The following is a 57283-nucleotide window of genomic DNA, read 5'->3' on the forward strand; positions in this document are numbered from 1 at the left end:
GATGCCGGGCGACAACGTGACCATGGACGTCACGCTGATCGTGCCGGTGGCCATGGAGGAGAAGCTGCGCTTCGCCATCCGCGAGGGCGGCCGCACCGTCGGTGCCGGCGTCGTCGCCGCCATCAACGACTAAGCCAGGACGGATCGGCGCGTCGCGAGGCGCGCCGATCCGCCAGACGGCGTACCTTTCGCAGCTTGCGTCTCATCGCGGCGCGAACATGTCCCGGTCCGGCCGGGATGCCAGGTGCCAATCTGCAGATCTGATGTGATTCCCGCCGGCCTTCGTCTTGACGGAGCGCCGGCGCTGCTTTGTCATGTCTCGACCGTGCTCCGGTGGAGACTCATATGTCCGCTGGTCTTCTTCGCCGCGCCCTGGATTTGCTGGTCCTGATCTGTGCCGGGGCCCCAATCGCGCTCGGTGGGGCGCGCGCCGATGATTTGAGCGACGGGCGATTCCGCGACGAGGTGGCGGCGCTGGTCCGGGTTCTGCAACCGGCGGCCGAGATCCGTCTCGATTCCGATCCGGGGCAGATCAATGTCGGGCCCAGGACGATCGCCCTCACAAACCTGTACCCGCGCGTTGCCAGGCTCACCGGCTCGGAACGCCGACGGGCCATCGCAGAATTCATTGCCGACGTTCTGGCGCGGTCCCAGCCCGCGACGGATCCCGGGGATTTCGCGGCCATCCAATCGCGGCTGCGCGTGCAACTCGTGCCGGAAGAGATCCTTCACCAGCGCCCGGAGATTGCCCACCGTCGGTTTTCCGAGACGCTGTTCGTTGTCTACGTGCTCGATGAACCGAAGCGGTACCAATACGTGACCCGCGCGATGCTCGCGGGCTGGCATGTCGAGCCCGCCCTGGTGGAGGCGACCGCCGTCAAGAACCTTGCGGCAACCTCGAAGGATGCTCCGTTCAGCCTCGGCGTCGGGGATGACACGCCGATCTTCGCCATCGCCGATTCGGGCGACGATTACGACGCCGCGCGGCTGCTGGTGCCGGACTACCTCGATCAGATGCGCCGCGCCTTGAAGGCGGACAGCATCACCCTGGCCGCTCCCACCCGGAATGCGCTGATGGCCTGGCCCGCCGATAGCGCTGCGCGGCACGAACTGGCCGCAGAGGCGACCAAGCAGATGCGGGCCGGCCCCTACGGTCGCAGCGACGAGCTGTTCCACTTCGACCGAAACGGATTGCGTCCCTTGACCGCTGCGGAGCGCGCGGATCACGGCCGTTGACGCTGCGCAGCCGCGGGATGCCCGAAGGACCCACCGCTCCGGTCAGGATCGGGTGGGACGGACAGGCCCGCGAGGGCCGCATTTTGCTTTCTCGGGCCTGTCCGTGTCGCCGAACCTCTTGCAAGCGGCGCCGCGATCGGGCATTGGGCGGGACGCTAGGAGTGTAGCTCAACTGGTCAGAGCGCCGGTCTCCAAAACCGGAGGTTGCGGGTTCGAGTCCCTCCACTCCTGCCAGATATCTCACCCACCCCCGCGCGGTCGCCCCGGTCGACAAGCCGGCGGAGTTGCGCTAGAGCGGGCGCAATCCGAGATCTGAAGCGACCGTCGGTGCGGGCCCGTCCAGGCCCTCGGTGCCGGATGTTCGCGTTCCCGGAAGCAGGCCCTGCCTCGGGCCCGCGCACGCAAAAAACACTGGCGCCATGGCATCGAACGAAGCGACCAAGAAGGTGGATGTGGCGCGCGGCGCGGCTCGCGGTCCCGCGAACACGCCGCCAGCCCGCCCGGCCACGCCCGCCAAGGTGCCGCAGAAGCGCGTGACCCCGGGGGAGTTCTTCTCCCAGGTCCGCGACGAGGCCCGCAAGGTCACGTGGCCGTCCCGCCGCGAGACCACGATCACCACCATCATGGTGTTCGTGATGGTCGTGGTGACGAGCCTGTTCTTCACGGTGGTTGACCAGGCCCTGCGCTTCGTGGTCGGCCTGGTGCTCGGCCTCTAGAGCATCGTCCCGAAAGGTGGCCTCCGGCTTTCGGGAAAAGATGATGCGTTGAGGGGGGCGAATCGATCGGGGGAGACCTCGCGGACTTGTCGGAGTTGAACGGAACCGTGTCGAAGCGCTGGTACATCGTCCACGCCTACTCGAACTTCGAGAACAAGGTCGCCCAGTCCATCAAGGACCAGGCGGCTCAGCGCGGGCTGACCGAGCTGTTCGACGAGGTGATGGTCCCGACCGAGAAGGTCGTCGAGGTGCGCCGCGGCCGGAAGGTCGATGCCGAGCGCAAATTCTTCCCCGGCTACGTCCTGGTGAAGTGCGATCTGACCGACGAGGTCTACCACCTCATCAAGAACACCCCGAAGGTCACGGGCTTCCTCGGGGCCGACAAGTCGAAACCGGTTCCGATCCCCGACGCCGAGGCGGAGCGGATCAAGGGCCAGGTCGCTGAGGGTGTCGACCGTCCGAAGCCGTCGATCGCGTTCGAGATCGGCGAGACCGTCCGGGTCGCCGACGGCCCGTTCGCGAGCTTCAACGGCACCGTCGAGGAGATCGACGAGGCTCGGTCCCGCCTGAAGGTGGCCGTGTCGATCTTCGGACGCGCCACCCCGGTGGAGCTGGAATACGCCCAGGTCGAGAAGGCCTGAGGCTTCAAGACACGCGGCGGCCGGTTTTTCGGCGGCCGATGCTCTTCCGGCCGGCGCTGCGCGTCGGTCGCGAAGCGGCCGTCCCCGTATAGAGGGCGGTCTCACACGCGGGAGATCCGCCCGGCCTCGCCTCCGGGACCCACGGATCGCACCGCGACCTGCAATCGTCCGATCCGCCCGCGCTTAGGCAGCCCGGCGGCGGACGCAGTTTTGGGAGTTGTCCCATGGCGAAGAAGATCACGGGCTACGTGAAGCTTCAGGTCCCGGCCGGCGCGGCGAACCCGTCGCCCCCGATCGGCCCCGCGCTCGGTCAGCGCGGCCTCAACATCATGGAATTCTGCAAGGCCTTCAACGCGAAGACCGCGCAGATGGAGAAGGGCACCCCGATCCCGGTGATCATCACCGCGTATCAGGATCGCTCGTTCACCTTCGAGATGAAGCAGCCGCCGGTCACCTTCTTCCTGAAGAAGGCGGTCGGTCTGAAGATCGGCAAGAAGCCGGCTTCCGGCTCGAAGACCCCCGGTAAGGGCCCGTCCGTCGGCAAGATCTCCGAGGCGCAGCTGCGCGAGATCGCCGAGAAGAAGATGCCCGACCTCAATTGCGACTCGGTCGAAGCGGCCGTCGCCATGATCCGCGGCTCTGCCCGGGCCATGGGCCTCGAAATCACGGCCTGAGGGAGGACATCATGGCACGCGAAGGAAAGCGCATCCGCGCCGCCCGCGAGGGCATCGAGGTGACCAAGCTCTACCCGCTGGATGAGGCGATCAAGCTGGTCAAGGAGCGGGCGACCGCGAAGTTCGACGAGACCATCGAGGTCTCGATGAATCTCGGCGTCGATCCGCGTCACGCCGACCAGATGGTCCGCGGCGTCTGCAACCTGCCGAACGGCTCCGGCCGGACGGTCCGCGTGGCGGTCTTCGCCCGCGGCGCCAAGGCGGACGACGCCAAGGCGGCGGGTGCCGACATCGTCGGCGCCGAGGATCTCCTGGAGATCGTCCAGAGCGGCAAGATCGAGTTCGATCGCTGCATCGCCACCCCGGACATGATGCCGCTGGTCGGTCGTCTCGGTAAGGTGCTGGGCCCGCGCGGCCTGATGCCGAACCCGAAGGTCGGCACCGTCACTATGGACGTGAAGAGCGCCGTGGCCGGCGCCAAGGGCGGCTCGGTGGAGTTCCGCGTCGAGAAGGCCGGCATCGTCCATGCCGGCGTCGGCAAGGTCTCGTTCGACGCCGATAAGCTCGTCGAGAACATCAAGGCCTTCGCCGACGCGGTCGCCAAGGCGAAGCCGGCGGGCGCCAAGGGCACCTACGTTCAGCGCATCGCCGTCACCTCGACGATGGGCCCGGGCGTGAAGGTCGAGCCGAGCACGGTTCTGACCGCCTGAGCCGCGGCTCACCGCACTTACGAAGCGCCCGGCCGGAAACGGCCGGGCGTTTTGCGTTGGGAGGCCCGGCGCAAAAACCCTTTGCGGATAAGACGCTGCCTTTTCCTGGACGCCTGGAACGACAGTGGAAGGTGATCCGGGATCCAGCTAAAAGATGTGCCGCGTAGCGGCTCAATTGAAGTGCAACGCTGTTGCGAAGGACGCTTCGCGCCGTCTTATGCTGGGTCCCGGGTCGCATTCCGCTCCCGCTCCATGCGCCCGGGAAAGGCGTCGTCGAATCGGAGACGCTTCGTCATATCTGCCTCTGTTTCGGGAGGTGGATGATGGAGCGCCGGTCCCATGTCTACATGCTGGCCAGTCGGCGGAATGGAACGCTCTACACCGGCTCGACCATCGACCTCGCACGACGCATCCATGAGCATCGCACCGGTGCCATGCCCGGGTTCACCCGTGACTACGGCGTGACGATGCTGGTTTGGTACGAAGAATATCCGCGCATCATCGATGCCCGCATCCGGGAGTATGCGATCAAGCGCTGGCGCCGTGCGTGCAAGCTCGCGCTGATCGAGGCGTTCAACCCGGCCTGGCGCGATCTCTACGAGGAGCTCGGGTTTTGAGCCGCTGCGCGGCGAATTCTGTGCTGGGTCCCGGATCAGGTTCCGCTTCGCTGCACCTGTCCGGGAAAGGGGCGGGGGCCAAGGAACCGGGACGCCCTTTCCCGGGCGCATGCAGCGTCAGCGGAATGCGAGCCGGGACCCAGCATATGAAGTGCCGCGTAGCGGCTCTTTAGCACCGCCCTTCACGTCATTCTCAACCGTAAAGGGGGGCGCCATCCGCGACGGCTGTGCTAGATAGGCCTCCATGCGCAGCACTGTCTCCGTCACGACCCGCCGACGCATCTTGTGCGTCTTCCCCGCCTACACGCCGTCATTCGGCACGTTCTCGCACGCCTACCCCCTTATGGGGGGCGTCAAGGCGTTCATGCCCCCGCAGGGCCTCCTTGTGATCGCGGCCTACATGCCGGAGAGCTGGGAGTACCGCTTCATCGACGAGAACATCCGGCGCGCCTCAGCCCAGGATTTCGCCTGGGCGGACGCCGTGTTCGTCTCCGGGATGCACATCCAGGAGGGCCAGATCCACGATATCGGCCGGCGCGCCCATGCGGCCGGCAAGGTCGCGGCCCTGGGCGGCCCCTCGGTATCCGGGGCGCGGGAAAAGTACCCGGATTTCGATTATCTCCATGTCGGCGAGATCGGCGATGCCACCGACCGGCTGATCGAGCGTCTCGATGCCGACGTCGCCCGGCCGACCCAGCAGGTGGTGTTCGAGACCGAGGAGCGCCTGGCGCTCTCCGACTTCCCGGCCCCGGCCTACGAGGCGGCCCCGCTCAAGCGCTACCTGATCGGCTCGCTGCAGTTCTCCTCCGGCTGCCCGTATCGCTGCGAGTTCTGCGACATTCCCCAGCTCTACGGCCGCCAGCCCCGGCTGAAGAGCCCCGAGCAGATGTGCGCCGAGCTCGACGCGATCATCAGCCAGCCCGGGCATCCGGCGGTGGTCTACTTCGTTGACGACAACTTCATCGCCAACCGCAAGGCGACCCGCGAGATGCTGCCCCATCTCGTGGCGTGGCAGAAGAAGAACGACTACCCGCTGCAATTCGCCTGCGAGGCGACCCTCAACATGGCCAAGCAGCCCGAGATCCTCGAGCTGATGCGCCAGGCCAATTTCATGACCGTGTTCGTCGGCATCGAGACGCCGGAGGCGGACGCGCTCAAGGGCATCGACAAGACCCACAACGCCGCCGTGCCGATGTACGAGGCGATCGAGATCCTCAATTCCTATGGGCTCGAAGTCACCTCGGGCATCATCCTCGGGCTCGATACCGACAGCGACAAGTCCGAGCAGAACCTGATCGACTTCATCGACAAGTCGGCGATCCCGGTCCTGACCATCAACCTGCTCCAGGCCCTGCCCAAGACCCCGCTGTGGGACCGACTGGAACGCGAGGGGCGGCTGGTCCACGACGCGGCGCTGGAATCGAACGTCCTGTTCAAGCGCCCGCACGACACCGTGGTGTCGAGCTGGCGCCGGGCGATCGCGCATGCCTACGAGCCGGAGCAGCTGTTCGCCCGGTTCAAGCACCAGTGTGAGACCACCTATCCGAACCGGATCGTGACGCCGACGAAGGGCAAGCTCACCTTCACGAACCTGCGCCGCGGCCTGATCCTCGGCTTCAACATCATCACGCGGGTCGGGCTGCTCTCGGATTACCGCAGGCCGTTCTGGAGCGCGGCGGGCTATGCCCTGAAGCGCGGGCAGATCGAGGCGGTGTTCAACATGGGCTTCGTCGCCCACCACCTGATCCGCTTCACCCGCGAAGCGCTCCGCGGCGAGCACAACGCCTCCTTCTACGCCGCCAAGGCCGCCGAGGCCGAGGATGCGCGGCGCCGTTCGTGGTGGGAGACCGCCCGGCGCAAGCTGGTGCCGGAGCGCGAGGCGGCCTAGTCTGCCGTCAGATGCCTCGGCAGCCTGGAAGCCGCGTCATGGCCGATATCGACCTGAGTCCGGATCTCGACCGCTTCGTGCGGACTCAGGTTGCCACCGGTCGTTTTCGTGATGCAGCCGAGGTCGTGACGGCGGGGTTGCGGCTTCTTGAGGATCGGCTCTCCGTCGAATCGTTCAAGCACCGCGATGCTGTCCTGACCTCGATTCTCGCCGCCTTCGACGATCCGCAGCCTGGCGTTCCTGCACAGGTGGTCTTCGATCGGCTGGAGGATCGGCACGCTCACCGAGTCGCGAACGGTGGCAAAGCTTGAGGTCGCGCTTCAGGCGCAAGCCATCGCGGATCTCGAAGCGCTCTACGATCATATAGCTCAAGACAGCCCGGACCGCGCGATCGCCTTCATTCGGCGGATCCGCGAACGCTGTGAGCGCCTGTCCGAAATGCCGCGGGCCGGACGGACTCGCGACGATCTGCGGATCGGGCTTCGACTCGTGGCTTTCGAGCGTCGGGTCGTGATCGCCTATGCGTTGCGCGAAGACCGTCTCGACATCCTGCGTGTCCTGTATCGTGGACGAGACGTCGAAGCGCTGCTCAGTGAAGCTGAAGGGGAGCCGTGAGGGAGACATGCGTCCCAGGCCGATCTTCCGCGCCGGCCCTTGCCTGCGGCGGAAAAGTCGCGCTTCGGCTCTTGGCAGGCGGCTTGCTAGCCTCTATACACCGCGCCTTACGCATTTCATCCTCACGGAAGGAGACGGCCAATCGGCCGGTTTCCGCATGAAATGTCGCCCGGGCAACCGGGTGGCAATGGCCGGCAGGATCCTGAGGGCGACGAGCCCCGCGGAGCCGTGTCCGGCCATGTCCTGTCCGAGACTGCAGGTGCCGGTTCGCCGGCTTAATCCACGACCAGCCTGCACAGACGGGGAAGACCGAACTTAGGAAAAGCCTCGCTGCGGCAAACGCCGTGGAGGGGTGTCGGTTTGAACCAACTCACCCGAAGCGGCCCCCCGGGGCACGTGCGGGGACAGGGCCGCGAAGCGTCGTTCGGACGTTCCCGGTCTCTTGAAGGCCGAGACAACGTCCGGACGGCATGTGCAACCGGCGGACCCAAGATCGGGTTCCGCCAACCGGAGAGAGCCCAGTGGACCGGACAGCAAAAGCTGACCTCGTCTCGACGCTCAACGGCGTGTTCAATCAGAGCGCCGTCGTCGTCGTGGCCCACTACAAGGGCCTCACGGTCGCCGATATGCAGAAGCTGCGTTCGCAGATGAAGCAGGCCGGCGCCACCGTGAAGGTCGCCAAGAACAGCCTCGCCGGCATCGCACTCGATGGTACGGACGTCGCCTCCATCAAGCCGCTCCTGAAGGGCCCGACCCTGCTCGCCTATTCCGGCGACCCGGTTGCCGCCGCCAAGGTCGCGGTCGATTTCGCCAAGACGAACGACAAGCTCGTGATTCTCGGCGGCGCGATGGGGACGACAACCCTGAACCCGGACGGCGTGAAGGCCCTCGCCTCGCTCCCGTCCCTCGACGAACTGCGCGCCAAGATCGTGGGCCTCGTACAGGCGCCCGCGACCAAGATCGCCCAGGTCGTCAATGCGCCGGCGGCCAAGCTCGCCCGCGTGTTCGGGGCCTATGCCACCAAGGACGAGGCCGCCTGAGGGCCTTCAAAAACCATTCGTTCGAACCGATATCTGAGAGGAATAGAAAATGGCTGATCTTGCCAAGCTCGTCGACGACCTGTCCTCGCTGACCGTTCTCGAGGCCGCCGACCTGGCCAAGATGCTCGAAGAGAAGTGGGGCGTCTCGGCTGCTGCCGCCGTCGCCGTCGCCGCTGGCCCGGCCGCTGGTGGCGGTGCCGCCGCCGTCGAGGAGCAGACCGAGTTCACCGTCGTGCTGGCTGCCGCCGGCGACAAGAAGATCGAGGTCATCAAGGAAGTCCGCGCCATCACCGGCCTGGGCCTCAAGGAAGCCAAGGACCTCGTCGAGGGCGCTCCGAAGCCGGTCAAGGAGAGCGTCACCAAGGACGAGGCTGAGAAGCTCAAGGCCCAGCTCGAGAAGGCTGGCGCCAAGGTCGAGCTCAAGTAAGTCGATGATGGGCCGGTTCCGGCCCATCACCCCACGGAGGCCCGCTGCGGGCCTGTCGTGACTGGAGCCCGCGGGTGCAGCACCCGCGGGCTTTAGGCCGCTTCGGCGGAGGGCCCTGAATCGGGCCAGAGAGATTTCGGTTCGGTGGCGCGGTCCGGCGGGGCGCGCGTCACAGTCCGGCGCGGGAGGTCCCTTTCGGGAACGCTTCCCCGGGCGCGAGGCACGCGGGATGGAGCGAGTTCACATGGCCAACACGCTGGTCGGTCGCAAGCGCATTCGGAAGTTCTTCGGCAAGATCAAGGAAGTCGCCGAGATGCCGAACCTCATCGAGGTTCAAAAGGCATCCTACGATCAGTTCCTCATGGTCGACGAGCCGGAGGGCGGCCGCGGCGATGAAGGCCTCCAGAGCGTGTTCAAGTCGGTGTTCCCGATCTCGGACTTCGCCTCGACGGCCCTGCTCGAATTCGTGCGCTACACCTTCGAGCAGCCGAAATACGACGTCGACGAGTGTCGCCAGCGCGGCATCACCTTCGCGGCCCCGCTGAAGGTGACGCTGCGGCTGATCGTGTTCGATGTCGATCCGGACACCCAGGCCAAGTCGGTCAAGGACATCAAGGAGCAGGACGTCTACATGGGCGACATGCCCCTGATGACGGAGAACGGCACCTTCATCGTCAACGGCACCGAGCGCGTAATCGTCTCGCAGATGCACCGCTCGCCGGGCGTGTTCTTCGACCACGACAAGGGCAAGACCCACTCCTCGGGCAAGCTCCTGTTCGCCGCCCGCATCATCCCGTATCGCGGCTCCTGGCTCGACGTCGAGTTCGACGCCAAGGACATCGTCCACGTCCGCATCGACCGCAAGCGCAAGCTGCCGGCGACGTCGCTGCTCTACGCGCTGGGCCTCGACGGCGAGGAGATCCTGTCGACCTTCTACAACCGCGTGGTCTACGACCGCGACGGCGCCGAGTGGCGCGTCCCGTTCGATCCCGAGCGCATGAAGGGCATGAAGGCGACCGTCGACCTGATCGACGCCGATTCCGGCGAGGTCGTTCTCGAGGCCGGCAAGAAGCTCAACGCCCGCAACGCCCGTCAGATCACCGACAAGGGCACCAAGTACCTCAAGGCCACCGACGAGGATCTGGTCGGCCAGTACATCGCCGAGGACCTGGTCAACACCGAGACCGGCGAGATCTGGGCCGAGGCCGGCGAGGAGATCTCCGAGAAGCTCCTGAAGAGCCTGGAGGAGATCGGCATTTCCGAGCTTCCGGTGCTCGACATCGACCACGTCAACGTCGGTCCCTACATCCGCAACACGCTGGCGGTGGACAAGAATTCCAACCGCGAAGGCGCGCTGTTCGACATCTACCGGGTCATGCGTCCCGGTGAGCCGCCGACGCTCGACACCGCCGAGGCGATGTTTCACTCGCTGTTCTTCGATTCCGAGCGCTACGACCTCTCGGCGGTTGGCCGCGTGAAGATGAACATGCGTCTCGACCTCGACGCCGCCGACACGGTCCGCACCCTCCGCAAGGAAGACATGCTGGCGGTGGTCAAGGCGCTGGTCGAGCTGCGTGACGGCAAGGGCGAGATCGACGACATCGATCACCTCGGCAACCGCCGGGTGCGTTCGGTCGGCGAGCTGATGGAGAACCAGTACCGCCTCGGCCTGCTCCGCATGGAGCGCGCGATCCGCGAGCGCATGAGCCAGGTCGATATCGACACGGTGATGCCGCAGGACCTGATCAACGCCAAGCCGGCGGCGGCGGCGGTGCGCGAGTTCTTCGGCTCGTCGCAGCTCTCGCAGTTCATGGACCAGACCAACCCGCTCTCCGAGGTCACGCACAAGCGCCGCCTCTCGGCGCTTGGCCCGGGCGGTCTGACCCGCGAGCGCGCCGGGTTCGAGGTGCGCGACGTGCACCCGACCCATTACGGCCGCATCTGCCCGATCGAGACGCCGGAAGGCCCGAACATCGGCCTGATCAACTCGCTGGCGACCTTCGCCCGGGTGAACAAGTACGGCTTCATCGAGACCCCGTTCCGCCGCGTCCGCGACGGCGTGGTCACCAATGAGGTCGCCTACCTCTCGGCCATGGAGGAGGCGAAGTACTACGTCGCCCAGGCCAACGCCCAGATGGACGAGAACAAGAAGCTGACGGAAGACCTCGTGGTCTGCCGCCGGGCCGGCGACGTGATCGTCGTGGGCCCCGAGCGCGTCGACCTCATGGACGTCTCGCCCAAGCAGCTCGTCTCGGTCGCCGCGGCGCTGATCCCGTTCCTCGAGAACGACGACGCCAACCGCGCCCTCATGGGCTCGAACATGCAGCGGCAGGCCGTGCCGCTGGTGCGTGCCGACGCGCCGTTCGTTGGCACCGGCATGGAGGCGGTCGTTGCCCGCGATTCCGGCGCGGCCATCGCGGCGCGCCGCTCCGGCATCGTCGATCAGGTGGACGCCACCCGTATCGTCATCCGGGCCACCGAGGAGGCCGACGCCACCAAGCCGGGCGTCGACATCTACCGCCTGCAGAAGTTCCAGCGCTCCAACCAGTCGACCTGCATCACGCAGAAGCCGCTGGTCCGCGTCGGCGAGCCGGTGAAGAAGGGCGAGATCATCGCCGACGGTCCGTCGACGGAATTCGGCGAGCTGGCGCTCGGCCGGAACGTGCTCGTCGCGTTCATGCCGTGGAACGGCTACAACTTCGAAGATTCGATCCTGCTCTCCGAGCGGATCGTGAAGGATGACGTGTTCACCTCGATCCACATCGAGGAGTTCGAGGTGATGGCCCGCGACACCAAGCTCGGGCCGGAGGAAATCACCCGCGACATCCCGAACGTCTCCGAGGAAGCGCTCAAGAACCTCGACGAGGCCGGCATCGTCTATATCGGTGCCGAGGTGAATGCCGGCGACATCCTGGTCGGCAAGATCACCCCGAAGGGCGAGAGCCCGATGACGCCGGAGGAGAAGCTCCTGCGCGCCATCTTCGGCGAGAAGGCCTCGGACGTGCGCGACACCTCCCTGCGGGTGCCGCCGGGCGTCACCGGCACGATCGTCGAGGTGCGGGTGTTCAACCGGCACGGCGTCGATAAGGACGAGCGCGCCCAGGCGATCGAGCGCGAGGAGATCGAGCGGCTCGCCAAGGACCGCGACGACGAGCAGGCGATCCTGGACCGCAACACCTACGCCCGCCTGGCGGACGTGCTGATCGGTCAGGCGCCGGTGGCCGGCCCGAAGGGCTTCAAGAAGGACACCACGCTCACCCGTGAGCTGATCAACGACTACCCGCGCTCGCAATGGTGGCAGTTCGCCGTCATCGAAGACCGTCTCATGACCGAGATGGAAGCGATGCAGAAGCAGTACGACGAGTCGAAGAAGCGCCTCGAGCAGCGCTTCCTCGACAAGGTCGAGAAGCTGCAGCGCGGCGACGAGCTGCCCCCCGGCGTCATGAAGATGGTCAAGGTCTTCGTGGCGGTGAAGCGCAAGATCCAGCCGGGCGACAAGATGGCCGGCCGTCACGGCAACAAGGGTGTCGTGTCGCGGATCGTGCCGATCGAGGACATGCCGTTCCTGGAAGACGGGACCCATGCCGACATCGTGCTCAACCCGCTGGGCGTGCCCTCGCGCATGAACGTCGGCCAGATCCTGGAGACCCATCTGGGCTGGGCGGCTGCGGGCCTGGGTCGCAAGGTCTCGAAGGCGGTGGATGCCTATCTGAAGTCGCACGACATCGCGCCGCTGCGTCAGGAGATGGAGGCGATCTACTCGCCGGGCGAGCTCGACGGCCTGACCGACGAGGAGCTGGCCGAGGCCGGCAACAACGTCCGTCGCGGCGTGCCGATGGCCACCCCGGTGTTCAACGGCGCCAAGGAGGCCGACATCGAGCAGATGCTCGAGATGGCCGGTCTCGACCGCTCGGCGCAGTCGACCCTCTACGACGGCCGCTCCGGCGAGCCCTTCGACCGCAAGGTGACGATGGGCTACATCTACATGCTGAAGCTGCACCACCTGGTGGACGACAAGATCCACGCCCGGTCGATCGGCCCGTACTCGCTCGTCACCCAGCAGCCGCTGGGCGGTAAGGCGCAGTTCGGCGGTCAGCGCTTCGGCGAGATGGAGGTCTGGGCGCTGGAGGCCTACGGCGCGGCCTACACGCTGCAGGAGATGCTGACGGTGAAGTCGGACGACGTGGCCGGCCGCACCAAGGTCTACGAGGCGATCGTCCGCGGCGACGACACCTTCGAGGCTGGCATCCCCGAATCGTTCAACGTGCTCGTCAAGGAGATGCGCTCGCTCGGCCTCAACGTCGAGCTGACGTCCTCCAAGAAGGCCGCGAACGATCAGCTGGAGCCGCCGGCCGACGCCGCCGAGTAGCGGAGTCGCACCAACACCTCCCGTGGCGGCGTCGCGCCGCCACGGTCGAGCGGGGAGGGGCGGGGCCTCCGCATGACGACGGCCAGCGGCGCTCGAACGGGGCGCGGCGCCGGATCTTTTTCAGGACACGGGGGCCCGGCGCGGGGCCACCGGCGTCAACAAGGAGCGGATCATGAACCAAGAGGTCATGAACCTTTTCAACCAGCAGGCCACACCGGTCAGCTTCGATCAGATCAAGATTTCGATCTCGTCGCCGGAGAAGATCCTCTCCTGGTCGTACGGCGAGATCAAGAAGCCGGAGACCATCAACTACCGGACCTTCAAGCCCGAGCGCGACGGCCTGTTCTGCGCGCGCATCTTCGGGCCGATCAAGGATTACGAGTGCTTGTGCGGCAAGTACAAGCGCATGAAGTACAAGGGTGTCATCTGTGAGAAGTGCGGCGTCGAGGTCACCCTCGCGCGCGTCCGGCGCGACCGCATGGGCCATATCGAGCTGGCCGCCCCGGTCGCCCACATCTGGTTCCTGAAGTCGCTGCCCTCGCGCATCGGCCTGCTGCTCGACATGGCCCTCAAGGACCTCGAGCGGATCCTGTACTTCGAGTCCTACTGCGTCATCGAGCCGGGCCTCACCCCCCTGAAGGAGCGTCAGCTCCTGTCGGAGGAGGAGTACCTGCGCGCCCAGGAGGAGTACGGCGAGGACTCGTTCACCGCCATGATCGGCGCCGAGGCCATCCGGCGCATCCTCCAGGAGCTCGACCTCGACAAGATAGCCAACGATCTGCGCGAGGAGATCGCGGTCACCACCTCCGAGCTGAAGCCGAAGAAGCTCCTGAAGCGCCTCAAGATCATCGAGGCGTTCCAGATGTCCGGCAACAAGCCGGAGTGGATGATCCTCACCGTCGTCCCGGTGATCCCGCCGGACCTGCGCCCGCTGGTCCCGCTGGATGGCGGCCGCTTCGCGACCTCCGACCTGAACGACCTCTACCGCCGCGTCATCAACCGCAACAACCGCCTGAAGCGGCTGATCGAGCTGCGCGCCCCCGACATCATCATCCGCAACGAGAAGCGGATGCTGCAGGAGGCCGTCGACGCGTTGTTCGACAACGGCCGCCGCGGCCGCGTCATCACGGGTGCCAACAAGCGCCCGCTGAAGTCGCTCGCCGACATGCTGAAGGGCAAGCAGGGCCGGTTCCGCCAGAACCTGCTCGGCAAGCGCGTCGACTATTCCGGCCGTTCGGTCATCGTGGTCGGTCCCGAGCTGAAGCTGCACCAGTGCGGCCTGCCGAAGAAGATGGCGCTGGAGCTGTTCAAGCCGTTCATCTACGCGCGGCTGGACGCCAAGGGCTTCTCGGCAACGGTGAAGCAGGCCAAGAAGCTGGTCGAGAAGGAGAAGCCGGAGGTCTGGGACATCCTCGATGAGGTGATCCGCGAGCACCCGGTGATGCTGAACCGCGCGCCGACCCTGCACCGTCTCGGCATCCAGGCCTTCGAGCCGAAGCTGATCGAGGGCAAGGCGATCCAGCTGCACCCGCTGGTCTGCGCCGCGTTCAACGCCGACTTCGACGGCGACCAGATGGCCGTGCACGTCCCGTTGTCGCTCGAGGCGCAGCTGGAAGCGCGCGTCCTGATGATGTCGACCAACAACATCCTGCACCCGGCCAACGGTCAGCCGATCATCGTGCCGTCGCAGGATATCGTGCTCGGCCTCTACTACCTGTCGATCGTGGCCGACGGTTCGAAGGGCGCGTTCAATCCGGACAACCCCAAGAACCCGATGCAGGGCGTCTTCGGTGACATGGGCGAGCTGGAGCACGCGCTCGCGGCCAAGACCGTGTCGCTCCACACCAAGATCCGGTGGCGCTGGACCGGCATCGGCCCGGACAACCAGCCCCTGACCAAGACCTACGACACGACCCCCGGCCGGGTGATCCTGTCCGGCGCGCTGCCGAAGCACGCCAAGGTTCCCTTCGACGTCGTCAACAAGCTGATGACCAAGAAGGAGATCTCGGCGATGATCGACACCGTCTACCGCCACTGCGGTCAGAAGGAGTCGGTGATCTTCTGTGACCGGATCATGGCGCTCGGCTTCAACCACGCGTTCAAGGCCGGCATCTCGTTCGGCAAGGACGACATGGTCGTGCCGGACAACAAGTGGTCGATCGTCGACACCACGCGCACGCTCGTGAAGGACTACGAGCAGCAGTACAACGACGGCCTGATCACCCAGGGCGAGAAGTACAACAAGGTCGTCGATGCCTGGGCCAAGTGCTCGGACAAGCTGGCCGCCGAGATGATGAACCGCATCTCGAGCGTCCAGAAGGACGAGAACGGCGCCGACAAGCAGGTCAACTCGATCTACATGATGAGCCACTCCGGTGCCCGTGGCTCGCCCGCCCAGATGAAGCAGCTCGCCGCCATGCGTGGCCTGATGGCCAAGCCCTCGGGCGAGATCATCGAGACGCCGATCATCTCGAACTTCAAGGAAGGTCTGGACGTGCTGGAGTACTTCAACTCCACGCACGGTGCCCGTAAGGGCCTCGCCGACACCGCCCTGAAGACCGCCAATTCCGGCTACCTGACCCGCCGCCTCGTCGACGTGGCCCAGGACGCCGTGATCCGCGAGGTGGATTGCGGCACGACCAACGGCATCAAGATGCGCGCCATCGTGGATGCCGGCCAGGTCGTGGCGACGCTGGCGACCCGCATCCTCGGCCGTGCCACCGCCGAGGATCTGGTGTCGGCCGACGGCACGGTGATCGTGAAGACCGGCGAGACCATCGAGGAGAAGCACCTGCCCGCCATCCAGGCGGCCGGGATCCAGGAGGTGAAGATCCGCTCCGTGCTGGTCTGCGCCACCCGGAGCGGCGTCTGCGCCACCTGCTACGGGCGCGATCTGGCCCGCGGCACGCCCGTCAACATGGGCGAGGCCGTCGGCGTCATCGCGGCGCAGTCGATCGGCGAGCCGGGCACCCAGCTCACGATGCGCACCTTCCACATCGGTGGCGCTGCCCAGATCGCCGACTCGTCGTTTATCGAGTCGAGCTTCGAGGGCACGATCAAGATCCGCAACCGCGCGATCGCCAAGAACACCGATGGCGACCTCATCGCCACCGGCCGGAACGTGGCGGTCGTGATCGTCGGGTCGGACGGGGTCGAGCGGGCGGTTCACCGCCTGCAATACGGCGCCAAGCTCCGGGTCGACGAGGGCGACAAGATCAAGCGCGGCCAGCGGATCGCCGAGTGGGACCCCTACACCCGTCCGATCCTCACCGAGGTCGACGGCATCGTGGCCTACGAGGACCTGGTCGACGGCCAGTCCATGACCGAGACCACCGACGAGTCGACCGGCATCGCCAAGCGCGTGGTCGTCGACTGGCGCGGTTCGGCCCGGACCTCGGACCTCAAGCCGGCCATGGTGGTGGTCGATCGGGACGGAAAGCCCGTGAAGCTGCCGCGCGGCTCGGATGCCCGCTACTTCCTGCCCGTCGACGCCATCATCGGCTTCGATCCGGGCGGCAAGGTGCAGGCCGGCGACATCCTGGCCCGCGTCTCGACCGACTCGGCCAAGACCCGCGACATCACCGGCGGTCTGCCGCGGGTGGCGGAGCTGTTCGAGGCAAGGCGCCCGAAGGACGCGGCGATCATCGCCGAGAAGTCGGGCACCATCGCGTTCGGCCGCGACTACAAGAACAAGCGTCGGCTCACGCTGACGCCGCATGACGGCTCCGAGGCGGTGGAATACTTGATCCCGAAGGGCAAGCACATCCACCTGCAGGACGGCGACGTGGTGGAACTCGGCGATTACATCGTCGACGGAAACCCGGCCCCGCACGACATCCTGGCGATCAAGGGCGTGGAGGAACTCGCGGCCTACCTCGTCAACGAGATCCAGGAGGTCTACCGGCTGCAGGGCGTGTCGATCAACGACAAGCACATCGAGGTGATCGTCCGGCAGATGCTGCAGAAGGTCGAAGTCACCGACGGCGGCGATTCGGACATCCTCGCGGGTGACCAGATCGACCGGACGGAGCTGACCGAGTTCAACGAGAAGCTGCTTGCCGAGGGCAAGAAGCCGATCCAGGGCGTTCCGGTTCTGCTCGGCATCACCAAGGCGTCCCTGCAGACGAAGTCGTTCATCTCGGCGGCCTCGTTCCAGGAGACGACCCGGGTGCTGACCGAGGCTGCGGTCAACGGCAAGGTCGACCATCTGGAAGGCCTCAAGGAGAACGTCATCGTCGGCTCGCTCATCCCGGCGGGCACCGGCTCGATGGTGGCCGATATCCGCGCCGTGGCGCGCCGTCGCGATGCGATGATCCTGCAGCAGAAGCAGGCCGGCAGCGCCGCGGATCCGATGGAAGGACTGCCGCCCGCCGCCGAGTGACGCTTCGTCCCCGACAGCAGGCTTGAGATGAGACGGGGCGGCCTTCGGGCCGCCCTTTTTCGTGGCCGCCGCACGAATGAGCCCGCGTGCCGAAACCGGGACGTTCGGCGCGGGGCCGGCTTAACCGGGGCTCAACCATGCCGGGCGATAAATCCTCGTCGGCCGCGGAACCGCCCTGGAAACAGGGAGGATCGCACCGGCGCTGGGGCATCGCTGTGGATCTGTAGCCGTGCGTGCGAGACGAGGACGACGGGAATCGAACCTGCGCTGGCTCTCGGCCGCCATGACACCATGGCTGGCGGGGCTCGGCCTTCTGGTCTCGTTCACGGCCGATGCCGGCACCGAGAACGCGATCGGCTCGAGCCGGCTCGGGGCGATCGACGCCTTCACGGTCCCCGCCCTGCCACCCGGCACGGCGCTGATCGGATCCGCCCTGCGGCGTAGCGCCGACGAGCCGCTCCAGACGGTGCTCAAGACCGGCGCGCACGTCTTCCCGGTGGTGCAGCGGCAGGCCAAGGGCGACCCGTTCCAGCCGCCGGCCGCGAGCTTCGCCCGCCGCGCCGCCGCCCTGCGCGAGACCGGGGCCGCCCTGGTGTTCGGCGACGTCACCGGCAGCGTCAGCGGCGTGCTGAGCGCTGGCTCGGCGGTCTGGGATCCCGAGGCCGAGCCGGAGGCCGGCTTCGTGCCGGTGCCCGATCTCGGCCTGACCACGGGCACCGGGAGCGCCGCCTCCACGGGTGAGGGCAGCGCCGACCTGACCGAGGATGGCGAGACCGAGCGCCGCTACGACGGATCGACCCCGCCCGTGCCCCGGGCCGTGGCCCTGTCGTCGACCACGCCCGCGCCGGCCGACGCGATCCCGATCGAGGTGGCGGCCGCGAGCCTGGCGCTGCCCGATTTCGCGATCCGTCCCGATCGCCCGGAGACCCTGCAATCGGTCCCCGAGGATGCGCGCCGGCGCTACGCCGACCTGATCGATCCGGACTCCCTCGACAAGGAGCAGCGCTGCCTATCGGAAGCGGTGTATTTCGAGGCCCGCAGCGAATCCGAGGCCGGCCGGGCCGCCGTCGCCCAGGTGGTCCTGAACCGCGTGAAGAGCGGGCTCTATCCGAGCAGCGTCTGCGGCGTGGTCTACCAGAACCGGCATCATTACATGGGCTGCCAGTTCTCCTTCGCCTGCGAGGGCAAGTCCCTGCGCATCACCGATGCCGGCGCCTGGGAATCGGCGACCCGGATCGCCCGCTCGGTGATCGAGGGCCGGACCTACCTGGCCGAGGTCGGGGCCGCCACGCACTACCACGCCGACTACGTGCGGCCTGGCTGGGCGCGGCGCCTGCGCAAGATGGACGTCATCGGACGGCACATCTTCTACCAGCTCAAGCCCGGGCAGACCTGAGCGGCCTGCATCGGCAGGGGGCTCCTGCATTCGCGCGGGCGTTTGCATTCATGCGCTGAGGCTCACATACTGTGAGCGAGAGCCCGCGGGGGGGCACCCACGGACCCTCTTGTTGGGTAGCCTGGCAGCTACGTGTTACGCGAGCCCGAGCGTGATGGTCACAGACCACTCACCGCTCGGGTTCCTCGTAAGGGTGATCCGCAAAAGCGGACTCATCAGCACATCGCTCACCCCCTTCCCGTCTGCCGACTCGAACGACAGCGGTCGGCTAATCCGCCCTAAGCGCCGGTGGCCCGGTGCCTTCGTGACGGGAGGGGGCGCCCAACGGGGCCACGGTAGCCCGAGCGGTTACGCCTGTCACTTGGACAGGGCTGGCATCCCATATCTTCCAGCGTCCCACGGCCTGGTGCCGTGCCGCCGCGGCGGACGGCCGCTCGGTCATCCTGCGCCGGCCGACCTGATCGATTGTCGCGAATTACCTAAGCATTCAGTAACTAAGCAATCGGGACCGAGGGTAATTTTACCTTCCTTTTGAACTCTGCTTGCGAGTCGGGCAACGACTCTGGACTGTAGTGCGTCGAGACCAGTGCAGCCTTTGCGCAGCATCTCGCCCGTACCGCGTACCAGAGGACTTCCATGACCGCGCCGGTCGCACGCTCCACCCTTCTCGCCGCCGTCTTCGGTGGCCTGCTGTTCGCCGCCCCCGCGCAGGCCGGCGGTTGCTACGGCTCCGAATGCTACCGCCATGTCACGACGCCGCCGGTCTACGACACCGTGCAGGAGACCACGCTGGTTCGGCCGCCGCGCACGGTCTACCGCACCACGCCGCCGGTCTACGACACGGTGTCGGAGCGGGTGATGGTCGCTCCGGGCGGCCGCTTCTGGCAGACGAGCCGCGGTCCCGGCGGCGAGCTGATCGGCTGCTGGGTCACCACGCCGCCGCGCTTCGCATTGCGCACCCGGACCGTGCTGGTGCGGCCCGCCCAGTCGATCCCCGAGACCATCCCGCCGGAATACGCCACCGTCTCCCGGCGCGTCCTGGTGGCTCCGGCCCGCGCCGGCTGGGTGCCGGTCGGTGGCGGCTATGGCGGCGGCTACGGGGGGGGCTACCGCGCCGCCTCCTACGGCGGTCCCCTGGTCGGCTCGATCCCGGACGCCGTGGGCATCGCGGGCGCCAGCTCGGCCGATGTGGGTGTCGGCCTCGGCTTCTCCACGGGTAGCCTCTACGACGGCTACTGATCCGGCCGGCTTGATTCCGGACGTCCCGGCGACACCTCACGGCGGAAGCATGGGAGGCGGCGATGGGGACGTTCAAGGCCTGGGTGATCGACAAGGGTGAGGCCGGTCAGAGTCTCGCCTTCCGGGATTTCGACGATGCCGACCTGATGGACGGCGACGTCACGGTCCGGGTCACGCACTCGACCCTGAATTACAAGGACGGGCTCGCGCTCACCGGCACCTCGCCGGTGGTGCGCCGCTTCCCGATGATTCCCGGCATCGATTTCTCCGGGATCGTCGAGGCCTCGGATCATCCGGACTACAAGCCGGGCGCCCCGGTCGTGCTCACCGGCTGGGGTGTCGGAGAGACGCATCTCGGGGCCTATGCCCAGCGCGCCCGGGTCAAGGGCGACTGGCTGGTGCCGCTCCCGGAGGGCCTCACCCCCGAACAGGCCATGGCGATCGGCACGGCCGGCTACACCGCGATGCTGTCCCGCATGGCCCTCGACGCCCACGGGCTGACCCCGGATCAGGGACCCGCGATCGTCACCGGGGCGTCCGGCGGCGTCGGCTCGGTGGCGGTGGCGCTGCTGGCCCGGGCCGGCTGGCACGTGATCGCCTCCACGGGCCGCGACGGCGAGGCCGACTATCTCAAGGGGCTGGGCGCCGCCGAGATCCTCGACCGGGCGGAGCTGTCCAAGCCCGGCAAGCCGCTCGGCAAGGAGCGCTGGGCGGCGGGCATCGACGCGGTCGGCTCGACCACCCTGGCCAACGTGCTGGCCCAGACCCGGGCGGACGGCGCGGTGGCCGCCTGCGGCCTGGCCCAGGGCATGGACCTCCCGACCTCCGTGGCGCCGTTCATCCTGCGCGGCGTCTCCCTGCTCGGGATCAACAGCGTCACCACCCCGCAGGTCAAGCGCCGGGAGGCCTGGGCGCGCCTCGCCCGGGAACTCGACCTCGACACGCTCGCCAGCATGACGACCCGGGTCAGCCTGGATGAGGTTGGCCGGCTCGGCCCGGAGATCCTGGCCGGCCGGATCCGCGGGCGGACCGTCGTCGAGATCGGCTAGAGCGTGCGCCGTCGAAACGGAGGCCGGTTCGGCCTCGGCGAGCGCGTCGCGGCTAGGGACCCTTCCGGGCCTGGAGCAGGTAGCTCAGCGGCAGCAGCCCGCCGGCGGCCAGCGGCGCGTCGGCGGTGGTGCTGATGTTGTGCGGGAATTCCTGGAACCGCTCGATCGCGAGACCGGCGCCGATCAGGCTCTCGATCACCCGGCTGAGGGGATGCACATACCAGTAATGCGCGCCCACAGGCGGCGCCGGGCCGTCCCCGTACACGATGGCGGTCTCGCCCACGAACGGCGTATCGCGGAAGTAGGCGTGCCGGACGAGGAGCGCCGGCTCCTGCTTCGGCTCGAACACGTTGGCGATCGGGTGCTCCTCGTGGATCACGATCCGGCCGCCGGGGCGCAGCAGCCGCGCCGGAACCGCCATGAACCGGGCGAGGTCCGGCATCCAGCCGAACACGCCGATCGTGATCACCACGAGATCGAAGCTGGCGTCATACTGGGGGTCGATGGCGTGCACGTCGCCGGCGACGAACCGGCAGGCGCGGCCGGCGATCCGGGCCAGCTCCCGGGCCTGATCCAGGAACGCCTCCGACTGGTCGAACCCCACCGCCGCCCGGGCGCCGAGATTCATCAGGGATACGGTTTCCCGGCCGTTGTTGCAGCAGAGCTGGGCGATAGTTTTGTCCCGGAGCCCGATCGCCAGCAGGGCCGCTTGCATCGGCGGGTCGAACCACGAGAAGTTCGGGTTGCCGGCAAAGTCTCGCGTCAGTCGAGCCCAGGACGGATCGGCGCGGTGGATCGGCGCGGAGGCATCCCAGGCCCTGCGGTTGGCCGCGATGGCGTCTGAAAAGGATGGGGGCGACATCGGCGGCTCCAGAGATCCTTCGCAGGACCTGTTTCTTGCATGGCGATCGGGTGCTGCGGAACACGAATCCTTCGCAGAGTTCGGCGGATTGCGCCCGATCTCTTCGCAGGAAGCCGGACGCTCCGGCCGGAACCGTTGCCGTTCCCGCCGCATTGTTTCCCTTATGAGCGTCGCATTCGTCAAAGAGACCGAAGGTGGAGAAGCCTTCGAGAACCTGCCCGACCGTCCCATCTCGCCGCACGCGAACTTCGTCACCCCGGAAGGGCTGGCGCAGATCGAGGCCGAGGTCGCACGCCTGGAGCGGGAACTCACCACCCTGGACCGTTCCGACAAGGCGGAGGATTCCCGGATCGGACGGGACCTGCGCTACTGGCTCGCGCGCAAGAACACCGCGCAGCTGGTCGAGCCGATCGACGGCCAAACGGTGCATTTCGGCGCGACCGTCACGGTCCTGCGCGAGGACGAGTCCGGCAAGGAGACCCGCCAGACCTTCCGCATCGTCGGCGAGGACGAGGCAGATCCCCATAAGGGCTCGATCTCCTATACGGCCCCGCTTGCCCGGGCGATCACCGGGAAGAGCGTCGGTGACGTGGTCGAGGTGAACGGCAACGAGGTCGAGGTGGTCGAGATCCGCGCCTAGGACCGGCTACCGACCTTCGAAGCGCGGCCGAAGCGGCAGGATCGCTTCGGCGAAGTGGTCCATGAACGCCCGGACCCGCCCGGCATGACGCAGGTCGGGGTGGGTCAGCATCCAGAGGTCGGCGCCGATCTCGGGGTGCGGACCCGACAGCCGACGGAGGCTCGGATCGCTATCGGCCTCGAAGCACGGCAGCGGGCCGATCCCGATCCCCGCCGCCACCGCGGCGGTCAGCCCCGTCACCGTATTGATCCGAAGCTTGATCCGCTCGGCCGGAGCCTGTGCCTCGATGAAGGGGGTGAACAAGGCGCCTGCCACCGCCGGGCTGGGCACGACCCAGGCCTCGCTGGCGAGATCGCCGTAAGCCTGCCCGGCCCGCCCGTAGACCGCCCAGGCGAGCCCGGTGAGGCGTCGCCCGACCAGGGTCTCGCTCGGTTTCCGGCTCGCACGTATCGCCACGTCTGCGTCCCGGCGCGACAGATTCAGCGCCTCCTCGGCCAGGATCAGCTCGATCCGGATCTGCGGATACCGCGTGCAGAAGGAAGCCAGGATCGGCATCAGGAAGCCGGAGGCGAGATTGACCGGCGCGGTCACACGCAACTCGCCCGAGGGCGTCTGATCCTGGCCGGCGACGGTTCGCGAGAAGCGTGCGACGTCGGTCTCGATGCGGCCGGCCGCTTCAATCATCGCCAGCCCGGCCGGCGTCGGCACGTAGCCGGTGCGCAAGCGCTCGAACAGGCGCATTTCGAGTTGCGCCTCGATGGACTCGAGACGGCGGAACGCCGTCGAGTGGTTGATCCCGAGTTGTGCCGCGGCCGCGGTCAGGCCGCCCTGTTCGGCCACCGCCTTCACGAAACGGAACTCGTCCCAGTCGAGCAAGACGCCGGCTTCCTTGCATGGCTGCAAACTTGTTCTTGCGCGGGAGGGCATTTTTGCAAAGCGCAAAACACGCGATGGAGAGGCCTGCGTGCCGTCGGACGAGGCCGACGGCATTCCGCAACCCGCGACAGGAGATCGTTCGATGGCCAAGGTTCTGGTGCTGTATTACTCGACCTACGGACATGTGGAGCAGATGGCCTACGCCGTCGCCGAGGGCGCCCGGGAAGCCGGGGCCGAGGCGGTGGTCAAGCGCGTGCCGGAGTTGGTGCCCGAGGAGGTCGCCCGGCAGAGCCACTTCAAGCTCGACCAAACCGCCCCGATCGCCACCGTGGACGAGCTGCCCCAATACGATGCGATCATCTTCGGCACGCCGACGCGCTACGGCAACATGGCCGCGCAGATGAAGCAGTTCATCGACCAGACAGGCGGCCTGTGGATGAAGGGCGCTCTGGTCGGCAAGGTCGGCTCGGTCTTCACCTCGACGGCCTCCCAGCATGGCGGCCAAGAGACGACGCTGACGAGCTTCCACACCGTGCTGTTCCACCACGGCATGGTGGTGGTGGGCCTGCCCTATTCGTTCCCGGGCCAGGCGGGCGTCGAGGCGGTTAAGGGCAACACGCCCTACGGGGCCAGCACGATCGCGGATAGCGACGGTTCGCGCCAGCCGAGCGCGGTCGAGCTGGACGGCGCGCGGTTCCAGGGCCGTCACGTCGCCGGCATCGCGGCCAAGCTGGCCTGAGCGCCCAGGGCAAGAAAAAAGGCTCGGATTGCTCCGAGCCTTGAAGGAAAAAGGCCATTTGGGGGCTGAGAAGGCCTTCGTGATCAGTGAACGGGTGGCGGCGGGGTCTGTTCCACGCTGCCGATAAAAATTACCGCGGCCTTCAGCGCGGCGCGGCAGCCCGGGCCAGCCGGTCCCGGATCGCCTCACCCAGACCCGCCGCCGGGATCGGCACCACCGCGATCGTCGCAGCGCCCGAGCCGTCGAGGTCACGCAGTGCCCCGAACAGCCGGGAGGCCGCCTCGGACGGATCGCCTGCCGGGCTCAGGTTCAGCACGGCGCGTGCCCGTGTGTGACCTTCAGGCCGTCCGGCGCCGAACAGCAGCAGGGCCTCGCCGGGCTCCACCGATGTTACGTCAAGGCGCACCCGCGCCCGGGGGGCGTAATGCGACGCGAGCATGCCGGGGCCGGCCGGCGTCTCGGCATCCGCTGCCTCGGGGGCGGCCGGTTCGAAACCCATCACGTCGCGCAGCGCCGCCCGGGTGATGCCGCCCGGTCGCAGCAGCCTCGGCAGGCCGCCCAAGCAGGCAACCACCGTCGACTCGACTCCCACTGGCGTGTCGCCGCCATCGAGCAGGACGGCGATCCGACCTGCCAGATCGTCGAGGACGTGGTCGGCCCGGGTCGGGCTGACGCGGCCCGATCGGTTGGCCGAGGGCGCCGCCACCGGACGATCCACGGCTGCCAGCAGATCGCGGGCGATCGGGTGCCCGGGCACCCGCAGGGCGACGCTGGGCAATCCGGCCCGGGCGAGGTCGCAGACCCGCGTGCCCGCATGGGCCGGCACGACCAGGGTCAGGGGGCCCGGCCAGAACGCCTCGGCGAGGCGACGGGCGGCTTCGTCGAAGCTGCCTTCGGCGAGAGCGGCGTCCCTGTCGGCCAAGTGGGCGATCAGCGGGTTGAAGCGCGGCCGCTCCTTGGCGGCGAAGATTTTCGCTACGGCGGCGGGGTCGGTGGCGTCGGCGCCGAGCCCATAGACCGTCTCGGTGGGGAAGGCCACGAGCGCGCCAGCCCGCAGCAGCGCGGCCGCCTGCGCGAGGCCGGCCGCGTCGGGATCGAGCCGCCGGGTCGCGGCCGGGACCGTTGACCCGGGATCGTTCATGCGGGAAGCCGTCGTGCGAAGTGATGGCGGCGTGCCCGTCGCGCGCCTATCCTGGGGCCGCCGTAGCCCCGGTGCCCAGGCGCGGTCAAACCCGCCCCGGGTATATCATGCGGGCGGGCCGAGAGGAGCGACGACCCGATGAGCTACCGCGCCCCCGTTCCCGAGATGCTGTTCACCCTCCGGCACGTGGCCGGGCTCGACGGCGTCGACCCGGACGACGCCGAGGCGATCCTCACCGAGGCGGGACGGATCGCCGGCCAGGTGCTCGCGCCGCTGAACCGGGTCGGCGACCGGCACGGCACCCCGTTCGCCGACGGTTCCGTCACCACGCCCCCCGGATGGCGCGAGGCCTACCGCACCTTCACGGAGGGGGGCTGGAACGGCCTCTCGGCCGATTCCGACCATGGCGGCCAGGGCCTGCCGAAGCTGGTCGAAGCCGCCTGCACCGAGATGTGGAACGGCGCCAACCTCGCCTTCGGCCTCTGCCCGCTGCTGACCCAGGGCGGCATCGAGGCTCTTGCCGCCCATGGCTCCGACGACCTGAAGGCGCGCTACCTCGAAAAACTCGTCACGGGCGAGTGGCCCGCGACCATGAACCTGACCGAGCCGCAGGCGGGCTCGGACCTCGCGTTGCTACGGACGCGCGCCGAACGCGCCGGCGACGGCAGCTATCGGATCACCGGATCGAAGATCTACATCACCTACGGCGAGCATGATCTGGCGGACAACATCGTCCACCTCGTGCTGGCGCGCCTGCCCGATGCGCCCGCCGGCACCCGCGGCATCTCGCTGTTCCTGGTGCCGAAGGTCCTGCCCGACGGGACCGCCAACGACCTGCGCTGCTCCGGCGTCGAGCACAAGCTTGGCATCCACGCCTCGCCGACCTGCTCGATGGCCTTCGGTGACCAGGGCGGCGCCGTGGGCTGGCTGATCGGCCAGGAGAATAAAGGGCTGGCCTGCATGTTCACGATGATGAACGCGGCCCGGCTGAATGTCGGCCTGCAGGGGGTCGGCGTCGCCGAGGCTGCGACCCAGCGGGCCCTCGCCTACGCGCAGGAGCGCCGGCAGGGCCGGGCGGTGGGCGCCACCGAGGCGACGAGCGCGATCGTCGCGCATCCGGACGTGCAGCGCATGCTGCTGACCATGAAGGCCTATACGGCGGCCGCGCGCGGCATCTGCTACCTCACGGCCGCCGCCCTCGACGCGTCGCAGGGCCCGGAAGGGCAGGGCGCCCTCGACCGCGCCTCCCTGCTGACCCCGGTGGCCAAGGCGTTCGCCACGGATCTCGCCAACGAGGTGACCTCGCTCGGGGTGCAGGTCCATGGCGGCATGGGCTTCGTCGAGGAAACCGGGGCGGCCCAGCTGATGCGCGATGCCCGTATCCTCGGGATCTACGAGGGCACCAACGGCATCCAGGCCATCGACCTCACCGCCCGCAAGCTGCCGCTGAACGGCGGCGCCACCGTTCGGTCGCAGATCGCCTGGATGCGGCGGGCCGCGGAAGGCCTTCTCAAGGGAAGCGATCCGGCCTTCGGCCACATGGCGGCGCGTCTGCGGGACGGGATCGGCAGCCTCGACCGGGCAACCAGCCATCAACTCGCGGCCCTGACATCCAACCGCCCGAACGCGGCCCTGGGCGGCGCCGCGCCGTATCTGCGTCTGTTCGGCCTCGCGCTCGGCGGCGCCTGCCTGGCGCGCAGCGCGCTCGCCGCCTCCGCGGCCCTGAAGGCCGGCGAGACTGACCCGGCCCATGCCGCCCGGATCGCGCTGGCCCGGTTCTACGCCGAGAACCTCCTAGTGGCCGCGGGTGGGCTGGAACAGAGCGTCGTCCAGGGTGGTGCCTTCACGGACGACGCCACGCTGGCGCTGGCGGTTTGAGGAGGCAGACATGGCCGAGACCGTCACGATCATCGATCTTGAGGGCGACGTTCGCCTGATCACCCTGAACCGCCCGGAGAAGAAGAACGCCCTCACCGGCGCGATGTACGACGCGATGCGCGCGGCCCTGGCGGGGGCCGATGCGTCCGAAAAGATCGGCGCCGTGGTGTTTGCCGGGCAGCCCGGGATGTTCAGCGCCGGCAACGACCTCGCCGACTTCCTGGGCGGTGCCGCGGACGGCTTCAGCGCCTCGCCGGCCCTGGCCTTCATCCGCCAGCTTGCCCGCACCCGCACCCCGATGGTTGCGGCGATCGACGGGATCGCGGTCGGCATTGGGGCGACGCTCAGCCTGCATTGCGACCTCGTCTATGCCAGCCCGGCGGCGCGGCTGCGCATGCCCTTCGTGGAGCTCGGCCTCGTGCCGGAGGCGGCGTCCAGCTACCTGCTGCCCCTGCGGGTCGGGCGGTTGAAGGCGACGGAGCTGCTGCTCCTGTCGCGGCCCCTCGATGCCGACGAGGCGCTGGCCCTGGGCCTCGTCAACGCCGTGCTGCCGGCCGACATGCTGCTGGATCAGGCCATCGCCCAGGCGGCCAAGCTCGCCGCCCTGCCGCCAGGCGCCCTGGCGGCGTCCCGGGCGCTGATTCGTGGCGATCAGGCCCAGGTGGAGGCGGCCCTAGAGGCCGAGGCACGGGCCTTCGACGCGCAGCTGCGCTCGCCCGAATCCCAGGAACGGCTCGCCGCCTTCCTGGCGCGGTCGAAACCCGCCGCGTCGGCGTGAGCACGCCCGACCTGTCCCAGAAGATCTGCCTGGTGGCCGGCGCCTCCCGGGGCGTCGGTCGGGGCCTGGCCCGGGCGCTGGGTGAGGCCGGGGCGACGGTGATCGTCACCGCCCGCTCCAGCGAGACCGGCCCGCGCACCGAGATGCGGCCGGAATCGATCGAGGACACTGCCCGCATGGTCGACGCAGCCGGGGGGCGCGGCCACCATTACCTCTGCGACCATCGCTCCGAGCGGGCCACGGATTCGATGGTCCATTGGGTGCTGCGCCGGTTCGGGCGGATCGACGTCGCGGCCTGCAGCGTCTGGGGCGGCAACGAGGGCTATGACGGCGAGCGCTACCCGGACGGGGCCGGCTGGGGCACGCCGTTCTGGCGCCGCTCGGCCGAGCCCTATCTGGGGTTCCTGCAGGCCGGGCCGTTGCCGGCGCTGCTGCTTGCCCGGGCCGTCGCCCCATCCATGGTGGCGGCACGGACCGGCCTGATCGCGCTGGTCTCGTTCGGAACCGAGGATTACCTCGGCGACGTGTTCTACGATTCCGCCAAGGCGGCGACAAACCGGCTGGCTCTGGCCTTCGGGCAGGACCTCGCGCCCTATGGTGTGACTGCGCTGGGCCTCTCGCCGGGCTTCGTCGCCACCGAGCGGGCTCAGGATCTCGGGCAGGACGAGCGCGCCACCGAGGGGCCGCTCTACGCTGGCCGGGCGCTCGCTGCGCTGGCGGCCGATCCCGACATCGCCGCCCGCGCGGGTGCGGTCCTGCATGCGGGCGACCTCGCCCGGATCTACGGCTTCACCGATGCCGACGGCACTCGGCCGGAGCGCTTCCGCGTCGGGCCGTGACCCTGCGTCGAAACCGATCCGGCGCAGCGCGGGGGCGAAAAACGGCCTTAATTCTCCCGCAGGCTAAACCGTAATCGTGGGTTCGGGTCTGCGGTTTTTAGCCAGCCCACTTCGACGCGACGAGGAAGACAAGCATGTCGGATGCGAATATGGCCCCGCGCGTGCTGATGGTGTTTCCGAAGTTCTACGAAAACTCGATGTGGAACTTCAAGGAGGCCATGGAGCTGCAGGGCGCCCGTGCACCCGCGCCGCCGCTGGGCCTGATCACCCTGGCGGCGATGCTGCCGCCCGCCTGGCAGGTGACCCTGGTCAACCGCAATTGCGAGGACCTAACCGACGCGCAGATCCTGGCGGCCGACCTGGTGATGACCGGCGGCATGCTGCCCCAGGAGCCGGACTGCCTCGTCGTCATCGACAAATGCCGCGCGCTCGGCGTGCCGGTCTGCGTCGGCGGCCCGGCGCCGACCTCAACCCCGGAGATCTACGACAAGGCCGATTTCCTGGTGCTGGGCGAAGCCGAGGGCATCCTCGCCACCTTCGTGGAGGCCTGGGAATCCGGTGCGCGAAGCGGCCGGTTCACGGCGGAGAAGTTCAAGGCGGACGTCACCACCAGCCCGATCCCGCGCTTCGATCTGCTGACCTTCAGCCACTACCTGTATATCGGGGTTCAGTTCTCGCGCGGTTGCCCGTTCACGTGCGAGTTCTGTGACATCATCGAGCTCTACGGTCGCTCGCCGCGCACCAAGACCACGCCGCAGATGCTGGCCGAGCTCGACCGGCTCTACAGCCTGGGCCATCGCGGCCATGTCGACTTCGTCGACGACAACCTGATCGGCAACAAGAAGGCGATCAAGCTGTTCCTGCCGCACCTCATCAAGTGGCAGGAGGCGCACGGCTACCCGTTCAAGTTCTCCACCGAGGCGTCGCTGAACCTGGCGGACGACGACGAATTGCTCGGGATGATGCGGGACGCGAACTTCTTCGCCCTGTTCACGGGGATCGAGACGCCGGACGAAGCGACGCTGATCCAGACCCAGAAAAAGCAGAACACCAAGCGCTCGATCGCCGACAGCGTGCATAAGCTCTACGAGCACGGCATGTTCGTCACCGCCGGCTTCATCGTCGGCTTCGACACCGAGAAGGACAGTATCAGTAAGGCGATGTCCCTGTGCATCAGCCAGACCGGCATCCCGATTTCGATGGTCGGCCTGCTCTACGCGATGCCGAACACCCAGCTCTCGCGCCGCCTGCGCAAGGAGGGCCGCCTGTTCGAGAACTTCGCCTACACTACCGCCGAGCAGGGCGACCACTGCACGCAAGGGCTGAACTTCGTGACCCTGCGCCCGCAGCAGGATGTGCTGGCCGATTACCGGGACGTACTGCAGGAGATCTACGACCCGCCGAACTTCTTCGAGCGCGTGCGTGAAATCTCCCGGCGGGTGAAGCGGCCGAAATTCGCCGCCCACAAGGTCAACTGGCGCCATGTCGCGCGCGATCTGGGGTCGCTGCTCCGCATCTGCTGGCGGATGACCGTGCGGCGGCCGGAACTGGCCAAGCATTTCTGGAGCGTGTTCCTGCAGACTGCCCGCCACAACCCGGCGGCCCTTGAGGCGGTGGTCACCAACATGGTGATCTACCTGCACGTCTATCCGTTCTCGCGCTACGTGATCCGCGAGATCAACGGCCGGATCGCCGAACTCGAGGCCGGCCGCTGGGTGTCGCCCCCGATCCTGGCCCCCGAGAAAGACAGCGGCGGCAAGGCCGCGCCGGTCGGCAAGGTGGTCGCCCGCGCCGAGGTCAAGCACCTCGCCGCGGTGGCCTGACCGGCCCCGGGGTCAGGCGGCGCGCACCGTCTGCAGGAAGGCGCCGATCTCCCGGCGCAAGGCTTCGGACTGCGCCGAGAGGCTCGCCGCGGAGGCCAGCATCCGCGTGGCAGCGGTGCCGGTCTCGTCGGCGGCCCGGGCAACCGCGTCGATGGTGCCGGTGACCGAGCCGGTCCCGGCTGCCGCGTCAGCGATGTTGCGGGCGATCTCCTGGGTCGCGGCGCCCTGCTGCTCGACGGCGGCCGCGATCGAGGTCGCCACCCCGTCGATCTCGCGGATCCGGCCGGTGATGCCGTCGATGGCGCCCACGGTCTGACCGGTGGCGCCCTGGATGCGGCCGACCTGTCCGGTGATCTCGTCGGTGGCCTTGGCGGTCTGTGCGGCGAGCGCCTTCACCTCGGCGGCCACCACGGCGAAGCCACGTCCGGCCTCGCCGGCCCGGGCCGCCTCAATGGTCGCGTTGAGCGCCAGCAGGTTGGTCTGGCCGGCGATGTCGGAGATCAACCGGACCACGTCGCCGATCCGGCCCGCGGCCTCGCTCAGCTCCTGAACCAGTCCCGCGGTCTGGCCGGCCTGGGCGACTGCGCCCCGGGCGAGGTCGGCAGAGCCGTCGACCTGCCGGCCGATCTCCTGAACGGAGGCGCCGAGTTCCTCGGCCGCCACCGCCACCGTGCCGACATGGGCGGCGGCCTCCTGCGCAGCGCTCGCCACTGCGGCCGAGCGCTCGGCCGTGCGGGTCGCTGTGCTGGTCATGGCTTCGGCATTGGCCCTGAGGTCGAGGGCCGCCTCTGTCACAGCGGTCAGCACGTCGCCGACTGCGGCCTCGAAGCCGTCGGCCATCTCCTGGACGGCACGCCGCCTTTGGGCCTCGGCGCCGGCCCGGGCCAGCGCCGTCTCCTGTTCCAGCGCGTGGGTGTGGAGGAGATTGTCCTTGAACACCTGCACGGCCGCCGCCATGGCGCCGATCTCGTCCCGTCGGCCGGTGCCCGGGATCGCCACGGTCGCGTCGCCCTCGGCCAGGCGCCCCATGGCGTCGGTCATCCGCTGGATCGGGCGGGCGATGCCGAACAGGGCGAACAGCATTGCCGCGGCAGCGACGGCTAGGCCGACGGCGGTGGCGACCAGTGCGGTGAGCTTGGCGGAGGTTGCGTTGTCGGCGGTGGCCGCGACGTTCGCGTCGGTCTGCGACCGGGCCAGCGCAATCGCCTCGGTGAGGCTGCCGACCGCCGCCTCGCTCTGGGCGCCGGTCTCCGGATCGAGGACCAGCTTGAGAGCGCCCTCCTGGTCGCCGGCGATCATCAGCTCGACCACTTGGAGCTGCACGTTCTGATAGGCGTTCCAGGCGCCGGTGAAACGCTCGTAGGTCTGCCGCTCCCGGGGCGTCGACAGGCGGTCCTGATAGGCCTGGCGCAGTTCAGAGAGCGCGCCGAGGCCGTCGGTGAGCGCCGTCTGGTTCTTGTCGAGGGTCGCGAAATCCGGCGATCCGACGACCAGCTTGTAGAGCTTCAGGCGCACGTCGCGCACCGCCATGCCGATGGCCTCGGCCCGATTCTGGGCCGGCAGCCAGACCTGCGAGACGTCCTTGGCGTCCTGCTCGATCTCGGAGAGGCGGACGACGCTGACGACACCCTGGCCGGCGGCGGCCAGGGCAAGCAGGCCAATGGCTCCGGAGAGGACCATCTTGAGGGAGAATCGCATCGGAGCTTCCGTCGTCGCGGACAGGCCGCAGCTTCGGGGTCGATGATCTCTATGAGAGTTATTAACGCTTTGTTCGCGTATCGGTAAATATTCGCGACTAGAGCCACTTCTTCCAACGGAAGAAAACGTAGGGTAGGACCGCGGCGACGACCATCATGACTACGGCCATCGGGTAGCCGAACGAGAGATCTAGTTCCGGCATGGATTTGAAATTCATGCCGTAGATCGAAGCAATCAGCGTCGGCGGCATGAAGACGACGGCCATGACCGAGAACAGCTTGATGATGTTGTTCTGTTCGAGGTTGACCAAGCCGAGCGTTGCATCCAGCAGAAATTGAATTTTCGTGGAGAGGAAGGTCGCGTGTTCTTCCAGGGATTGAAGATCGCGCAGGGTCGAGCGGACATCCTCCCTCAGGTCGCGGGGCGCCTTGTTGGTCCGATAGGTCGCCGACAGGGACAACAGGATTCGCTCCATCGAAACCAGGCTCTCGCGCTGCTTCGAGATCAGGTCGCCGAGTCTTCCGAGGGCCCGCAACGTGTCCTGGAGGGCGGTGTTGCGCGCCGAGGGATCGGCCTGCACTTCGAAGATCTTGCCCGATAGGCGGTCGATGCGCTCGCCCTGGAGCTGCAGCACGTCCGCCGCCCGGTCGATCACCGCCTCGATCAGTCCCGCCAGGATGGTCTCGCCGGAGAGCGCGGAGGTGTTGCCGTTCCCCATCGTGCGGCCGGCGCGCTGCGTATACATCCGGAAGGCCTGCGGCTCCTCGTAGCGCACAGTCACGAGGCGGCTGCCGCGCAGGATGAAGGTGATGCCGGCAAGCCCCGGCTCCTCGGCATCGCTGACCTTCGACAGCACGCGCCCGGTCATATAGCGGGCGCCCTCCTCGACGTAGAGCAGCTCCGAAGGCTCGATGTCCTTCATCTCCTCCCGGGTCGGCACCTCGATGCCGGCGAAGGCCTCGACCTTGAGTTCCTCCTCCCGGCTCGGGCGGATCAGGTCGAGCCAGACAGTGTCCTCCGGGATCGTGTCCTGAAGGTCGACGATTCGGCGCTCAAGCAGCGAGGATCCGGCGCCGGTTGCGGGCTGGTGGATGAAAATCACGAAGCGGTCTCGGGTGCGAAGCGGTCACAAGTCGGCGCTGGGTCCGGTCCGCATCCGGCACGGCGGCTCCAAGCGCAAGCTGCGCCGTGGGTGTGGCGTTGTTTTCTGACGCTTCCGTGACATCGCAGTCCGCCTCGGCGGTTCCGCCCAGCCCGCTTGGGCTTTCAGTTGCAGCCTTCGCAGACGCTGTTGTCGATCTTGTCGGTCAGGGCGCGTTCGCGCCGTTGCTCCTGACGGGAGGGTACCTCGCCGGGGCCGAGCGACGTGCCCGGTGGCTTGGTCACGCCGAGGTTGTTGGTGTTCGGCGCCGTGATGGTCGAGGTCGGGCCGCCGCCGGTGCCGGTCTGATCGGGCGCGCGGGGCTGCGCCGCCAGGGACGTGGGCAGGGCGACGCTCAGCACGGCGAGGGCGAGCAAGCGGGTCGATGCTGTGGTCATGACACCTCCAGTCATCTGAAGAACGTCAGATGCCCCAGCAAGTTGCAAGCCTCCACGTTGCAAGCCTCCACGTTGCAAGCCTCAGCGACGGCGCGGGGCCTCGCGCCGGAACACGCCGACCATTTCGACATGGTCCGAATGCCGGAACTGGTCGACCGGCGTCACCGATTCGAGCCGGTAGCCGCCTTCCGTCAGCGTCGCCGCGTCCCGGGCGAAGGTGCCGGTATCGCAGGCGACCCCGATCGCCGCCGGCACCCGCGAGGCGGCGAGCTGGCGGGCCTGGGCCTCCGCTCCGGCCCGGGGTGGGTCGAACACCACTGCGTCGAATCCATTGAGCTCCGTGGGCAGCAGCGGCCGGCGGAACAGGTCCCGGCGCTCGGTGGTGATCTGGCGCAAGCCCGTGGCGGCCCGGGCCGACCGGTCGAGGCCGGCCAGCGCGGCTGCATCCGCCTCGACGGCGTGGACGGCGGCACTGCGCGCCATTGCCAGGGCAAGGGGACCACAGCCCGAGAACAGGTCGGCGACGCGCCGCGGGCGGCGTCCCAGGGCCGCGACGGTGAGGTCGGTGAGGACCGCTTGCCCGGCTGCAGTCGCTTGCAGGAAGCCGCCGGGAGCCGGGTGAAGGCGGCTCTCGTTGGATGTCACCGAGACGGGCTCGGCCTCCATCAGGCGCTCGCCGTGGAGCGACAGCCGGGCGAGGCCGAGTTCGCCCGCGATCCGCACCAGCGCGGAGGCGACGCCGCCGCTCACCGGCCCGTGCCCGCGCAGGTCGATATCGAGGCCCTGGTCGGTGGCGGTGACGGCCACGTCGAGGGGCTTGCGGCCGTGGCCGAGCGGTGCCGCCAGGCGGCGCGCCACCGCGGGGGCCGGATGCAAAGCCGGCACGGTGATTGGGCAATGATCGATCGGCACCAGCGCATGGCTGCGCGCCGCCATCAGGCCAGCCTCGCCCTGTCCGTCGATCTCCCGGACATGCAGGGTGATGCGGCGGCGCCCGGCGCCGTGCGCGTCGATGGTGGCTTCGGGCTCGATAGCGAGCCGGGCCTGCGACAGGGCCTGGGCGACGAGGCCCCGTTTCCAGGACAGCTCCGCGGCGGGCGCGAGGTGCTGCGTCCGGCAGCCGCCGCAGCGCATATAGTAGGGGCAGAACGGCTCCACCCGATCGGGCGACGCCTGCTCGATGCCCAGCAGCTCCGCCCGCTTTCCCTCCCGGCGGATCGTCACCCGCTCCCCGGGCAGCGTGTAGGGAACGAGGATACCGTCCTCGGCGATGCCGTCGCCGCGGGCGCCGAGCTCCCGGATCGTGACCGTTTCGCTCATGATACTTTTGCGCCGATCAAAAATTCGGAATTGCCGTCGCCACCCGGCACGGGCGAGTCGATCAGACCCAGGATCGCCGCGCCGAGTCCCTCCAGCACGCTGCGGACGGCCGCGCAGACCTCCGCGTGGACGGCCGGATCGCGCACGAGCCCGCCGCGCCCGACGCGCTCGCGTCCGGCCTCGAATTGCGGCTTGATCAGCGCAACGATCGCAGCGCCGGGTGCGAGCAGCGCCGGCAGGGCCGGGAGCACCAGACGTAAGCCGATGAAGCTGACATCGACGCTGGCCAGTGCAGGCCGGGATACGAGCTGCGCCGGGTCGAGCGTGCGGATGTCGGTGCCCTCCAGGCTGGTGACCCGCGGATCCGCGGCGAGCCGCGGATGCAATTGGCCCCGGCCGACATCGACCGCGTGGACATGGGCCGCGCCCCGGGCAAGCAGCACGTCGGTGAAGCCGCCAGTCGAGGCGCCGACATCGAGGCAGGCCAGGCCGGCCGGGTCCAGCCGGAACGCGTCGAGCGCCGCCGCGAGCTTCAGGCCGCCCCGCGAGGCATAAGGGTGCTCGGGCGTGGCCTCAATCTGCGCGCCTGGGTAAATCGCTTCCGAGGCCCGCGTCAGGGGCCGCCCATCGACCCGCACCAGCCCGGCCCGGATCGCCGCCTGCGCCCGCGCTCGGCTCTCGAAATGGCCGTGCTCCACCAGGAACAGGTCCGCCCGTTTCGGCGAGGGATCGGGGCGCGCGGGCGCCGTGCGATCCGGTATGGGCCGGTCTCCGGTCATCAAGGCTTTACGGGCTGGCGCCAGGGATACGGCGAAGGTTTCGGGGTCCGGCCCTGTCGAAGGGGCAGCACGCATCCTAACTAGACCGGGCTTGAGAGGAGAGCCACCGTATGACACGCATCCTGCCGCTGCTCGCGCTGCTGGGCCCCTTCGCGGCGAGCGGCGCCCTGGCCCAGGAGCCGCCGGCCGCCGCCAAGCCCGCCGAGACGTTCCAGGCCCCCCTTAAGAACGCCAAGGGCGACACGATCGGCACGATCGCGATCCGCGACGGCGCGAACAGTCTGGTTCTGCGCGTCGCCATCCAGCCCGGTGGCCTCGCGCCCGGCTGGCACGGCATGCATTTCCACGCCGTAGGCGATTGCTCGGATCCGAAGTTCCTGAATTCCAAAGCGCACGTGAACCACGACCAGAGCAAGCATGGCCTGCTCAACCCGGACGGGCCCGACGAAGGCGACCTGCCGAACCTCTACGTGACCCAGGACGGTTCGGCGAATGCCGAGGTGACCAGTGAGACGCCGCTCACCGGCGAGGGCGGCCTCAAGGACGGCGACGGCTCGGCCGTGATCATCCATGCCAATGAGGATGACCATACCAGCCAGCCGATCGGCGGCGCCGGCGACCGTGTCGCCTGTGCGGTGATCAAGTAGGCCCGGTCAGACGGGGTTGGGTGAAGGCACCAGGGGCGGGATTGGACGGGGGCGCCCCGCCTCATCGATGGCGACAAAGGTAAGGGTGGCCCGCGTCACCCGTTCGCGGACCTGGGTGCAGAAGCGGCGCGCCCAGGCCTCGACCTCGATCTTCATCGAGGTCCGGCCGACATGCGTCACCCGGGTGTAGACGCAGAGCACGTCGCCGACCCGTACCGGCCGGATGAAGGTCATGGCGTCGAGGGCAACGGTGACGACCCGGCCCTGAGCCCGGTCGACCCCCGCGATACCGCCGGCCTGATCCATCTGGGTAAGCACCCAGCCGCCGAAAATGTCGCCGTTGGCGTTGGTATCGGCCGGCATCGCGATGGTCCGCACCGTCAGGTCGCCGCGCGGCAGGTCCGTTTCGGGGGGCGGCGGCGCCGCGCCGTCGCCCGTTGCGCGTTCGACGTGCTGCATGCCGTCCATCCGCCTGTCCCGCGCGCCGTCAGAGAAGGAGGCCGGCGAGCTTCAGGCCGGCTGCCAGCAAGATGGCGGTTCCGCCCAGGATGCATTCGAACGGAATGGATTGCCAGAGATCCGGCGTCGCCGCCGCGGGCTCGGCGCGCTGCACGATATCGTTCATTGGAATTCCTCCCGGGCAGGTCGATCTGTCGCCGATCCGTCCCTTTTCTGCACTATACGGCACAAGGCCCGGGCGCGCATCCCGAATCACGGCGTGAAAAAGCCCGGCGGCTCGTGTGAGCCACCGGGCTGATCACGGTGTCGATTCGCTTAGTAGTAGAACCGCCGACGGTAATACGGACGGCGGTAGAACGGGCGCGGGCCGTAGTAGAACCGGCGACGGTAGTAGGGACGGCGGTAGAACGGCCGCGGGCCATAGAACCGACGGCGATAATAGTACTGGGCCTTCTGGGCTACGGCCGGCGCGGCGTCGGCCGGCAGGGCGATGCCCGGGCCGATCGGCGCAGCCGACGCGCCCTGCGGCGCAGCAGCCGCAAAGCCCAGCACCAGCAGGGCCGCGAGCAGGAATTTCCTCAACACGGTCTCGACTCCCTTCGCGTGATTGCGTTGTCGACAACGAACCGCACGGGGGACGAGAACCCTTACGGCGATCCGAAACGCTGCAACGCACGGGCGACGAGAAGCGTTGCAGCGTAACCGCTACGGATAGTCGGAAGGGTTTATTTTCGGCAGCGGCCGCCGACGGGCGTGCCGGCACGTCGCGTTTCATCATGTCGGATCAAGGGGTTGAGTCCTTGATGCCGCGGCGGTCAGGCGATCTGCGTGGTCATGTCGACGATGCGCGCCTCGGTGCTCTGGCGGACGAGGGCGATGCCGTGCTCGCAATCCTCCCGGCGCAGATAGCCCTCGCCGGACTCGGCCACCACCTCGCCGTTGCGGGCCCGCAGGCGCCAGCGCCACTCGCCCTTGGCATCCCGATAGAGTTCGAACCGCATGGGGAGGCTCCTGTCTGACCGTCCGGTGAGATGGGATCCCGCGTTCAAAAAAAGAAGCCGCCCCGGAAGTCTCCTCCCGGGGCGGCCTTTTTAGGATCTTGAATGTCCTGGTCTCAAAAGGTCCGTGACCTTTTGCGGGGTCAGGGCAGCGCCCTGCCTGTACTCAGGACCGGGGCGACCGCTCCAGCCAGCCGATGTTGCGGCCGCCTTCGCCGGCGCCACCGGCGCTGCGCGGACGGGCATCGGCCTGCTGGGGCCGACTGTCCCGCGCCGGGCGCGCCTGCTGCTGGTTCGGGCGCTCGCCCTGCGGTCGGGGTGCGGGCCGGTCGGACCGGGCCTCGCGCCCCTGCGGAGCGGGGCCACGACCGTCACCCCGACCGTCCTGCGGACGGCCCTGGCGGGGCGCACCCTGGCCCTGGCCGCCGCCGAACCCGCGGCCGCCCTCCGGGCGTCCCTGCTGGGGGCGGCCCTGCTGCGGACGGGACCGCTGGCCCGGACGGCCACCGGCCGGACGCTGCTGCTGGCGCTCGGGCCGGCGCTCTTCCTCACGCGCGATGTCGGCCGCCTCCTGACGGGACGGGGGCGTGAAGCCCTCGGGGAAGCCCGCCACCGGCACGCTCTGGCGGGTCAGCCGCTCGATGTCGCGCAGGTAAGCCCGCTCCTCGTCATTGCAGAACGAGATCGCCAGACCGGTCGCCCCGGCGCGCGCGGTGCGGCCGATGCGGTGGACGTAGCTCTCCGGCACGTTCGGCAGGTCGAAATTGACGACGTGGCTGACGCCGTCGACATCGATACCGCGGGCGGCGATGTCGGTGGCCACCAGCACCCGGCAATCGCCGTCGCGGAAGGCCTGGAGGGCCCGCTCACGCTGCGGCTGGCTCTTGTTGCCGTGGATTGCGGCGCCGGCGATGCCAACCTTGTCGAGGCCGCGCACGACCCGGTCTGCCCCGTGCTTGGTGCGGGTGAAGACCAAGACCCGGTCGATGGCCGGATCCCGCAAGATATGGGCGAGCAGCGCCTGCTTCGCGCCGGTATGGGCGAAGATGACCTTCTGCTCGACGCGCTCGGCCGTGGTGGCCACCGGGGTCACGGCGACCTGCACGGGATCCTTCAGGTACTGGCCGGCCAGGCCCGCGATGTTCTTCGGCATGGTCGCCGAGAAGAACAGGCTCTGGCGCTGGGCCGGCAGCATCTTCACGATGCGCTTCAGGGCGTGGATGAAGCCGAGGTCGAGCATCTGATCGGCCTCGTCGAGGACGAGGATCTCGACGCCCTCGAGGGTCAGCGAGCGGCGTTCGATCAGGTCGATCAGCCGGCCCGGGGTGGCGACGAGGATGTCGACGCCGGGTGCCAAGGCGCGCTCCTGGCGGCTGATGGTGACGCCGCCGAACACCACCGTGGTGGTGTAGGACAGGTGGCGGCCGTAATCCGCGAAGGATTCGGCGATCTGGTTGGCGAGCTCGCGGGTGGGCGAGAGCACCAGCACCCGGCAGCCGCGGCGCGGGGCCCGGCGATCCGAGAGCGAGAGGCGGTGCAGGATCGGCAGCGCAAAGGCCGCGGTCTTGCCGGTGCCGGTCTGGGCGATGCCGCAGAGGTCGCGGCCCTCCATGGCCGGCGGGATCGCCTGGGCCTGGATCGGGGTCGGCGTGACGTAGCCAGCCTCGCCGAGCGCCCGCAGCACGGGCTGGGCAAGGCCGAAATCGGTGAATTGGGTCAAAGAGATATCCGATGCAGCAGGGCCGGCCGGGCGCTTCGCGTCATATGCGAGCAGCGCAGAATTCAGGTCGGTCCGTTGGCAGGGGGCAGCCCGCGTGATGGGGCGGCCCGGGTGCATGCACGTTATGAAGAGGGGGGCCGGATCACGCCGGAAGGCGCTCGATCCGTCACGCAGCCCCCTCAAGCGGGCCATGACGGCCGCTGACGCTGCATCGCCGATATGCGGGTGTGCAGCTGCGAAGTCAATGCACAGCTGTGCCCGGCACGACATGGCACCGATCGCCTGGGCGCACGGCTCGGCTATCGATTTTGTCCTTCTGGATCGAGACGAGCGCAAATCACGCCGCGATGGCGTACCCTGTCGGCTGGATGGGTTCGCGTCAGCCCACCAAGCGCTGCGTCTGACGGTAGAGACACGCCGCAAGGCCCGCGAACAGCACCAGGCTGCCGATCAGCGCGGGGCCGCCAAAACCGCCGCCCACCAGCGCCAGGGCGGCATCGTCGCCCGACACGTAGACAATCAGCGCGAAGGCGACCCCCCAGAGGCTCTCCCCGACGATCAGGCCCGTGGCTGTCAGCGTACCGAGCCGGATTGCCCGCTCCGGATCGGCCTGGCGGCGCGCCCAGCGCTCGTAGACCGTGCCGATCACCGCGCCGGCCACGAGGGGCACGATCAGCTTCATGGGCAGGTAGATTCCGAAGGCGGTGGCGAGCGGCGGAAGGCGAAGGCGCTTCAGACGGCCGAGGGTCTCATCCAGGGCGATCAGCCCCACCCCCGCGGCGGCGCCCCAGCCCAGCATGCGCCAATTGCCTTCGCCCGAGAGCACGCCCTTGGCCAGGGTTGAGATCAAGCCGGCCTGTGGCGCGGCCAGCGCGTTCGGGCCGGCACCGGGCGTCCCGACGAAGCCGAAGCTCGTCGCCAGCACGTTCAGCACCGGCGGGATGATCGCCGAGCCGAACACCACGCCGACCACGAGGGCCGTCTGCTGCTTCCACGGGGTCGCGCCGACCAGCTGGCCGGTCTTGAGGTCCTGCAGGTTGTCGTTCGCGATGGTGCAGATGCTGAACACGATGCCGGTGACGGTCAGCACGTAGGCGACGAGCGCACCGCTGCTCTCGGCATCCGCATCGCGGCCGAGAAGACCCAGCAGCATCGCGGAACTTGCCAGCGCGGCCAGGATACCGATCCCCGACACGGGCGAGTTGGAGGCGCCGATCAGCCCGGCCATGTAGCCGGTGACAGCCGCCACCACGAGCCCGAGCACCAAGACGAACAGCAGGCCGCCCGCGATCAGCAGCACGCCGTGGCGCTCCAGGCTCGTCCCGGCGAGGACGTCCCACAGCAGCCAGCCGATCGGGAGGAGCAGGGCCGCCGAGACCAGGAGGACGACCGCCATCGGCAGGTCGCGCTCCTCCAGCGCCAGCGTCGCGCCGGCCTGACGCGCCCGCCCGGCCGCGAAGGACGAGCGAATGCCGCCCAGCACCGGGCGGGCGATCCGGATCAGCGTCCAGATCGCGGCGACGCCCATCACCCCGGCGCCGAAGAACCGCACCTCCTGCCGGAAGACCGCGCCGACCCAGGCGTCGACGCTCAGCCCCGGCATCGGCTGCTGCGCGGTCAGGATCGGCACCAGAACGACCCAGCCGATCACCAGCCCGAGGGCCATCGCGGCACCCACCGACAGGCCGACGAGATGGCCGACGCCGAGCAGCGCGAAGGACAGGTTGCCGGCGAGCCCGGTGGCGCCGGCGCCGACCCGGAACCAGAGCGCGGCGCTGTCGAGCACCAGCCGGGTCTGGGCCAGGGCCGCGAAGCCGGCCGAGGCCAAGCTGTTCCAGACCAGAATGCGCAGGCCCAGCGCGCTGTCCGCCGCCCCGGCGGTGCCCTGGGTGCCGAGCGCCAGCACCTCGGCGGCCGCGTGCCCCTCGGGATAGGGCAGGTCCGAATCGACCACGAGGGCGCGGCGCAGGGGCACGGAGAACATCACGCCCAGGATCCCGCCCGTTGCGGTGATCCCCGCGGTGGTGAGCCAGGGGAAGCCGTGCCACCAGCCGATCATGACCAAGCCCGGCAGCACGAAGATGATCGCCGAGAGCGTGCCCGCCGCCGAGGCCACGGTCTGGACGATGTTGTTCTCTAGCACCGTCGCGCCGGGGAGGTGGCGCAGCACCGCCATGGAGATCACCGCGGCCGGGATCGATGTCGCGAAGGTGAGCCCGACCTTAAGGCCGAGATAGACATTGGCGGCAGTGAAGAGCAGCGTCAGCGCGCCGCCGAGCAGGATGCTGCGCCAGGTCAGTTCGGCGGATTGGGCGCTGCTGGACATACGAATCGGGCTCCGCGACCTCGTCCAGAGAGTTTATCGATGGGCGGCGGAAGGACACAACCGGTTTGCCAGCGCATCATCACGATCCAAATTGGATCAGGCCGGGCGGCTTTGTTTGCACAGCCTCTATTTTATCAGTGAAATTCTAAACTCAAAATTGTGGTATTCGGATATGAGTATATCGGCTCCTTGAGCTGACGCGCTCCGCCGCCAGCGCTTCGAGTCGTGGGTGTGGTGGCCGCGCGGAGCGAACATGCGGCCATGCAGATCGACGAGGGACGCACCGACGAGACGGCGCTAGCCCTTTCGTGGCTGGCGCTCCGCAACGAATGCCGGGTCTCGAAGGGGGGCGACGGGGCAACGCTCGGCTGTCTGCACACGACGAGCCTAATGACGACCCGGTCGGCAAGGCCAGCCCGTATGCTGATTGAGGAAGGCCTGCGCCGATCGGGGGCTCTGTTCGAAGCCCTGTCCATCCATAAGGACGGACCGCCCCGACCGTTGGGCTCTGGTTGCCCACGCGCAATTCGTCGTGATCAGGAAAAAAACGATCCTCGAACCGGGGATCGTGGCCTTTCGCCGAACGATCCGTCGTCTGAGGAAAGCACCACATCGAACGTGTGGTGCGGCCAAGAGGACTCGAACCTCCACCCCTCGCGGGACTAGCACCTCAAGCTAGCGCGTCTACCAATTCCGCCATGGCCGCATCGGACGCAAAGATCCGCCCGTTTGCCCGAACGCTGCGGCCTCCGGGAAATCCCTCGGGTCGCCGTCATGTCGGGCGGCGCAGCGGATAACAGATCGATCCGCCGCCGACAAGCGCTTCGCTCAACTGGACGCGTAGCTATCGTCCAGGAACGGCGTCGCGCTGTCGCCGATGGTGGTGCCGGGCTCGACGATTGCCGCCGCCTTGCGGATCAGCTCCGTCACCTCGACCGAGATGCGGTCGCCGGTCACCACGATCTGGCCGCGGGCGATCGGGTGGTCGTTGGCCAGGATCTCGACCATGTCGCTGTCGCTGGCTTCGAGCTCGATCACCGCGCCGCGGCCCATGCGCAGCAGCATGTGCAGCGGCATCCGTGCGCGCCCGAGCACCACCGTCAGATCGACCTTCAGGGTCTCGAAGACCGCCACCGCCTGCCCATCCCGTCTCGCAGCCGACCGAGCATCAAAACCTTGCAACCTCCGGCCGCGGATGTTGAAGGCTTCGACCATCGACGCAGGATGGTGAACCCTTGGTAAACGCGCCCCGCCTCACGGTCTCGCCGCATGCCTTTCCGAAGCGGCCCGGCTCGGATCCGGCCGCCGGTCCGGTGACTTGGCGGGTGAGCGATGCGCCCGTGGACTACGTGGAGGCGATCGCCTGGATGGAAGCGCAGGTGGAGCGGATCGCACGCGGCGCGGCGCCCGAATGCGTCTGGCTGCTCGAACACCCGCCGCTCTACACCGCCGGCACCTCGGCGCGGTCCGAGGATCTCGTGGCGCCCGATCGATTCCCGGTCCACGCCACGGGGCGGGGCGGGCAGTACACCTATCACGGCCCGGGCCAGCGGGTCGCCTACGTGATGCTCGACCTTGACCGGCGCAGCCGGGATCTGCGCGCCTACGTGGCGAGTCTAGAGGGCTGGCTGATCGAGACGCTGGCGGCGTTCAACGTCCGGGCCGAGCGCCGGGAGGACCGGGTCGGTGTCTGGGTGCGCCGCCCGGAGAAGGGGTCGGGGGTGGAGGACAAGATCGCGGCCATCGGCATCCGGGTGCGCCGCTGGGTCAGCTTCCACGGGATCAGCCTGAACGTCGAGCCGGACCTGTCGCATTTTGCCGGAATCGTACCCTGCGGCGTGCGTGAGCACGGGGTGACGAGCCTGGTCGATCTCGGCCTGCCGGTGAGCCTGGCGGAGGTCGACATGCAGCTGCGCGCGGCATTCGAGACGATCTTCGGGGCGACGGTGATCGAGGCGGCGGAGTAGCCGCCCGCGATCAGAAATCCGCGTGCAGCCGTGACGCGAAGAAGTGGGCCGGTCCGCGATCACGGTTGTAGCCGGGGTTGTCGACGAACTGATAATCGAAGGTGAGGGTCACGAACTTCGTGAGGTTCAGGGCGTAGTAGGTCTCGACCGCCCGCTCGCTGCCGTAGTTGAGCCGCCCGTCACCGATCAGCAGGCCGAAATACCCGGCCGCGAAGGCGGCGCGGTGCGAGGGCGAGAGCCGGTTCATCGCCGTGCCGATGCCGATCGTGTCGTCCGGTCGGTCCCAGGCCTTGCCCTTCAGCGACAGGCCCCCGGAGAAGCTCTGGTCGATATCGGTGAACGAGATGTTCTCCGTGCGCCCGTCGTTCAGGCTGGCCCGGGCGAACAGCCCGAGCTCGGGGGTCAGGGCTTGTTCCAGGTTGATGTAGCCGCCGGTCTTGCGGCGGGGACGCCGTGTCGCCGCGACGGCGTCGTTGATGTCGTCGAACTGGCCGAGCTGCGTGAGAGTGACGACCTCTCGATTGTTGGCCGAGACCCCGACATTCGAGAACAGGCCGATGCGGATCTTGCCGGGCTGCTCCAGCCACGGGAGCACGTGGCGCTCCTCGAACTCGGCGTTCAGGCCGGCGCGCCGGAACACCCGCGGGTCGAGCACGTCGCTCGACGGTTCCTTGGGCACCTGCGTGTAGGCGGCACGGATCGCGAAGTCGGGTCGGTTGTATTCCGCGTAGACGCCCTGGGTGAACCCCGGGAGGTTGGCCGGGAAGTCCCAGGCCGAGGCGCCCCAGAGCGACCAGTTGAAGAAATCGACCCGCGGGTCGTGCGCGTAGACGTTGCCGTCGAAGAAGTCGCCCAGCGCGAACTTGCCGGCGATCAGGGTGATCCGCTCCGCATCGTACCGGGTCGCAACCTGATTCGGCCCGTCCGGTACCTCCACGGTCTCGCCACCGAGCCCGATCGTCTGCTTCACGTAGTAGCGGTTCGAGCGCAGTTTCGGGAACGGGGCACCGGCCTTCTGCGCCTCGCCGTTGACGAAGCCCGCAACGCCCAGCGTCCGCGACAGGCCGAAGCCCTGGCTGAACTCGGGGTTGTAGTACAATTCGGTGCTGTCGGTGAGCTTGAGGCCGAGGAAGATCGTCGCCGTGGTGGTCTGGCGGGCCTGGTGCGGGATCAGGCTCTGCGCCCCTTCGTACGGTGAGCGGAAGCCCGGCACACCCTGGGCGATCAGCGTCGTCTGGCCGTGCAGCGAGAAGCGCCCGGTATCGCCGTTGTCGGGATCGTGCGGGGCGGTCTCGTCCGGATCGGCCGGCACCTTCAGGCCGTCGGGGAACCACATCAGCCGCGCGAACAGCTGATTCGAGGTGAACCGGGCCCGGGACGTGACCGGGCCGCCATCGTCGCCCGGCACGCTGCCCAGGGAGAACCGCCGGCTGCCGCCCAGATCGATGTAACGGTAGTCGATCCCGAGCGCGAGCGAATCGCTGATCGCGTATTGGATGCCCGCGCCCAAGGTGAACCCGAGATAGCCGAGCTCGCGCCGCGCCGTGTTCTGGCCGCCTGCGTCGAGATCCGGATAATTGGCCAGGAATCGGGCGTTGGCGCCCGCGAGCCCGAAGCTCCCGTAGACCAGGTAGCGGTCGAAGCTGTAGCCGATCCGGGCCCGGAGAGTGCCGTACACGTCGGTCTTGGCACGCACGATGTTGAAGGTCGGATCGGCATCCTCGTAGCCGAAGCCCGTGATGGTCGAGGGCACCGGCCGCTTCAGGTTCGCCACGTCGAGGCTGCCCTCGACGCCGTAGACCCAGGGGCCGGTCTGCCAGTTCCAGCCGCCGAACACGCCCCCGACCGCCGTGGTGGCGTTGCGGCCCTGGTCGCTGCGGCCCGTGGAATCGCCGCTCTTGAACGCCGGAACCGCCCGGCCGCCGATCGTCGTCGGTCCGAAATTATAGGCCCCGTAGGATCCGCCCGCGCTGCCCTGGAGGCCGACATAGCCGCCCGACCAATCCGTGTAGACGGGGAGGTCTGCCAGGGGACGCGGCGTGGCCGGGTCGGCCGCAGCCGCCGGAGAGGATGCGATGAGGGGCGCTGCCAGTACGAGGGCAGCTGCACGGAGGAGAAGCATAGGATGGAACGGCATCACACGCACGGGAGGGATATAGCAATTGCTATAATGTGGATTGCGGGCGCGCAAGCCGTCTTGGATCGTCTCGAACACAGGCCGCACCGTTTTCTCGTCCCGCGCCGCATTGTCGAGGCCGCGCATGGCAACGGCATGACGATCCCCACATCGCTCCGCCGGTCAAGATACGCGCGGCCACAGCGGGCCGAATAACTTTAACGCTCGGACCAAATCTCAACAGATCCGCAGGTAAAGCCCAAGAACTACCATACGCAAACGTTGTAATGGTATCAGATTAGAATTATTATGATTTGATTTGCGTCGGTTTGCCTCTTTGAAACTTTTGCCGAGAGCGTTATGTGCGACGCCATGCGCGTCTCGACTCTTCTCCCGATTCTCCGCGGCCTCGCTGCGGGTGCCCTCCTTGCGACTGCCGGGGCCGTTTCGGCCAAGGAGGTGCCGATTGGTCCGCACGTGACCAAGAACGGCCTCGAGGTCGCTGCTGTCTACCTCCAGCCGATCGAGATGGACCCGCCCGGCATGATGCGCGCCGCCGCCCAGTCGGACCTGCATCTCGAAACCGATATCCGCGCCGCCAAGGATAACCGGAACGGCTTCGCCGAGGGGGATTGGGTGCCGGCCCTCGATGTCCGGTTCGAGGCGGTGAAGCTCGACGGCGACAAGCCGACGGACCAGAAGGTGTCGGGCATGCTGATGCCGATGGTCGCCAATGACGGCCCGCATTACGGCGACAACGTCAAGCTGTTCGGCCCCGGCCGCTACCGCCTGAAGGTCACGGTCGCCCCGCCCGGCAAGGACAGCCATTTCGGCCGCCATGTCGACAAGGAGACGGGGGTGGGCCCGTGGTTCGAGCCCTTCGACGTGACCCAGGACTTCACCTTTGCCGGCGTCGGCAAGAAGGGTGCCTACTGAACCGGAGGGATAGCCGTGTCACGCTCGTTGCACCCCCTTCGGCTGGGCATCGCCGCGTTCCTCGCCGTCACTGGCGCGGCGGTCTCCGCGCGCGCGGACGACATGCCGGTCATCAAGGTCGAGATGCGCGACGGCGTGATCCTGCCGGCGGTCATCGAAGTGCCTGCCAACATGCGATTCAAGCTGGAGATCTCGAATACCGGCCAGTCGCCGGTGGAGTTCGAGAGCACGGAACTCAAGCGCGAGAAGGCGCTGGCGGCGGGGTCGACCTCGGCGATCGTGTTCCGAACTCTCGATCCCGGCACCTACCAGGTGTTTGACGACTTCCATCCCGAGGCGAAGGCCACCCTGGTGGCCAAATGAGCGCGTCTTGACGGTGACCGCCCCGACCCTCCTCGCCGACGCACCCGCACGCCGGGACCTGATCGACGCGCGGCTCGCCCGCTTCGGCGACTGGCTGCGGCGGCACGGCTGGATGATCCGCGCCGTGCAATGGGTGATCGTCGGGGTCTACGGCGTACTGGTGATCGTGCCGGCTCTGCTCCCGCTGCCTGACAACACCGCGCATATCTGGACCAACCTGACACTCGCCGCGCAGTTCGCGTTCTGGGGCATCTGGTGGCCGTTCGTGCTCCTGAGCATGGTTCTGGTCGGCCGGGCCTGGTGCGGCGTGCTCTGCCCGGAGGGGGCGCTGAGCGAGTTCGCCAGCCGGTGGAGCCGTGGCTATGCCGTGCCGCGCTGGATCACCTGGCAGGGTTGGCCGTTCCTGGCGTTTGCCGGCACCACCGTCTACGGGCAGATGACCAGCGTCTACGGCTATCCGAAGCCGGTGCTCGCGGTGCTCGGCGGCTCGACGGTCGCGGCGATCATCGTCGGTCTGCTCTACGGCCGCAACAAGCGGGTCTGGTGCCGCTATCTCTGCCCGGTCAACGGCGTCTTCGCGGTGCTGTCCAAGCTCGCGCCGATCAGCTTCCAGGTCGACCGCGCCGCCTGGGCGGCCTCGCCCAAACCCGTGCAGGGCACTGGGGCTTTCAACTGCGCGCCCCTGGTCCCGGTCAAGGCGATGCGCGGCTCCGGTTCCTGCCATATGTGCGGGCGCTGCAGCGGCCATCGCGGCGCGGTGCGCCTCGCCCTGCGTTCGCCCAACCACGAGATCGTCCACGTCGCCGGCCAGGAGCCGAGCCTGGAACAGACAGTGCTGATCCTGTTCGGCATGATGGCCCTGGCGGTGGGCGCGTTCCAGTGGTCGTCGAGCCCCTGGTTCGTCGAGGCCAAGCAAGGCGCCGCCACCTGGCTGATCGAGCACGGAATCACCTGGCCGCTGGAGATGTCCGCGCCCTGGTTCATCCTGACGAACTACCCCGACCACAGCGACGTGATGACCCTGCTCGACGGCGGGCTGCTGCTGGCCTACATCGGCGCCGCGACTGTGATCCTCGGGCTGGCCCTGTCGGGGATCGTTGCGCTCGCGACCGTCGCGCTCGGCGGCTGGTCGCTCCGGCGCTTCCACCACCTGACGCAGACGCTGATCCCGGTGGCGGGCTGCGGCGTCTTCCTGGGCCTCTCGGCGCTGACCGTCACGTTCCTGCGGGGCGACGGTATCGTTATCCCATACGTGTCGGAGATCCGCGCGGCCATGCTGATCGGCTCCGGCCTGTGGAGCGTGTGGCTCGTCTGGCGGGTCGCCGGCCTCGGGGCGGGCGGTCTCCGGCGGGCTGCGGCCACAGCCTCCATTGCCTCAGCGGTGACCCTCTCGGTCGCCAACTGGGTGCTCCTGTTCTGGGTCTGGTAGCGCGGTCCGCGTTCAACTGAGGAGAACGCCATGATCGGCGCGTTCATCATCGCCTTCCGCGAAGTCATCGAGGCGGGCCTGATCATCTCCATCGTGCTCGCGGCGACACGGGGCATCCCGGGCCGGATGCGCTGGGTGCTGCTCGGCGTCGTCGGCGGTCTCGCCGGGGCCGGCCTCGTCGCCCTGTTCGCCGAATCGATCTCCGATGCCTTCGAGGGCAGCGGCCAGGACATCCTGAACGCTGCCGTGCTGATCGTCGCGGTGCTGCTGCTGATCTGGCACAACACCTGGATGAGCAAGCACGGCAAGGAGCTCGCGGGCGAGTTGCGCGCGGCCGGCGAGGCGGTGCGCTCGGGCGAACGTGAGGCCGCCGCCCTCTCGATCGTCGTCGGCGCCGCGATCCTACGCGAGGGGGCCGAGCTGGTTCTGTTCCTCTACGGCCTTGTGGCCTCCGGCACCTCGGGCGCGGACATCCAGTTCGGCGCCTTCGCGGGCATCGGGGCAGGCATCTTCCTCTCCGCGGTGACCTATCTCGGTCTGGCCTCGATCCCGAGCCGCTACGTGTTCTCGATCACGAGCGCGCTGATCATCTTCCTTGCCGCGGGGCTCGCGTCGCAGGCCGCCCAGTTCCTGGCCAATGCCGGTGTCGTGGATATCCTCGGCCAGACCCTGTGGAACAGCTCGGGCGTGATCGCGGAAAATTCCTGGCCGGGCCGGGTGCTGCATGCCCTGGTCGGCTATACCGACCGGCCCACCGCCCTGCAGGGGCTGGTCTATGTCGGCACCATCGCCGTGATGATTGGGCTGATGCAGTGGAGTTCGGCCGACAAGCGCCCGACGGTGCGGACGGCTTGAGTCAGGGGTTTTCAAAGGGCCGGGCCCTTTGGCGGGGTATCGGGGCGGAGCCCTGATGAGCAGGGCGTTGCCCTGCACCCCCAAACGGTCGGCGACCTCTTAAAACCGGGACTTGGCCTTATGCGCCCGTCGCGACTGGCCGTGCCGTGTCGGCGCCCCATTCGGACCAGGACCCGTCGTAGAGGCCGCGAGCCGGCCGGCCCATGGTCTCCAGGGCCAGGGCGATGATCGCCGCGGTGACGCCGGAGCCGCAGGTGGTCACGACCGGCCGGTCGGGATCGATGCCACTCTCCGCGAACAGCGTTTCCAGCTTCTCCGGGCTCTTCAGGCGGCCGTCGCTCTGAAGGGACGCGTAGTGCAGGTTATGCGCCCCCGGCATGTGGCCCGGGCGGACGCCCGGCCGCGGCTCCGGCTCCTCGCCGCGGAAGCGGGTGGCTGAGCGGGCATCGACCACCTGAGCCGAGCCGGTCTCCAGGGCCCCGGCGACATCGTTGGCGTCCGCTACGGCGCCGTGGTCGAGCCGGGCGGTGAAGTGGCGCCGTTCGCGGGGGGCGGGGTCGCCGTCCTCGGTGGGGTAGCCCGCGGCGATCCAGGCGGGCAGGCCGCCATCCAGCACCAGCGCGTCCCGCACCCCGAAGGTCTTGAGCATCCACCAGACTCGGGGGGCTGAGAACAGGCCCTGGCCGTCATAGACGACGATCTGCATGCCGTCGCCGATGCCCAGCGCGCGCATCCGCGAGGCGAACACGTCGGAGCGGGGCAGCATGTGCGGCAGGCTCGACTCGGTATCGCTCATGGCGTCGAGGTCGAAGCGCAGGGCCCCAGGAATATGCGCGGCCTGGTACTCGGCGGCGGCATCGCGGCCGGCGGCCGGCAGGTACCACGAGGCGTCGAGCACCACGATGTCGGGGGCATCGCGGCGGTCGTGCAACCATTCGGGGGTCACGAGGGGCGGGTGGGCCATGATCCGCAATCCGGCTCTGTTCGCGAGAGCACCCACCAAACCACAGGCCGGGGCGGGTTGCACGCCCGGTCGCGGCCCTGCGGCTTCGCGGTCGGGCGGTTTCGTCAGGGGCGACGCCGGTCGTGGCGCGCCCGCAATCCGACAGCCAGCTACGCACCGCGCACCGTGGTCCGATGCAGCGAATGCACGCTGGTCTTGTTTTCAATCGTTGTAACCCCAGTTACGACAGCACGATGACGCTCACCGCGCCAGCCGTAGAGGCCGGTTCGGGCGGGTCGCCCCCGATGCCGTTCCGAGCGACGCAAGCTCCGGACATGCGAGACGGGGCCGCCGCCTGAAGGAGGAGCGTCCGATCCTCCCTCTCTGCCGAGGCGCCTGCGCCGACCGTGCAGCCTGCTTATTGAGCCGATCACCGCCATGAATCAACTCGTCCGTATGTCTCAGATCGGCGATGCCGAGGGCGTCCAGGAGCCGTCGGCTGATCTGCGTGTGCCCTTCGCGCAGTCCGGGGCCTTCGTATGCAAGTACATCATCGGCGAGCCGAACGACCGCGCGATCTGCTGCGGTGCGCCGGTCTCCGACGGTAAGAGCTGGTGCGCGTTCCACCGCCGCATCGTCTTCGAGCCGACCCGCCCCGGTCGTATCCGCTGAGCGCCTGACGGGTCGAGCATCGCGCCGTCACTGCATCTGCATGACCTGGATGACGGCCGGCGTGATGATCACGACGAACAGCACGGGCAGGAAGAACAGAATCATCGGCACGGTCAGCTTGGGCGGCAGGCTGGCCGCTTTCTTCTCGGCCTCGTTCATGCGCTGGTCGCGGCTCTCCTGGCTCAAGACCCGCAGGGCCTGACCCACCGGCGTGCCGTAGCGCTCGCCTTGGATCAGCGCGGTCGCCACCGACTTCACGGGCTCGAGCCCGGTCCGCAGCGCCAGGTTCTCGTAGGCCTGCCGCCGATCGGGCAGGAACGACATCTCGGCCGTCATAAGGGCGAGTTCCTCGGCCAGCACCACCGAGGACGTGGCGATCTCGGTGCTCACCTTCCGGAATGCGTTCTCGATCGCCATACCGGATTCGACGCAGATCAGCGTCAGGTCGAGGGCGTCCGGCCACGCCCGCCTGATCTCGGCCTGCCGCTTCTTGGCGGTGTTGAGCAGGAACAGCTCCGGCGCCTTGATGCCGGCATAGGCTGTGCCGATCACCATCCCGATCCGCATCAGGTATGTGGCGTCGATCGCCTCGAGCACGAACAGGTAGAAGAACGCCGTGATCACGGCGGCCAGCGGGACGATCAGGCGGAAGAACAGGAACGTGGTTTCCGCGCCTTGGCCGCGATAGCCCGCCATCATCAGCTTGCGCTTGGCGGTGTCGGTCCCGAGCCAGCGGTTCAGCTGGTAGCGGTCGACGATGGATTTCATGTAAGCCTTGGGCGCGACGCGCAGCGTCGCCCGATCGTTCGGCCGCACCCGGTCCACCTGGCGCTCTCGCCGCCGGATAAGCTCGCGTTCGTCGCTGACGAGCTTCATCCGCTTGGCAAGCTTGTCCGTTTCGAAGAAGGGCTGCGCCACCGCAAAGGCGGTTGCGGCTGCCGCGATGGCGGTCAGCAGTGCCCCCATGAAACGGGGATCGAACAGCTTCTCCGCGATGGCGTCGATCATGGAACGGGATCCCGATCAGCTACGGCTCAGAAATCGAAGGCGATCATCTTCTTGATCGTGAAGACGCCGATCGACATCCAGATCGCCGCGCCCACCAGCGCGATCTTGCCGATATCCGTCGTCCAGAGCAGCGAGATGTAGTCCGGGCTGGTCAGCGTGGTGATGCCCGCCACGCCGAAGGGCAGGCACGCGATGATCGAGGCCGAGGCCTTGGCCTCCATGCTCATCGCCTGGACCTTGCCGCGCATCTTGGCCCGGTCGCGCAGGACCACCGAGAGATTGTTCAGCGCCTCCGACAGGTTGCCGCCCGATTGCTGCTGGATGTTGATCACGATCGCGAAGAAGTTCACCTCGGCGGTCGGCACCCGCTCGAACAGGCGCGAGACGGCCTCGCCCAGCGAGAGGCCCATCGCCTGGGTCTCGATCACCGTCCTGAACTCGCTGCGCACCGGCTCCTCGGCCTCGCGCGAGACCATGCGGAAGCAGTCGCCGACCGGGATGCCGGTGCGGATGCCGCGCACCACCACGTCGACGGCGTTGGGCAGCTCCTTGTTGAACTTCGCGATGCGCCGGAGCCGCAGGTGGCGCAGCAGCCAGGCGGGCAGGCCGAAGCCCCCCGCGAAGGCGGCGCCGGCTGCGGCCACCGGGCTGTCGGTGATGAGGAACAGAAGCAGGCCGAGGATTGCGGCGCAGCCCCCCGAGACGGTGTAGAAGGTCCGCTTCGTCCAGCTTAGGCCGGCGCGGGCGAGCTTCAGCTCCAGCGTGGCCTTGTTGGCGTTCTTGGCCTTCGCCTCGATCTCGCTCAGCGTCTTGGCAACCTGCTCGCGGCGGTTGACCGCGACGCCGCGCACCGCCGCCCCGGAGGCCGAGACGCCGATCGATTTCAAGCGCTTGCTCGCCCGGCGCTGGCCGCCGAGCAGCGGTAGCACGGCCACGTAGGCGACGGCCGCCACGGCGATGCCGATCAATCCGGCCGCGATCGGCATCTGGGACGAATCGGGCATGCTAGGCCCCGTTGACGACTTCGGCGGCGTCGAGCGCCTCGCCAAGCCGGCGATCCAGGCCGTAATAGCGGGCCCGCTCCCAGAATTTCGGCCGGCCGACGCCTGTCGAGCGATGGCGCCCGATCAGCTTCCCGTTCGGATCCTCGCCGACGATATCGTAGAGGAAGACGTCCTGGGTGGTGATCACGTCGCCCTCCATGCCCAGCACCTCGGTGATGTGGGTGATGCGCCGGGAGCCGTCGCGCAGGCGCATGGCCTGGATCACCACGTCGATCGAGCCGCAGATCATCTCGCGCAGGGTCTTCGACGGCAGCGTGAAGCCGCCCATCGAAATCATCGACTCGATCCGCGACAGGCATTCGCGCGGGCTGTTGGCGTGCAGCGTGCCCATCGAGCCATCGTGGCCGGTGTTCATGGCCTGGAGCAGGTCGAAGGCCTCGGGTCCGCGGACCTCGCCGACGATGATCCGCTCCGGCCGCATGCGCAGGCAGTTCTTGACGAGGTCGCGCATGGTGACCTGTCCCTGACCCTCCATGTTCGGGGGGCGCGTCTCCAGGCGCACGACATGAGGCTGCTGGAGCTGCAGCTCGGCCGCGTCCTCGCAGGTGATGACCCGTTCGTCGTGCTCGATGAAGGCGGTGAGGCAGTTCAGCAGCGTGGTCTTGCCGGAGCCCGTACCGCCCGAGATGACGACGTTGCAGCGCGACTGGCCGATGATCTTCAGGACCTCGGCGCCCTCCGGGGAGATCGCCCCGAAGCGCACGAGCTGCTCCAGGGTGAGCTTGTCCTTCTTGAATTTGCGGATCGTGAGCGCCGGCCCGTCGATGGCCAGCGGTGGCGCGATCACGTTGACGCGCGAGCCGTCCGGCAGGCGCGCGTCGCAGATCGGCGAGGCGTCGTCCACGCGCCGCCCGACCTGGCTGACGATGCGCTGGCAGATGTTCATCAATTGCTGGTTGTCGCGGAACCGCACATTGGTCAGCTGAATCTTGCCGTTGACCTCGATGAAGGTCCGGTTGGCGCCGTTGACCATGATGTCGGCGATGTCGTCGCGAGCGAGCAGCGGCTCCAGCGGGCCGTAGCCCAGCACGTCGTTGCAGATGTCGTCGAGCAGCTCCTCCTGCTCGGCGATCGACAGGACGATGTTCTTGAGCCCGATGATCTCCGTGACGATGTCGCGGATCTCCTCCCGGGCGGTCTCGGCGTCGAGGCGCGAGAGCTGCGTGAGGTCGATCGCCTCGATCAAGGCGCCGAAGATCAGGCTCTTGGTCCGGTAGTAATCCTCGGAGCGCAGGTTCTCGACCACCGCCGGGGCGGCGGGCTTGGGCGTCAGCTTTGGCGCCGGGGTGGAATCGCGCAGCACCGGCGCTGTCGGCAAAGCGGCCCGCACCGGCGGGGCCGGTGCGGGTGTCGTCGGAGCGGTTCCGGATTGTCGCCTACCGAACATTGGTCAGGTCCAAGGCGCCCGCGTGAGGCTTCATCCCGGTAAAGATCTCGCGCATCACGAGGCCTTGCGGCCGGCGAGCTTGGCCAGCAGCGGCTCCAGCAGGCTGGACTTGCTGCGCCGGGTCTCGGGGCGCCCAAGGGTGACCGCTGCCAGATCGTTGAACAGCTCGGCCACTTTCGAGCCGGCCTGGATCTCGGCGATCATCTGGCCATTGTTGGCGGCGGTGCCGAACAGGGTCGGCTCGAACGGGATCGTGGCGGCGATCGGCGCGTCCAGCGCCTTGGCGAACTCGGCGGCGCCGATCTCCGGCCGTTTGGCCATGCCGACGCCGTTGAGCAGGATCCGGGGCGGCTGGTCGTTCGGGCGGCCATGCTGGAGCGCCCCGAGCAGGTTCTTGGCGTTGCGCAGGCAGGCGAGGTCGGGGCCCGCGACGATCAGGATCTCGTCAGCCGCCGTCAGCACGCGCTTCGACCACGCGCTCCACTGATGCGGGATGTCGAGGACCACGCAGGGCACGCTGGCACGCAGGTACTCGATCAGGGAATCGAAGGCGGGCTCCGACAGGTCGATGGTTCGGTCGAGGCTCGCCGGGGCCGAGAGCAGGCTCAGATTGTCGCTGCATTTCGACAGCAGCCGTTCGACCAGGGCCGAATCCAGGCGCTCGGGGGCGAACACCGCCTCGGCGATGCCCTGGGGCGGGTCCTGATTGAAGTTGAGCGAGGCGGTGCCGAAGGCGATGTCGAGATCGGCGATCACCGTCTGGACGCCTTGGTTCCGGGCGATCGACCAGGCAAAGTTATGTGCCACCGTCGAGGCGCCGATGCCGCCCTTGACACCGTAGACCGCTATCGTGCGGCCCACCGGCTTGACGCCCGGCGCCGTGAACAGGTCGGAGATCGCCGCGATCAGGGTCAGCGGCTCGACCGGCGCCATCAGGTAGTCGGACACGCCGCGCTGGATCAGCTGGCGGTACAGGGTCACGTCGTTGACGTGGCCGATCACCAGGACGCGGGTGCCTTCATCGCAGACCTCGGCCAGGGCATCCAGGCACTCGACCGGCTTCGAGCGCACGCCCTGCATCTCGATGATGATGACATTGGGCGTCGGTGCGTGCCGGTAGGCCTCGATCGCCGCGGCCCCGCCGCCCATCCGGACCTTGATCTGCGCCTTCTGCATGCGCCGGTCGAGGGCTGCGCCCTCGAGCATCGCGGCGGTCTCGCCGGTTTCGCAGAAGGCCTGGATCGTGATCCGGGGCACCGGGGCGATCGTACGCTCGGATGTCTCGGACGGGTCCGCCATGACGGCACTTTCGGGTTCGTGGTCGCGTCGCGGCTTCGGTGACGGCGTGAGAGGTTGCACCGCCCGTCCTAGTTACTGACCTGAGACTTGACGGCGTTGGTCCCATCTTGCCGCCATGTGGTTGACGGATCCTTGCCGTCCCGCAACTGGCCGATGTCCCGGACGCGCTTGACCGTGTCGATCCGACCCTCCGGCCGGCCGCGCACCAGGTCGATCGGGTCGGCCACCTGGGCGGCCACGGTCGCCTGGGTGGCGCAGCCGAGGTTCCAGCTCGGCCGGTTGCTGTAATCGGACGCGAAGTTCGAGGTGCCGAGGTCCTGGGGCCACAGCCCGCACTGGTCGGCGACCTTGGCCTGCATGCGCTGGAAGCTCAGCCGGATCGGCGCGGCCAGACCCGGCGCCGCGACCGGATAGGGCGACTGGGCGATCTCGCGGGCGCCGACGCCGTCCTCGGTGCCGCGCCGGAGCAGGGATACCGCCGTGCGTGCGACGGCGTCGGCCTGGGCCGGCGGCAGGCCCTGGGGCACCTCCATCAGGATGCCGCCGCGGCCGTAGCGGCGGTATTCCAGCATGAAGGCGTCGATATCGCCGGCCTGGCGCGGATCGAGATGGCCCGGCCCGGTGGCGAAGACGTCGAGGCTGCGGGTTCCGTCGGCCAGCACGATCGGGTGCCGCGCGCGGTAATCCGACAGGTCGATCCCCCCGGTGGCGGCGGGCTCGCCCTTGCAGGCGGCGGCCAGCAGGCCGAGCGCGCAGGCGGCCAGCAGGCTGGCCGGGCGGCGTGCGACGTCAAAACGGGCCGGGGCGAGCGAGTGGCGTCGAGTCATGGGTCCGATCCTGGAAGCGGGGCGCTACTCGACGATGAAGCCGACACGGCCGCGATAGGTGCGCCCGAGCGGGGCGGCGCCGACCTTGCCGTAGATGCGGTTGACCTGACCGAGCAGCACGGCCTGCCCGTCGGTGGCGTCCACGAAATTGTCGTCGGGCCGGGCCACCTGCTTGGGCTCCATCACCCGGGCGATGTAGGGGGTGCACATGATCATCAACTCGGTCTCCATGCGCTGGTAGTCCCGGGACCGGAACAGCGCGCCGAGGATCGGCAGATTGATCAGCCCGGGCAGGCCTGAGATCGCCTGCTTGTTCACCTGCTGGATCAGGCCAGCGGTCATCATCACGCCGCCCGA

General features: G+C 68.3%; 52 protein-coding genes, 2 tRNA genes and 1 pseudogene (1 of these 55 cut by a window edge). 31 read left to right on the forward strand and 24 right to left on the reverse strand.

The annotated features are described in order from the left end of the window. The 18 genes and pseudogenes from tuf to MKK65_RS11380 form a co-directional block, all read left to right on the forward strand. Positions 1-133 (forward strand): annotated as a pseudogene (gene tuf, locus MKK65_RS11295) (elongation factor Tu); the annotation flags it as partial. Between the two features lie 212 nt (positions 134-345). Further along, the gene (locus tag MKK65_RS11300) at positions 346-1236 is read left to right on the forward strand and encodes a DUF1444 family protein (RefSeq protein WP_243957753.1); all 891 of its coding nucleotides are present in this window, start codon (positions 346-348) and stop codon (positions 1234-1236) included. A 157-nt stretch (positions 1237-1393) separates the two neighbouring features. After that, positions 1394-1470, forward strand: a tRNA-Trp gene (locus MKK65_RS11305). Between the two features lie 185 nt (positions 1471-1655). Further along, positions 1656-1952: a preprotein translocase subunit SecE gene (gene secE / locus MKK65_RS11310; RefSeq protein WP_007566058.1), complete on the forward strand. Its 297-nt coding sequence runs from the start codon at positions 1656-1658 to the stop codon at positions 1950-1952. A 107-nt stretch (positions 1953-2059) separates the two neighbouring features. Next, the gene (gene nusG / locus MKK65_RS11315) at positions 2060-2593 is read left to right on the forward strand and encodes a transcription termination/antitermination protein NusG (RefSeq protein ID WP_007566056.1); all 534 of its coding nucleotides are present in this window, start codon (positions 2060-2062) and stop codon (positions 2591-2593) included. Between the two features lie 224 nt (positions 2594-2817). Next, positions 2818-3267 carry a 50S ribosomal protein L11 gene (rplK, locus tag MKK65_RS11320; RefSeq protein WP_007566054.1) on the forward strand — a complete coding sequence of 150 codons (450 nt, stop codon included), beginning with the start codon at positions 2818-2820 and terminating at the stop codon, positions 3265-3267. Positions 3268-3278: 11 nt separating this feature from the next. Further along, positions 3279-3977: a 50S ribosomal protein L1 gene (gene rplA / locus MKK65_RS11325; protein WP_058194670.1), complete on the forward strand. Its 699-nt coding sequence runs from the start codon at positions 3279-3281 to the stop codon at positions 3975-3977. A gap of 323 nt (positions 3978-4300) precedes the next feature. Then, a complete protein-coding gene (locus MKK65_RS11330) occupies positions 4301-4594 on the forward strand; it encodes a GIY-YIG nuclease family protein (RefSeq protein ID WP_243957822.1) in 294 nt (97 codons plus the stop codon). Positions 4595-4838: 244 nt separating this feature from the next. After that, positions 4839-6482: a B12-binding domain-containing radical SAM protein gene (locus MKK65_RS11335; RefSeq protein ID WP_243957755.1), complete on the forward strand. Its 1644-nt coding sequence runs from the start codon at positions 4839-4841 to the stop codon at positions 6480-6482. Between the two features lie 38 nt (positions 6483-6520). Further along, positions 6521-6793, forward strand: a complete 273-nt coding sequence (locus tag MKK65_RS11340) for a type II toxin-antitoxin system ParD family antitoxin (protein ID WP_243957756.1) — start codon at positions 6521-6523, stop codon at positions 6791-6793. Beyond that, positions 6780-7097: a type II toxin-antitoxin system RelE/ParE family toxin gene (locus tag MKK65_RS11345; RefSeq protein ID WP_243957757.1), complete on the forward strand. Its 318-nt coding sequence runs from the start codon at positions 6780-6782 to the stop codon at positions 7095-7097. The genes MKK65_RS11340 and MKK65_RS11345 overlap by 14 nt, the downstream gene beginning before the upstream one ends. A 521-nt stretch (positions 7098-7618) precedes the next feature. Then, positions 7619-8137: a 50S ribosomal protein L10 gene (gene rplJ, locus MKK65_RS11350; protein ID WP_050735285.1), complete on the forward strand. Its 519-nt coding sequence runs from the start codon at positions 7619-7621 to the stop codon at positions 8135-8137. A 49-nt stretch (positions 8138-8186) separates the two neighbouring features. Beyond that, positions 8187-8564, forward strand: a complete 378-nt coding sequence (gene rplL / locus MKK65_RS11355; protein ID WP_058194675.1) for a 50S ribosomal protein L7/L12 — start codon at positions 8187-8189, stop codon at positions 8562-8564. A gap of 244 nt (positions 8565-8808) precedes the next feature. Further along, positions 8809-12933, forward strand: a complete 4125-nt coding sequence (gene rpoB / locus MKK65_RS11360; protein ID WP_243957759.1) for a DNA-directed RNA polymerase subunit beta — start codon at positions 8809-8811, stop codon at positions 12931-12933. Between the two features lie 172 nt (positions 12934-13105). Beyond that, positions 13106-17314 (forward strand): DNA-directed RNA polymerase subunit beta', encoded by a 4209-nt coding sequence (gene rpoC / locus MKK65_RS11365; protein ID WP_058194677.1) that lies wholly within the window; start codon positions 13106-13108, stop codon positions 17312-17314. Between the two features lie 295 nt (positions 17315-17609). Continuing rightward, the gene (locus tag MKK65_RS11370; protein ID WP_243957823.1) at positions 17610-18710 is read left to right on the forward strand and encodes a cell wall hydrolase; all 1101 of its coding nucleotides are present in this window, start codon (positions 17610-17612) and stop codon (positions 18708-18710) included. Between the two features lie 636 nt (positions 18711-19346). Further along, positions 19347-19949, forward strand: a complete 603-nt coding sequence (locus MKK65_RS11375) for a hypothetical protein (RefSeq protein ID WP_243957761.1) — start codon at positions 19347-19349, stop codon at positions 19947-19949. A 62-nt stretch (positions 19950-20011) separates the two neighbouring features. Continuing rightward, a complete protein-coding gene (locus tag MKK65_RS11380) occupies positions 20012-20998 on the forward strand; it encodes an MDR family oxidoreductase (protein ID WP_243957763.1) in 987 nt (328 codons plus the stop codon). A gap of 52 nt (positions 20999-21050) precedes the next feature. Here MKK65_RS11380 and MKK65_RS11385 read toward each other — a convergent pair whose 3' ends face one another. After that, positions 21051-21860: a class I SAM-dependent methyltransferase gene (locus tag MKK65_RS11385; RefSeq protein WP_243957765.1), complete on the reverse strand. Its 810-nt coding sequence runs from the start codon at positions 21858-21860 to the stop codon at positions 21051-21053. Between the two features lie 163 nt (positions 21861-22023). On the opposite strand from MKK65_RS11385, the gene greA reads away from it, so the two are divergent. Further along, the gene (greA, locus tag MKK65_RS11390; protein WP_243957767.1) at positions 22024-22500 is read left to right on the forward strand and encodes a transcription elongation factor GreA; all 477 of its coding nucleotides are present in this window, start codon (positions 22024-22026) and stop codon (positions 22498-22500) included. Positions 22501-22506: 6 nt separating this feature from the next. Here the strand turns inward: greA and MKK65_RS11395 are convergent, their stop codons facing one another. Continuing rightward, a complete protein-coding gene (locus MKK65_RS11395; protein WP_243957769.1) occupies positions 22507-23427 on the reverse strand; it encodes a LysR family transcriptional regulator in 921 nt (306 codons plus the stop codon). A 91-nt stretch (positions 23428-23518) separates the two neighbouring features. Between MKK65_RS11395 and wrbA the strand changes: the two genes are divergently transcribed. Then, positions 23519-24115 (forward strand): NAD(P)H:quinone oxidoreductase, encoded by a 597-nt coding sequence (gene wrbA, locus MKK65_RS11400; protein ID WP_058194617.1) that lies wholly within the window; start codon positions 23519-23521, stop codon positions 24113-24115. A gap of 142 nt (positions 24116-24257) precedes the next feature. Here the strand turns inward: wrbA and MKK65_RS11405 are convergent, their stop codons facing one another. Next, positions 24258-25256: an L-threonylcarbamoyladenylate synthase gene (locus MKK65_RS11405; RefSeq protein ID WP_243957771.1), complete on the reverse strand. Its 999-nt coding sequence runs from the start codon at positions 25254-25256 to the stop codon at positions 24258-24260. Positions 25257-25394: 138 nt separating this feature from the next. Here MKK65_RS11405 and MKK65_RS11410 point away from each other — a divergent pair, with 138 nt between their 5' ends. From MKK65_RS11410 to MKK65_RS11425, 4 genes are all read left to right on the forward strand, one after another. Continuing rightward, positions 25395-27134, forward strand: coding sequence for an acyl-CoA dehydrogenase (locus MKK65_RS11410; RefSeq protein WP_243957772.1), 1740 nt, complete (start codon positions 25395-25397; stop codon positions 27132-27134). A gap of 10 nt (positions 27135-27144) precedes the next feature. Continuing rightward, on the forward strand, positions 27145-27912 hold the full coding sequence (locus tag MKK65_RS11415; RefSeq protein WP_243957773.1) for an enoyl-CoA hydratase-related protein: 768 nt from the start codon (positions 27145-27147) through the stop codon (positions 27910-27912). Between the two features lie 32 nt (positions 27913-27944). Then, entirely contained in the window at positions 27945-28751 is an 807-nt protein-coding gene (locus tag MKK65_RS11420; protein WP_243957825.1) for an SDR family NAD(P)-dependent oxidoreductase, read from the forward strand. Between the two features lie 134 nt (positions 28752-28885). Then, positions 28886-30574 carry a B12-binding domain-containing radical SAM protein gene (locus MKK65_RS11425; RefSeq protein ID WP_243957774.1) on the forward strand — a complete coding sequence of 563 codons (1689 nt, stop codon included), beginning with the start codon at positions 28886-28888 and terminating at the stop codon, positions 30572-30574. A gap of 12 nt (positions 30575-30586) precedes the next feature. Here the strand turns inward: MKK65_RS11425 and MKK65_RS11430 are convergent, their stop codons facing one another. From MKK65_RS11430 to MKK65_RS11450, 5 genes are all read right to left on the reverse strand, one after another. Further along, positions 30587-32272, reverse strand: a complete 1686-nt coding sequence (locus MKK65_RS11430; RefSeq protein WP_243957775.1) for a methyl-accepting chemotaxis protein — start codon at positions 32270-32272, stop codon at positions 30587-30589. Between the two features lie 97 nt (positions 32273-32369). Beyond that, entirely contained in the window at positions 32370-33374 is a 1005-nt protein-coding gene (locus MKK65_RS11435) for a magnesium transporter CorA family protein (protein WP_243957776.1), read from the reverse strand. A gap of 164 nt (positions 33375-33538) precedes the next feature. Next, a complete protein-coding gene (locus MKK65_RS11440) occupies positions 33539-33811 on the reverse strand; it encodes a hypothetical protein (protein ID WP_243957777.1) in 273 nt (90 codons plus the stop codon). 81 nt (positions 33812-33892) lie between these two features. Then, positions 33893-35131 carry a class I SAM-dependent RNA methyltransferase gene (locus tag MKK65_RS11445; protein ID WP_243957780.1) on the reverse strand — a complete coding sequence of 413 codons (1239 nt, stop codon included), beginning with the start codon at positions 35129-35131 and terminating at the stop codon, positions 33893-33895. After that, a complete protein-coding gene (locus MKK65_RS11450; protein ID WP_243957782.1) occupies positions 35128-35910 on the reverse strand; it encodes a TlyA family RNA methyltransferase in 783 nt (260 codons plus the stop codon). The genes MKK65_RS11445 and MKK65_RS11450 overlap by 4 nt, the downstream gene beginning before the upstream one ends. Positions 35911-36020: 110 nt before the next feature. Between MKK65_RS11450 and MKK65_RS11455 the strand changes: the two genes are divergently transcribed. Next, positions 36021-36557 carry a superoxide dismutase family protein gene (locus tag MKK65_RS11455; RefSeq protein WP_058194626.1) on the forward strand — a complete coding sequence of 179 codons (537 nt, stop codon included), beginning with the start codon at positions 36021-36023 and terminating at the stop codon, positions 36555-36557. A 6-nt stretch (positions 36558-36563) separates the two neighbouring features. Here MKK65_RS11455 and MKK65_RS11460 read toward each other — a convergent pair whose 3' ends face one another. The 8 genes from MKK65_RS11460 to MKK65_RS11495 all read right to left on the reverse strand — a co-directional run bounded on the left by MKK65_RS11460 (position 36564) and on the right by MKK65_RS11495 (position 43194). After that, complete coding sequence (locus tag MKK65_RS11460; protein WP_243957785.1) at positions 36564-37016, reverse strand: acyl-CoA thioesterase; 453 nt, start codon at positions 37014-37016, stop codon at positions 36564-36566. A 28-nt stretch (positions 37017-37044) separates the two neighbouring features. After that, positions 37045-37182, reverse strand: coding sequence for a hypothetical protein (locus tag MKK65_RS11465; protein WP_243957786.1), 138 nt, complete (start codon positions 37180-37182; stop codon positions 37045-37047). Between the two features lie 149 nt (positions 37183-37331). Next, on the reverse strand, positions 37332-37601 hold the full coding sequence (locus MKK65_RS11470) for a hypothetical protein (RefSeq protein WP_058194627.1): 270 nt from the start codon (positions 37599-37601) through the stop codon (positions 37332-37334). Between the two features lie 230 nt (positions 37602-37831). Continuing rightward, the gene (locus MKK65_RS11475) at positions 37832-38017 is read right to left on the reverse strand and encodes a YegP family protein (RefSeq protein WP_058194628.1); all 186 of its coding nucleotides are present in this window, start codon (positions 38015-38017) and stop codon (positions 37832-37834) included. A gap of 163 nt (positions 38018-38180) precedes the next feature. After that, complete coding sequence (locus MKK65_RS11480) at positions 38181-39734, reverse strand: DEAD/DEAH box helicase (RefSeq protein ID WP_243957787.1); 1554 nt, start codon at positions 39732-39734, stop codon at positions 38181-38183. Between the two features lie 379 nt (positions 39735-40113). Next, a complete protein-coding gene (locus MKK65_RS11485; protein WP_243957788.1) occupies positions 40114-42060 on the reverse strand; it encodes an OPT family oligopeptide transporter in 1947 nt (648 codons plus the stop codon). Between the two features lie 621 nt (positions 42061-42681). Next, a tRNA-Leu gene (locus MKK65_RS11490) sits at positions 42682-42766 on the reverse strand. A gap of 122 nt (positions 42767-42888) precedes the next feature. Next, positions 42889-43194 carry a FliM/FliN family flagellar motor switch protein gene (locus tag MKK65_RS11495; protein ID WP_058193676.1) on the reverse strand — a complete coding sequence of 102 codons (306 nt, stop codon included), beginning with the start codon at positions 43192-43194 and terminating at the stop codon, positions 42889-42891. Positions 43195-43295: 101 nt separating this feature from the next. Between MKK65_RS11495 and lipB the strand changes: the two genes are divergently transcribed. Next, positions 43296-44027, forward strand: a complete 732-nt coding sequence (gene lipB / locus MKK65_RS11500) for a lipoyl(octanoyl) transferase LipB (RefSeq protein WP_243957789.1) — start codon at positions 43296-43298, stop codon at positions 44025-44027. Between the two features lie 10 nt (positions 44028-44037). Here lipB and MKK65_RS11505 read toward each other — a convergent pair whose 3' ends face one another. Next, entirely contained in the window at positions 44038-46149 is a 2112-nt protein-coding gene (locus MKK65_RS11505; protein ID WP_243957791.1) for a carbohydrate porin, read from the reverse strand. 366 nt (positions 46150-46515) lie between these two features. Here MKK65_RS11505 and MKK65_RS11510 point away from each other — a divergent pair, with 366 nt between their 5' ends. The 4 genes from MKK65_RS11510 to MKK65_RS11525 all read left to right on the forward strand — a co-directional run bounded on the left by MKK65_RS11510 (position 46516) and on the right by MKK65_RS11525 (position 49726). After that, a complete protein-coding gene (locus MKK65_RS11510) occupies positions 46516-47079 on the forward strand; it encodes an iron transporter (RefSeq protein WP_058193692.1) in 564 nt (187 codons plus the stop codon). 15 nt (positions 47080-47094) lie between these two features. Further along, positions 47095-47442, forward strand: coding sequence for a cupredoxin domain-containing protein (locus MKK65_RS11515; protein WP_058193674.1), 348 nt, complete (start codon positions 47095-47097; stop codon positions 47440-47442). 112 nt (positions 47443-47554) lie between these two features. Then, positions 47555-48871, forward strand: coding sequence for a 4Fe-4S binding protein (locus MKK65_RS11520; RefSeq protein ID WP_243957829.1), 1317 nt, complete (start codon positions 47555-47557; stop codon positions 48869-48871). A 30-nt stretch (positions 48872-48901) separates the two neighbouring features. Next, the gene (locus tag MKK65_RS11525) at positions 48902-49726 is read left to right on the forward strand and encodes an FTR1 family protein (protein WP_243957792.1); all 825 of its coding nucleotides are present in this window, start codon (positions 48902-48904) and stop codon (positions 49724-49726) included. Positions 49727-49844: 118 nt separating this feature from the next. Here MKK65_RS11525 and sseA read toward each other — a convergent pair whose 3' ends face one another. Beyond that, positions 49845-50690, reverse strand: a complete 846-nt coding sequence (sseA, locus tag MKK65_RS11530; RefSeq protein ID WP_243957793.1) for a 3-mercaptopyruvate sulfurtransferase — start codon at positions 50688-50690, stop codon at positions 49845-49847. Between the two features lie 417 nt (positions 50691-51107). On the opposite strand from sseA, the gene MKK65_RS11535 reads away from it, so the two are divergent. Next, positions 51108-51341, forward strand: a complete 234-nt coding sequence (locus MKK65_RS11535) for a GcrA family cell cycle regulator (RefSeq protein WP_039903524.1) — start codon at positions 51108-51110, stop codon at positions 51339-51341. 27 nt (positions 51342-51368) lie between these two features. Here the strand turns inward: MKK65_RS11535 and MKK65_RS11540 are convergent, their stop codons facing one another. The 6 genes from MKK65_RS11540 to MKK65_RS11565 form a co-directional block, all read right to left on the reverse strand. After that, positions 51369-52349: a type II secretion system F family protein gene (locus tag MKK65_RS11540; protein ID WP_058193668.1), complete on the reverse strand. Its 981-nt coding sequence runs from the start codon at positions 52347-52349 to the stop codon at positions 51369-51371. 26 nt (positions 52350-52375) lie between these two features. Further along, complete coding sequence (locus MKK65_RS11545; RefSeq protein WP_243957794.1) at positions 52376-53353, reverse strand: type II secretion system F family protein; 978 nt, start codon at positions 53351-53353, stop codon at positions 52376-52378. 1 nt (position 53354) lies between these two features. Further along, the gene (locus tag MKK65_RS11550) at positions 53355-54800 is read right to left on the reverse strand and encodes a CpaF family protein (RefSeq protein ID WP_243957795.1); all 1446 of its coding nucleotides are present in this window, start codon (positions 54798-54800) and stop codon (positions 53355-53357) included. 54 nt (positions 54801-54854) lie between these two features. Then, complete coding sequence (locus MKK65_RS11555) at positions 54855-56099, reverse strand: CpaE family protein (RefSeq protein WP_243957796.1); 1245 nt, start codon at positions 56097-56099, stop codon at positions 54855-54857. Between the two features lie 68 nt (positions 56100-56167). Further along, positions 56168-56926 carry a CpaD family pilus assembly protein gene (locus tag MKK65_RS11560; protein WP_243957797.1) on the reverse strand — a complete coding sequence of 253 codons (759 nt, stop codon included), beginning with the start codon at positions 56924-56926 and terminating at the stop codon, positions 56168-56170. Between the two features lie 24 nt (positions 56927-56950). After that, positions 56951-57283: the final stretch of a type II and III secretion system protein family protein gene (locus MKK65_RS11565; protein WP_243957831.1), read on the reverse strand. 1212 nt of this gene lie beyond the right edge of the window; only the last 333 of its 1545 coding nucleotides appear in the window; the start codon falls outside the window, past its right edge — the gene reads right to left on this strand; the stop codon is at positions 56951-56953.

The sequence above is a fragment of the Methylobacterium sp. J-001 genome (genome assembly GCF_022829565.1).
GTDB lineage: Bacteria > Pseudomonadota > Alphaproteobacteria > Rhizobiales > Beijerinckiaceae > Methylobacterium.

Excerpts from the sequence above, each read along its gene's own strand:
- MKK65_RS11505 (WP_243957791.1), bottom strand. The coding sequence starts at position 46,149 with ATGCTTCTCCTCCGTGCAGCTGCCCTCGTACTGGCAGCGCCCCTCATC.
- MKK65_RS11520 (WP_243957829.1), top strand. The coding sequence starts at position 47,555 with ATGATCCGCGCCGTGCAATGGGTGATCGTCGGGGTCTACGGCGTACTG.
- MKK65_RS11460 (WP_243957785.1), bottom strand. The coding sequence starts at position 37,016 with ATGCAGCACGTCGAACGCGCAACGGGCGACGGCGCGGCGCCGCCGCCC.
- MKK65_RS11300 (WP_243957753.1), top strand. The coding sequence starts at position 346 with ATGTCCGCTGGTCTTCTTCGCCGCGCCCTGGATTTGCTGGTCCTGATC.
- MKK65_RS11455 (WP_058194626.1), top strand. The coding sequence starts at position 36,021 with ATGACACGCATCCTGCCGCTGCTCGCGCTGCTGGGCCCCTTCGCGGCG.
- MKK65_RS11540 (WP_058193668.1), bottom strand. The coding sequence starts at position 52,349 with ATGATCGACGCCATCGCGGAGAAGCTGTTCGATCCCCGTTTCATGGGG.
- MKK65_RS11445 (WP_243957780.1), bottom strand. The coding sequence starts at position 35,131 with ATGAGCGAAACGGTCACGATCCGGGAGCTCGGCGCCCGCGGCGACGGC.
- MKK65_RS11410 (WP_243957772.1), top strand. The coding sequence starts at position 25,395 with ATGAGCTACCGCGCCCCCGTTCCCGAGATGCTGTTCACCCTCCGGCAC.
- sseA (WP_243957793.1), bottom strand. The coding sequence starts at position 50,690 with ATGGCCCACCCGCCCCTCGTGACCCCCGAATGGTTGCACGACCGCCGC.
- MKK65_RS11450 (WP_243957782.1), bottom strand. The coding sequence starts at position 35,910 with ATGACCGGAGACCGGCCCATACCGGATCGCACGGCGCCCGCGCGCCCC.
- MKK65_RS11475 (WP_058194628.1), bottom strand. The coding sequence starts at position 38,017 with ATGCGGTTCGAACTCTATCGGGATGCCAAGGGCGAGTGGCGCTGGCGC.
- MKK65_RS11415 (WP_243957773.1), top strand. The coding sequence starts at position 27,145 with ATGGCCGAGACCGTCACGATCATCGATCTTGAGGGCGACGTTCGCCTG.
- MKK65_RS11395 (WP_243957769.1), bottom strand. The coding sequence starts at position 23,427 with ATGCCCTCCCGCGCAAGAACAAGTTTGCAGCCATGCAAGGAAGCCGGC.
- MKK65_RS11405 (WP_243957771.1), bottom strand. The coding sequence starts at position 25,256 with ATGAACGATCCCGGGTCAACGGTCCCGGCCGCGACCCGGCGGCTCGAT.
- rplK (WP_007566054.1), top strand. The coding sequence starts at position 2,818 with ATGGCGAAGAAGATCACGGGCTACGTGAAGCTTCAGGTCCCGGCCGGC.
- secE (WP_007566058.1), top strand. The coding sequence starts at position 1,656 with ATGGCATCGAACGAAGCGACCAAGAAGGTGGATGTGGCGCGCGGCGCG.
- MKK65_RS11485 (WP_243957788.1), bottom strand. The coding sequence starts at position 42,060 with ATGTCCAGCAGCGCCCAATCCGCCGAACTGACCTGGCGCAGCATCCTG.
- rplL (WP_058194675.1), top strand. The coding sequence starts at position 8,187 with ATGGCTGATCTTGCCAAGCTCGTCGACGACCTGTCCTCGCTGACCGTT.
- MKK65_RS11555 (WP_243957796.1), bottom strand. The coding sequence starts at position 56,099 with ATGGCGGACCCGTCCGAGACATCCGAGCGTACGATCGCCCCGGTGCCC.
- MKK65_RS11465 (WP_243957786.1), bottom strand. The coding sequence starts at position 37,182 with ATGAACGATATCGTGCAGCGCGCCGAGCCCGCGGCGGCGACGCCGGAT.
- MKK65_RS11375 (WP_243957761.1), top strand. The coding sequence starts at position 19,347 with ATGACCGCGCCGGTCGCACGCTCCACCCTTCTCGCCGCCGTCTTCGGT.
- MKK65_RS11330 (WP_243957822.1), top strand. The coding sequence starts at position 4,301 with ATGGAGCGCCGGTCCCATGTCTACATGCTGGCCAGTCGGCGGAATGGA.
- MKK65_RS11335 (WP_243957755.1), top strand. The coding sequence starts at position 4,839 with ATGCGCAGCACTGTCTCCGTCACGACCCGCCGACGCATCTTGTGCGTC.
- MKK65_RS11535 (WP_039903524.1), top strand. The coding sequence starts at position 51,108 with ATGAATCAACTCGTCCGTATGTCTCAGATCGGCGATGCCGAGGGCGTC.
- MKK65_RS11425 (WP_243957774.1), top strand. The coding sequence starts at position 28,886 with ATGTCGGATGCGAATATGGCCCCGCGCGTGCTGATGGTGTTTCCGAAG.
- MKK65_RS11525 (WP_243957792.1), top strand. The coding sequence starts at position 48,902 with ATGATCGGCGCGTTCATCATCGCCTTCCGCGAAGTCATCGAGGCGGGC.
- MKK65_RS11385 (WP_243957765.1), bottom strand. The coding sequence starts at position 21,860 with ATGTCGCCCCCATCCTTTTCAGACGCCATCGCGGCCAACCGCAGGGCC.
- MKK65_RS11440 (WP_243957777.1), bottom strand. The coding sequence starts at position 33,811 with ATGACCACAGCATCGACCCGCTTGCTCGCCCTCGCCGTGCTGAGCGTC.
- MKK65_RS11550 (WP_243957795.1), bottom strand. The coding sequence starts at position 54,800 with ATGTTCGGTAGGCGACAATCCGGAACCGCTCCGACGACACCCGCACCG.
- MKK65_RS11560 (WP_243957797.1), bottom strand. The coding sequence starts at position 56,926 with ATGACTCGACGCCACTCGCTCGCCCCGGCCCGTTTTGACGTCGCACGC.
- rpoC (WP_058194677.1), top strand. The coding sequence starts at position 13,106 with ATGAACCAAGAGGTCATGAACCTTTTCAACCAGCAGGCCACACCGGTC.
- MKK65_RS11545 (WP_243957794.1), bottom strand. The coding sequence starts at position 53,353 with ATGCCCGATTCGTCCCAGATGCCGATCGCGGCCGGATTGATCGGCATC.
- MKK65_RS11380 (WP_243957763.1), top strand. The coding sequence starts at position 20,012 with ATGGGGACGTTCAAGGCCTGGGTGATCGACAAGGGTGAGGCCGGTCAG.
- rpoB (WP_243957759.1), top strand. The coding sequence starts at position 8,809 with ATGGCCAACACGCTGGTCGGTCGCAAGCGCATTCGGAAGTTCTTCGGC.
- greA (WP_243957767.1), top strand. The coding sequence starts at position 22,024 with ATGAGCGTCGCATTCGTCAAAGAGACCGAAGGTGGAGAAGCCTTCGAG.
- wrbA (WP_058194617.1), top strand. The coding sequence starts at position 23,519 with ATGGCCAAGGTTCTGGTGCTGTATTACTCGACCTACGGACATGTGGAG.
- rplA (WP_058194670.1), top strand. The coding sequence starts at position 3,279 with ATGGCACGCGAAGGAAAGCGCATCCGCGCCGCCCGCGAGGGCATCGAG.
- MKK65_RS11340 (WP_243957756.1), top strand. The coding sequence starts at position 6,521 with ATGGCCGATATCGACCTGAGTCCGGATCTCGACCGCTTCGTGCGGACT.
- MKK65_RS11430 (WP_243957775.1), bottom strand. The coding sequence starts at position 32,272 with ATGCGATTCTCCCTCAAGATGGTCCTCTCCGGAGCCATTGGCCTGCTT.
- MKK65_RS11510 (WP_058193692.1), top strand. The coding sequence starts at position 46,516 with ATGCGCGTCTCGACTCTTCTCCCGATTCTCCGCGGCCTCGCTGCGGGT.